The following is a 55,037-nucleotide window of genomic DNA, read 5'->3' as shown; positions in this document are numbered from 1 at the left end:
AGGTGGACTCCTTGAAACCGCAGGTCCGAAATTCGTGCCTGGGAGTACGCGCCTTAATTAGGCTAACGCACACTTCATGCCAGACTGAGCGTCGGTTTTTGGCCGCTTCATCTCTATGATTTTCATGAAAAAATCTTTTCGTTCAGGAACCCCGTTCCCCAAAGGCGGGGAAGCGCTCGGATTTGCCCTGAAGCTTTCCCCACATTTGGGGGGAACCTTCAATCATCGTCGATCCGTTCGATTCGATTGCTTGATCGCAACTGCGCCAGAACCCGTAGACGAGCCTGATCCTTTTGCTGTCGGGCAAGGTACGCCCGAACCATTTCAAGCCCCTGAACTTCTGAGACATCGGCCGTCTCCATGTGGTTCTGCAAGTAGATCAAATGCCAGCCCAGCGGTGTGCGCACCGACGCGCTGACGGCCCCCGGCGCCAGGGCAAATGCCGCTGCTTCGAATTCCGGCATCATGCGCCCACGGGGAAAATAGCCCAGATCCCCGCCTTCGGTGGCGGAAGCATCTTCGGAGCCGGCCCGGGCAACGCTGGCAAAGTCTTCGCCCTGGCTGATTTTCACCCGCATCTCCTCTAAGCGTAGCCGCGCTGCTTCAACTGTGGCGGCATCGGCCCCCTGAGGCACTTTGACCAGGATGTGCCGCGCCTGGATTTGCTCTGGCGTGCTCATTTCAGCGCGATGTTCTTCGTAGAACGCGCGGACCTGATTTTCATCCGGCTCAGCCACCTTGGTGAGGTCGGCAAAGATTTGCTGCGCCGCAAGCTCACGGCGCGTGTACTCGATAAAGGTGGCTTCGTCGAAACCGGCGTCTTCGAGCCTGCGGGCTAACACCTCGGCACCACCGATCGCTTGCCGCGTCTGCTCGACCTGGCTTTGCACCACTTCATCGCTGATCTCCACCCCGCGCTTGCGCGCCTCTTGCCACAGCAACTCTTTGTCGATCAGGGCGTCCAGCGCTTTCTGGCGCAATTGCTTGTACGCCGTGGGGTTGCGAATGCTGCCCACCGCCCGACCCTGGTCCTCCAGGTACTCGGCGAAAAAACGCTCCAGACGGAACTCGGAAATGACTTCGCCGTTGACTCGCGCGGCGGCCGGGCCATTGCTGGCAAACGCCATGGGACCCCACATCGTCAGCAGGATCAGCAGAGTCTTGAATTTCATTATCAGGCCTCCCGTCAGGGTGTCGCGGCAATGGGTTTGTACGGTGCGACCAGAAAGAAGCGCTGGTCGGGTAAATCTACGGTGACGATATGGGCACCACTCAAGCCCAGTCGGCGGCCCGGACCGAAGCTGATCAGCGGGGTCAGCCCGGTGTCGAAATCATGCAACCCTTCAAGGGCGCTGATGAGTTTCTCGCGGCTGGCATCGCGCCCGGCCTGTTTCATGCCTTCGCTGAGCAGCAGCATCGAACTGTAGGCGCCGACTTGCAGTACCGAGTGCTCACCGCCCAGCCCCTGGTTCTTGCGCAATTGCGTCAAGGCGAGGCGTCCGGCCAGCGTCCAGTCACTGGGCACGAACGGATAAGCCAGAAACACCCGCCGGGAAAAACCACTGGGCAATTGAAACAGGTCGCCTGCCACCTGATTCGACGCGGCGAACAGGTAAGGCACCTGACCCGCCGATTGCAAGCGCTCGGCGAGGCGACTGAAACCGACGCCGCTGCCCAGGTAAAACACCGATCGCGAGCCCAGCGGCAGCTCGTCCTGCGCCGAGGTGTAGGCCTGCAGCCGCACGTGCTGCCAGGCGCGATCTTGCAGGTACTGCCCGAGGTTCTGCGCCGCCAGTCGTTGGCTCGGCTCATCCGGGTAGACAATCAGCGTCGGCCCCTGGAGCAAGCGCAAATTGGCGGCACCGTAGTCGGCCAGGGCGATCAGTTGCTCGCGCAGCCCGGACAGCGGTTCGAAAATCTGTCGACTGGCCTGGGCCATGCCCTGCAGCGAGAGCGGCCCGATCAGCGGAACGCCGGCGCGTTCCAGCCGTGTGGCCAGTTCTGTGTCGAGTGCAGGTGCCAGCGGCGCGATCAGGGCGAACACCTGTTCCTGCTCGATCAAGCGGTCCAGCGCCTGTTCGGCACTGGCGCGGTCCGGGCCCGGATCGAGGATGGTCAGGCGCAGTTGCCGGCCATGAATTCCGCCTGCCTCGTTGATCCGCGCCACGCTGCCCTTGAGCACCGCCGCTACCGTGGCACCCTCCTCGCTCAACGGTCCGTGACTCGGTAACAAGGTGCCCAGGTGCAAACTGTCGGCGGTCAACCCCGGATCACGGTCCTCGGCCACGCGCTTGAGGTAGGCCGTGAGGTTGCGCTGATCATTCATCGACAGCACGAACCGCGGCATCGCCGGGTCCAGTCGATTGTTCGCCGGATCACGCCCTTCCTGAATCGCCCGGGCGAGTGTGCCCTCGGTGTAGGCCGGGTAATTGCGACCATTGACCTGCTGCTGACCGTAACCACTGGAAAGGCGCGACCAGCTGATACCTGGCGGCCGTACCCCGCCTTCGGGCCGCCCTTGAGCATCGGCGCCATGGCAATTGGCACACGGCAGGCTGGTGGCTGGCAGCAGCATGTCCGCCGCCCCGACCCTGGCCATGATCGGCTCACCGCTCCCGGACACACCCTCGCGGTACAGCCGTTTACCGGCGCTTTCGCTGGGGCTCAGCGGCAACGCATTGGCGGTGAGGCTGATGCCGCCAAGCAGTAGCAGGCCGAGGACGAGGGCTGTTTTCATGGCGCGGGCTCAACGACCGGCCACGGGCATTGTCAGCAACTGCAAGCGCTGGGCAATGGCGGCGGCCGGTGCGTCGGGACGGATCTTGCTCCAGCGCTTGTTGGCCACGTCACCGACAATCAGCTGCGTTGAATGCTGCTCGGGGGTCGGCACAATCTGGCCGATGCGCCCCAGCACAAGGTCCATTTGCGCCTTGTCACCAGTAAGAAAAAGCCAGTGGGGGCCATCGACGCCCTGCTTCAAGGTGTAAGCCTTGAGTACCGCCGGCGTATCGCGCAGCGGATCACTGGTAAGGGAGATAAAGGTAATGCCATCGGCCTTGTCGCCCAGCACCTCACGGACTTCCTTGAGCTTGCGGGTGATCAGCGGGCAGGCATCGTTGCAACGGGTGAACATCACGTTCAGCAGCACCACGCGGTTTTGCAGCGCGTCGCTGTAGAAGCGCAGCGTGTTGCCGTTCTGGTCCTGCAACGGTGTGTCGGTGAACCAGGTTTGCGCATCCCGCGTGCCGCTGGCCGGTTGCGCGGCGGCCACCGCCGGCGCCGGCTCCTGGTGTCCTTCGTGGGAAAACGCCATAAAACTGATCACGCAAAAACACATCGTCAGGAAGATCAAAACGAGGGCTTTCATGGCTGGTGCTCCATGGCAATGGCTGTGTGTTTGGCGTGGGCATTACGCTGGCCGCTGAGTTTCTCGACTTCACGTGTGAGCACTGCCGGGTCGGTAAAACCGTAATAGCGCGTCCAGTGGCGGCTGTTGCCGTCCCCCACCAGAATCAGCGGCTGATGGCTTTTGAAATCACCGCTGAAGGAGCCGAGGCCCTTGAGGGTTTCGTTGATCGACTGCGAGCTGCCGGTCAGCCAACTCCAGCCCCGGCCTTTCTGGAAGTTGCGGGCGTAGTCGTTGAGGCGCTTGGCATCATCGCGCTGCGGGTCGATGCTGATCGACACCAGTTGCACCTCGTCGCCGACCCGGGCGCCAAGTTGCTTCTGCACCTTGCCCATGATCGAGGACACCACCGGGCACACCGTGGTGCAACTGGTGTAGATGAAACTCATGACCACGATCTTGTTGGTCACCAGATCTTTCTCAAGTCGCACCGGTTTGCCGTTCTGGTCCACCAGCGCCACGTCGGCGAATTTGACCTGGGCGCTCTCCGAACTGGCGCTTTTGGCCGGCATGTCGTGCCCGGCATGTTCATCCGCCGAGTGCGCCAGGGCTTGGCCGATGCCGACGGCCAACAGGCAGAATGTCAGCAGTCCACGGTGTGCGAATCGATTCATGTCGGTTTCCTCTTCAATGGGCATCGCCGGGCAACACCCGAACGCTGGCAAAGGTCTTGTCATCGAAACTCGCGCCGAGGGACGCCGCGCGCACGTGCAGGTACCAGGCGCCGTTCTGGTCGAGGGTCACCGGGGCTTCGTAGATGCCGTTGCCCACTTCAAGGGCGGCGACGTGCTGGGCGCGGGAAGTCGGGGCGCGGAAGTAGCGCACCTGAACGTCCTTGACCCCGCTGCGCTGTGCCTTCTGGTGGCCCTGGACAATGCGAAACCGCACGGTGTAGGGGCTGCCGAGGGCTGCGGTGGATGTGTCGAGCATGAATTCGACTTTGGGCACGCCGGGGTGTTTGGCGAGGTTTTTGTCCGGCTCAACCAGCACCGTGAAGCAATGGATGATGTTCGGTTGGTTGAGCAGGAACGCCACGTCGAAACGCCCGGCGACTGGCAGTTTGATCCGCGAACTATAGAGCCCTGGCTCGACCTCGCGCAGGCTGCGGTCGATGACCATGGCCGCCCGCGCCACCTGCCCGCGATTGGGGTAACCGGACATCGGCGCGTTCATGCCTTCGGCGTAGAAGTAGGTGGTGTTGTCCACCGGGTTGACCACGAACACCGCGTTGTCGTCCCGCGACACCGCCAGGCTCGAAGCCAGTGGTAAATCACCGGCCAGACGTGGCGCTTGAGGCCCGGCTTCGAAGCCCTGGCTGATCGGCGTGCGGCCTGTTCCCAACGACGAGAGGTTGATCATCGTGACCTTGGCCGAGGCCAGTCCGCGTACATAGGCGTAGGCCTTGGTGAACACCACTTGATAGGGTTCGGCGGACACGTCCAGCTCATGGATCATCGAATCGGTGGCCGCGTCGATCACTGCGACCTGGTTTTCCAGGGTGTTGAGGACGATGCCGAAACGCCCGTCCGCGCTGAACCCCATAGGGCCCAGGCCCTGTTTCATCTTGATCACCCGCCGTACCGCGAGGCTGGCGGTATCGACCACGGTCACGGTGCCGTCCTTGCCGTCGGCGACATACACCGCCTGGGACAGCGGCGAGTACGCCACCGAGAGCGGGTGCGAGCCGGTCTTGAGTTGTTTGCTGATGGTCAGGCTGGCGATGTCGATGATGCTCAGCGTGCCGTCGTCGCGGTTGCTGACGAAGGCAAAACGGCTGTCTTTGCTGAAGGTGATTTCGTGATGCCCGGCCCCGGTCGCCAGGTGTTTGAGGGTCTTGAGGCTGCGGGTGTCGATCATCGTGACGCCGGACTGCTCGGCGGTCTTGGCATTGTTGCCGACCCACAGCAGACGCTCGTCCGGCTGCAAGGCCACGCGCACCGGGTTGCTGCCGGCGGCGACCGAGTCGATCATTTTGAGTTGCTCGCTGTCGATCACCGCCACTTCATCGGCCGTCGGCATGGAGACGAAAACGCGCTTGTTGTCCTTGGGCGTGATCCAGTCCATCGGTGGTTGCTTGATGTCGATCCGCGCCATGGTGCTGGTGATGCCGCCCACCGACACCGACGGATCGACCACCGAGACACTGGCATCGCGGTTCATCACCAATAGGAAGTAGCTGTTCAAATCGAGCATCGGCCGCGCACCGATGCTCGATTTCAGGAAGACCCCGACCCGGGATTTGCAGCTTTGCTCCCGGCCCTGGGCCTTGTCGGCGGCGACGGTTTCCGGGTCCAGCCAGGCGCCGGGATTGACGCCCGACAACGGCTGGCCCGAGGCACTGTCCCTGACGCGAAATTGCACGTCGGCAAACTCGCCTTCACGCAATACGCCATCCGCGGCCAATGGCTTGACCTCAAGCGCCACCGAAATCCCGTCACGGGAGAGGTTCTGACTGCTCCAGGTGTCCGGCAGCGCGACTTCGCTCAGCAGGTTGGGCGGCGCGGTGCGCCAGACGCCGAAGCTGATCAGCGCCACCCCGACGACCAGCGTGAAACCGGCGAATCCGATAGTCCTGTTCATAACACTCTCCCCTTCAGATCTTTGTCCGCTTTTCCCTTGTAGGAGCGAGCGGTGCGGCGGTCCGACTTGCCCGCGAAGGCGTCATTCGCTACCAGTCAAAACCGAGGTGAACCCTTCGCGGGCAAGCCTCGCTCCTACAGGGCTGGTGCTGTTCCTGTGGGAGCGGGCTTGCTCGCGAAGAGGCCGGCACATTCAACATTGATGTGCCTGACGCTCCGCCATCGTCGGAACGCCGCCCGGAGCAAGCTCGCTCCCACAGGTGTTGCGCTCGCTTCCAGTCCTACGGTGCCGGTGCCGGCTCTGGTTCATTGGTCACCCGCAGCAACCCCCAAAGCCCGGCGGTGTTGCCGTAGGCGCCGTAGTCGCGGTACAGGTAATCGCCCGGTATCGCATTGCTGCCCCCGGCGCTCGGGTGCATGAAGCTGAAGTGCGCCGCCGGCAGGATGCTTTCGCGGGCGCCGATGTACATCGACATCGGGTTGAAACCGAACCGCACCGAACCCACCCCTGGTGTATTCGTCGGATAACCGCCGGTATCGCTCTTCTCCGACTGGAACGGGTTGACCGACCAGACGTGACCGTCAAGCTGGAAGGTCGTACCGCGGCTGCCACCGGTTGGCATCATGATGTGGGTGCGGAACGGTTGCCCCGGTTTCACGTACAGCACCGGTGTCTGAGGATCGCCCCCGGTCAGCGCATTGCTGTACGCCATATGCGCGTTAGGCACATCACCGTAACCGGCACCGTCGGCGTGTCCGAACGGCGCATCCGGCGCCAACCCGAAGCGGAACCAAATCGGCTCGGCCTTGTAGTTGATGGCCATGCTCGAGTTGTCCTGTGGATCGGTCGGTACACCGAAGCCTTCGGCGGCAATGCCTTCCACCGGCCGACCGTTGGCCCAGCGGATGTTCAACGCTTTCTGCCAGACCATCGCAAAATCGCGGTAAGTGGTCTGCCCTGGCGCCGTGACCGTTGCGTTGGTTTTACGCGCATCCTCAACCCAGGTTGCGCCGACCGGCAGGATGGTCATCGCCCCACCCAAGCCTTTCTGCGGTTGTTTGATGAGGTCCGCCGGGGTGATATTCAGTCCACCGAACTCCACCGCCGTGGCATAGATGTTGTCGACACTGCGGCCCAGTTGCGTCACCGGTTTGCCTTCGCGCTCCAGGTGCCCGGCGTAGTACTGATAAGTACGGGTCGGGTACGCGCCGCTGTTGCCGAGGCGTGGTGGCACGGTCTGGATCGGGTTGGCGCCGACGTTGGTGCCGTCGGATTTGGTAATGTCGTACGCCAGCAGTTGCGCGTGCAGCCCCACGTGGCTCGACGGCCGCAGCAGGTTGTTGGTGAAGATGGTCGAGCCCTGGCCATTGTTGCGATCTCGCTTGACCAGCCCTTGCATCACGGCCGTCTGGGTCAGGTCGGGCATGATCACGGGCAAGCGGTTTTCCAGGGTGACGTTGATGCAGTCACCCGCCGCTGCGCGCAATACCAGCGGCTCCACCGGTACACCTGGTTTCATTTTGCCGGTGACCGGATCGAGGTCGGAGTTGCGCACGTACAGGATCGCAGTCGGATCATGCAACGGACCGCTTTGCCCGCCGATGGTGATGGTTTCACCATCTTCAGGATCGACCACGGTGACCTGAGGGATATTCACCGGCCGCGAGTTGAACACAAGGGTGCCTCCCGCCGGATTCAACGGCCCACCCACGTGTTGCCCGATGCCGGCCGGATCGCCGATGGTCAGGTTCAACGGATTGCGCAGGATGTCGTTGGCCAGCGCCGCAACCACTTCATAGTTGCGTTGCACGGTCGGCCGGGTGCCGATGCCATTGGGGTTGGCACTGATCCGTGGGCAGGAACCGTCGAATGCCACGGTGTTACGCATGCCCGCTGGCTTGGGGTTGTTTGGCACGGCGAACAGATCGCTGCGCTGGGCCGTGTAGTTGCGCATCACGCCCCAGATACCGTTCCAGTAACCTTCAATGGAAGCGTCCATCGAGTACAGGTAATCCCCCGTGGTCGCCGCCGAACTGGAGAGCATCGAGACCGGCGCGTTAAAGCCCATCTGTTCGGAGATACCGACCATCTGCGACGCGCGCCAGCCGGAGTTGGAGCTGTTGCCGAAGCCGGAACCACTTTGCAGCCATTTCACGCCGTGCAGGGTCACGTTGTGCTCTTCTTCGTGACCGCCGGCATGCACCCGCAGCCGCACGTTGTCACCGGTGTAGGTGCGCAACATCGGGGTGAACGGGTCACCCGGTTCCGCGCCGCCTCGGTTGACGTGCGGCGGGAACAGCGTAATGCCGCCGGTTGGCCCCGTGGCTGCGGTGACCAGGTTCGGTGCCAGGTTCATCGCCGGGATGGCGCGGTCGGTACGGCTTTGCATGGCGTACGCCAGGTCGCCGCCAAGGCCATCCGCCTGCATGCCGCGCTTGCCGTCCGGGCCGACCTTGTTCGGGTCGTACACCCGCAGGGCCAGCGGTTCGTTGCGGTAATTGACCACAAACATGCCGGGGTCATCGACCGAGATCGCCTGTGGGCATGGCCGAGTCGGACAACCCGGCACCATGCCGCCCTGCACTTCGATGATGCCGTCGAGCAAGGTGCTGGCGTTATTGCGCATCGGCGGGTTGATGGCGTAACGGAAGCTGTCGGCGGTGGCCGGGAAGGCTTGCGGATCAGGCACGCCGTTCGGGCCGGCGCCCACGTACACACCGGCTTCATAGGCGTGCTGGAAGTCGCTGTATTCGAGGAAGAACTCACGGAAGCTGTCGTTCTTGCCGTCGCCATCGATGTCCCCGGTGGACACCACCGCTTGCCACGAAGTTGGCCCGCCGTCCTGACGTGCGCCGCTGTATAACGGCTCGCCGGTTTCAGCGTGGAACCAGGTGGAACCGGCCGGTTCAGCCAGCACGGTGGCGTACAGACCAATCTGTTGATGAGTCGATGGGCCGAGGTGGTCGTGGGTGAAAATGGTCCCTAGGCCACGGTCGACACCTTTGGCGTTCACCACCGGGTCGACAAACCAGCGCTGCATCGCGGTGCGCGCCCCCACCCAGTCGGCCCGGCCAAATTGACCGAAGTACGGGTGATTTTTGGCTTTCGGGCAGGTCGGGGTGCCGTCACGAGGATCAGTGCTTTCGCACTGGTTGAACTCGCGAATCGCGCGGATGCGTTCTTGCACAGCCCCCGGGGAAAGGACGCCGTCTTCGTAGTTCCAGCCGTTGGCCGAACCATCGGCGGCCGTCAGGTCCCATTTCGGCAGGTGAATGTGCTGACCGATCACGTCGGTCGGCGTGCGAACCTGATAGTCGTCCATTTCATAGGTGGCCGGCACCAGGTTGGTTTGCTGGTATTGCACACAGTCGAAGGTGTTCATGCGCATCACCAAAGGCTCTGGCGGACGCTGCTTGGTGATGACCGGCCAGGCGTCTTCCCACAGCGCGAGAATGCGTGCTTGCGGGAAGTGGTAACCGACCTTGTTGTACACCGCGTCGAACTGGATGTTCGCCGCTTTGTAGACCCGTGGACGGTCGGCGGTGAAAGCCGAGGAGCCGGTGTAGGACATGCCGTCGATCCGTTCGCCGCTGGCAAACTCGCCGGTGCCGGCGCTGCTGGTCAGGCGTTTTTGCCGGTCATCCATGCACGGTTCGTAGTACGGCGCGCCGGCAATCGGCAAGGCGCCGTTGGTACGGAAGTTACGCGCCACCACCTGATTGCCCGGCAGCACAGCAAAGCTTGGATGGTCTTTTTTGGCGTGGAAGGCCATGGCCGCCTGTTCGACTTCGGTGCCCTCTTCCGGCATGTAAATCGGTTTGGCGCGGGTCACTGCCTTGGAGAAATCCAGCGACGTGGTAATGGTCCGCGCCACGCCACCGGCAGAGAAACCGTCCAGGGAATGACGCCCCAGGCCGCCGTCCCAACCACCGGACTGCGCCGGGTCGAGGTTGGCCCACAAAGCGTTACCACTGGTTTTCAACGACTGGGCCTTGGCCGCGTCAAGCATGTCCAGCGGTGGGGTCGGTGGACGTTGGCCGACCGACGTTTCCATGCCGCCGATCCAGAACGGATAGCCAGGGTTTTTCAGGCTGCCGTCGGCATTGCGGTTGGCTTCGCTGCGATCCACCAGGGCCAGGGAACCGATGGCTTGAGCGCCGCCGCTGCCGCCGTGATGTTCGCCGTCGTCATCCTCTTCTTCATCGTCGTCATCGTCGTCATCGTTAGCGGCGACCAGGGTTTCGCCGATTTTCGGCACCACCGCGACCTTGCCTGGCATTGGCGCCATGGCTTTGCCCGGCAGCGGCACGACCGCAGGAATCGGTGTACCGGCAATGATTTCGCCATCGGGCAAGGCCCGGGCGCCCGCCGCCGGTTTGCCGCTGCGCAATGCGTAAGGTTCGCTGTGGTAACCGTCGGTACCTTGTTGAGAGACTTCGAGTTTGGTGCCTTCTTCAAACACGTCGTGGACCCGCCACATGCTCCACATGCCTTGGGCGAAGTGCGGGTAGAAGTGGCAGTGGTAGATCGCATCACCGGCGACGCGGTTGCGGTTGCCCGACCCACCGTTGGCGATTTCATAGGTGTAGCCGGCACCCGGGCCGATGCCCTGGGCATCCACATAGTCGGAATTGTCGTCGTTGGGGTTGAACAGCCACTGATGGCCGTGCAAGTGGAAGATGTGCTGTTCGTGGCCGTTGTGGGTGTTGCGGAATTTGACGAAGTCGCCGATGTAGCTGTGGTTGACGTTCGACGGTTCGGCCGGATACAGCGCCATGGTCGCCTTGACCCCGATCTGATCGGCGCGCGGTACCTGCCCTGGAAGAATGCCTTCGAGGCCGGCGTTGGCCGGTACGTCTACCAGCATCGCTACGTCGCCGACGGTGTGCGAACTGAGGAAAAATTCTTCATAGGCGCAGGACAGGCAATCGTGCATCGGCCCGACGCCCAAACGGTTGGCCACCACCTCGGCGCCCATGCCGCCTGAGCCATAGTTGATCATGAACGAGTCGCTGGTCGGCTCCAGCACGTGGGCCATGACCGGGTCCGCCCAATAAGCGGGGAATGCCTGGGTCGCGGCGGTTTCATCCTGGAATTGCGAGGCGAAATCGCGGAACGGCTCCAGACGATTCGGGATCGCCGGGTTGCGTTTGCCGATGGCTTCCAGTGGATAGGTCGACGGCGGGAAGCTGCCATCGGCGTTGCTGCCCATCACAATCGCATCGCTTTCACTGGAAATGATTTCATTGCCGTCGACCATGTTAATGATTGGCGTGCCGGCCTTGCCTTCACGGATCCACGGCTGGCGCTGCGGGTAGCGCGCCTGGTAATCGACGATCGGTTGACCGGCCGGGGTGCGACCCGCGCTGGCCAGGCGCATTTCTTCTTCGGTCACGGTGTTGCGATAGCTGCGGCCACCCTTGGGCACCACCACGACTTGGCCGAACAGGCCGTTGGCAACGTTGCCCGCATCGCCTTCACCACCGAAGGTCGCGCCACGGCTGCTGGCGGCGAACGCACCTTCGCGCTCGGCAAACAAGGTGTAGGAACGGGTGCCGCCGGGGGCGACCAGCGAATTGGCGTTGCGCCCGGTGTACGAGGCGATGTCGTCGATGCTGTTGACCGCTTGCAGGCCGTTGACCTGGAAGCCGACATGGCGGTCAGCGACCTGCTCATCGACTTTGAAATCGTCTACCTCACCGATTTCGACTTCACCTTCAATCTCGCCCTCTTCTTCCTCGCCGCTGTCGTGCGAGCCGGGGTTGGCCTGATACGCCAGCAGGTTCTGCAGGTTGATGGTCAGGCAGTCGCCGGCAGCCACACGCAACACCAAGGGGCGCGGACGCTTGTCGGGCCGCAGCGAGACTTTGCCCGGCACTGCCGTGCCGCCCTGGGCCAGCGACACATTGTGGTCGTCGACCACGTCGCGGCGCAGGGCGAACATCATGCCGTTGACGTTCTGCGCGCCGAGGCGGTTGAACATCAGCGGCTGATCCAGCGCCACGACGTTCGCCACCAGATTGCGCTCGCAACGCAAGGCCGCCTCGGCCAGCTCGATGCCGAACATCGACACCACTAACAGCGCAATTTTAAACAAGGACGAAGCGTACGGTTTGCCGGTCATGATCACGGGCCTCGCTGTGGGCGCTCACAGGGAATAACTCTCGACAAATGCCTTGAGCAATCCGCATGCCATAAAAAATTCACTTATTTTTCAGCCGTTTACAGCAACGATTTAACAACTCGGGGGATATTCCCCACTTATTCCCCACTTTTCGGCCCAGTCCTTGTTGCCCCACTATTGGGGGACGTGCCCCACACTCGCCAATCACAACGGGGCATCCATGGCCAGGCCCTGCAAGCGGCGGTACTGACGCAATACGCTGGGCACATAACGCTGGGTTTCGGCGAACGGCGGGATCACCCCGCCACGGCTCAACACCGCTTGTGGCCCGGCGTTGTAGGCGGCTACGGCGAGGGTGATGTCGTTGTCGAACAGGGTCATCAGGCGCTTGAGGTATTTGGCGCCGCCCTGAATGTTGGCTTTCGGGTCATAGACATTCTTCACGCCCATTTCCCGCGCGGTATCGGGCATCAACTGCATCAGCCCGCCGGCGCCTTTGGGGGAGGTCGCGTCCGAGTTGTAGCGCGACTCTTCCCGGATGACGGCGTGCAACAACGCCGCCGGCAATTCGTTGGCCGTGGCGGCCGCCGAAACCAGCTCTGCATAAGGCTGTCTGGCAATCATCTGGGGCTGCTGATCGAGGCCGACCAGCGAGGATTGGGGCTCGTGAATGACCCGTTCATAGGTGCGGCCGGGACGGTGAACATTGGACAGTACGTAGCTGCCCTTGGCGTCCACGGAAACGAACACATCGGCCTGTGCGACGCTCGTCAGCAGTAAACAGCCGAGCAGTCCAGTGGTGAGTGTTTTCATTATTTTGCCTCCCCTGCCCGGCCCCGAAAAATGGGGGTATTGCCCCAATGGCCGGTAGTAAACAAGCCTTACGCAAGCACTGTGCCGAAAGCACAAAAGCCCGTAATACAGGGGTTGCAGCAGGATGTCCGGGGGTGAGCATGGCAATTGCATACGCCTTCAGGGCGACCCTTCTGCCGACTGTGTGAGGCCATCATGAATCAGCGTTTGCGTTCCGCCCCGCGTATTCAAAGCGGGTTCACCCTGCTCGAACTGTTGGTGGTGCTGGTGGTGCTGGGGCTGTTGGCCGGCATCGTCGCGCCAAAGTATTTCGCCCAACTGGGCCGCTCCGAAGTGAAGGTGGCCAAGGCGCAAATCGAAGGCCTGGGCAAGGCGCTGGATCTGTACCGTCTGGAGGTCGGCCATTACCCGTCGACCGAACAGGGTTTGCAGGCGCTGGTCACGGCGCCCAGCGATGAAACCAAATGGACCGGTCCTTATTTGCAGAAGAAACTGCCGCAGGATCCATGGGGCCGTAACTACAACTACCGCTACCCCGGCGAAAACGGCGAATACGATCTGCTGTCCATGGGCAAGGACGGCCAACCCGGCGGCGAAGGCGAAAACGCCGAAGTCACCAGCTGGCAATGACGGGGGTGGCGACCATGCGCTTTCATCTCAAGGCCGTGGGCAAGGCCGGCGTGGTCTCGATGACCGTCGAGGCCCAAGGGGACAGCGAAGCCCGGCGCATCGTCGAAGACCAGGGCTTGCGGGTGGTCAGCCTGCACGCCGAGCGACACTGGCGCGCGTTGCGTTTACAAAAGCGCGAGACCTTCAACCTGGTGTTGTTCAGCCAGGAACTGACCACCTTGATCAATGCGGGCCTGCCGTTGATCGATGCGCTGGAAAGCCTCGCGGAAAAAGAGAACGCGCCACAGGCCCGTAAAACCTTGAGCGAACTGGTACGCCTGCTGTACGAAGGAAAATCGTTCTCCCAGGCGTTGGCCCAGCTGTCGGCGGTGTTCCCTCCTCTCTACGTCGCACTGGTGCAGTCCAGCGAAAAAACCGGCGCCGTGGGCGATGCCCTGGGCCGCTATGTCAGCTATCGCCAGCGCATGGACGAGGTCCGGCAAAAAATCGTCAGCGCTTCGATCTACCCCCTGCTGTTGCTGGTGGTGGGCGGTGGCGTGGTGTTGTTTTTAATGGGTTATGTGGTGCCGCGCTTCAGCCTCGTGTTCGAAGGGCTGGGGTCAAACCTGCCGTGGCTGTCGCAAGTGCTGATGAGCTGCGGGATGTTCCTTCACGCCCACCAGGGCGAATTCTTCGGCACATTGGCGGCGATCATCGTCGCCCTCGGCTTCCTTCAGCGCCAACCGGCCTTTCGCCGGGGCGTCGACCGGGTGATCGAAAAACTCCCTGCGGTCCATCAACGCATCTTCATGTACGAACTGGCGCGCTTTTATCGTTCCCTGGGGATTCTGCTGCAGGGCGGCATCCCTCTTGTCACCGCCATGGGCATGGTTCGCGGCCTGCTCACCCCTGCCTCCCGCGTGCGCCTGGACCAGGCGTGCGAACGGGTGCGCGAGGGGCAATCGCTGTCGGCCGCGCTGGAACTCAATCACCTGGTGACCCCAGTGTCCCTGCGCTTGCTGCGCGCCGGCGAACAGTCCGGCAACCTCGGGCAGATGATGGAACGCAGCGCCGACTTCTACGACGAAGAAATCAGCCGCTGGATCGAATGGTTCGTGCGGCTGTTCGAACCCTTGCTCATGACCTTCATCGGCCTGCTGATCGGGGTCATCGTGATCCTGATGTACATCCCGATCTTCGAGCTGGCCTCGAGTATTCACTGACCTCTGGAACAAGGTCGAGTCGTACCGTTCATCGTTCATCCATGTTGCAACTGAATTAATCAGCGCGCTGCGGTGTTCACCCATTGAATCGAGCAGCAAGTTGCATTGTTCATCAACGTTCCAACCTGAATAAGTAGACGGAGAACGACATGCACATCAACAAGCTTTTACTTGCAGTAGCTATTGGCGCAGTTCTGTCGGCGTCTACCGTATTGATCCCGGACAGCCTGTCCGGAATGTCGAGTGCCCAGGCCAAGGATGGTGGAAGCGGGGGCGGCGGCAACGGTGGTGGTCACGGTGGAAGCGGCAGTGGTGGCAATGGCGGCGGCCACAGTGGAAGCGGCAGTGGCGGCAATAGCGGCAATAGCGGCAGCGGTCACAGCGGCAGCGACCATGGTTCGGGACATTCCGGCAACTCAGCCTCATCCTCCTCCGGTCGCAGTGGCACACACGCCGAACCGGGTGACGATCATGGGGTTCATCGTTCCGGTGAAATCGGCGATGACCACGGCGTGCATCGTTCCGGTGAAGTCGGCGATGACCACGGCGTGCATCGCGCTGGCGAAATCGGTGACGACCACGGCGTGCATCGTTCCGGTGAAGTCGGCGATGACCACGGCGTGCATCGCGCTGGCGAAATCGGTGACGACCGCGGCGTTCATCGTACGGGAGAAGTCGGCGACGACCGCGGTGTGCATCGTTCCGGTGAAGTTGGCGACGACCGCGGCGTGCATGTGGGTGGCGAGCCAGGCGATGACAAAAGGACCTGACAGTCACTGATCACAAGACCACTATAAATCCCTGTGGGAGCGAGCCTGCTCGCGATGGCGTCATGTCAGACAGCATTTTGCTGAATCACCCACCTATATCGCGGGCATGCCTCGCTCCTACAAAATGCTGTTCACTTAAGACAATGTTCAGCCGAGCATAAACCTGTGGTGAGGGGGCTTATCTATGGTGAGGGGATTTATCTGTGGCGAGGGGATTTAGCGAAACGTCGCACCGCCCCGTTCGGCTGCGCAGCAGTCGTAAATCCGGACAACTCGGTCTGTCAGAATGGACGCTGGGGGCCGCTTCTCAGCCCAACGGGGCGGTGCGACGTTTCGCTAAATCCCCTCGCCACAAAAGCCCCCTCGCCACAGGTAAACCCCCCATGCCACAAGAGCCCCGTCACCACAGATGTAGGAGGGGTCGCGCTTAAGTGAGCAGCATTACGCTCCTACAGGGTTTTGTGTCCGGCATTAGAGGGGTGCTGTGCATTATGGCCAAGTGTGGCGCCGGCGTCGGATAAGAATACGCAATCGCGCGAAGATTACTGTCAACCCGAAGGAGACAGTATTTCAATTTCCATCTACTTATTGCATCCATCAGTAACCATTAACCTTCTCCTCACTCGGACGAATCAACGTCCCCACAGGAGATTTCATCATGCTGACCCTTCGCAAAGCCTCCGATCGCGGCGCCGCCAATCACGGTTGGTTGAAGTCGTTCCATACCTTTTCCTTCGCTAACTACCGCAACCCGAAAGAGCAGGGTTTTTCCGACTTGCTGGTGATCAACGATGACCGCGTGGCGGCCGGTAAAGGTTTCGGCCAGCACCCGCACCGCGACATGGAGATTTTCTCCTATGTGCTCGAAGGTGCCCTGGAACACAAGGACACGTTGGGCACCGGTTCGGTGATCCGCCCCGGTGACGTGCAATTGATGAGCGCCGGCAGCGGCGTGGCGCACAGCGAATACAACCATTCGGCCACGCGGCCGGTGCACTTTTTGCAAATCTGGATTGTGCCGGAAGTCAGCGGCGCCAAACCGCGTTATCAGCAAGAGCACTTCAGCCCCCAGAAAAAACGCGGGCGCCTGCACCTGATCATCTCCCCCGACGGGGCCAAGGGTTCGCTGAAGGTGCGTCAGGACGCACGGGTGTATGCCGCGCTGATCGACGGCAAGGAAAGCGCCACGCTGGAACTGGCCGCCAATCGCTACGCCTACGTGCATGTGGTCCGTGGCAGCGTCGAACTCAACGGCGTGCAGTTGCAGGAAGGCGATGGGGTGCGGGTTCGTGATGAGCAGGTGCTGGCGTTGAGCAATGGCGTGGATGCCGAAGTGCTGGTGTTCGATTTGCGCCCGCAAGAACTGCCGGAAATGCCATAAGACGGCGTGCACAAAGCTTGAAGCGAGGGGGCTTTTCTGTGGGAGCGAGCTTGCTCGCGATAGCGGCCTGACATTCAACATCTTTGTTGAATGTTAATCAGCAATCGCGAGCAAGCTCGCTCCCACAGGTTCTGCGCCTTGACCGACCACATTTTTATTCGCCGGTACCGGAAAACACCGCGACAATTTCATCGAGGACCGCACGAACCCGGGCGGTATGCCGCAAGTCCGCATGAGTCACCAGCCACACGTCATACGGCACCGGTCGCGTGCGCTCCGGCCACAGCCTGACCAGCCCGTCCCTCTCCCCCATGTACACCGGAATTTCCCCGACCCCGAGCCCGGCAGCAATCGATCGGCGCACCAGCAGACTGGAACTCAGACTGGCCACGATCCGTCCGCAACCCAACGGTTCCGAAACCAGCGTCAGGTCTTTGTTGCCCTGCAGATACGGCTGATACACCACCAGATCATGCCCCTCGAACGCCGAGCCTTGCGCCGGCACGCCATGGGCATCCACATAGTCTTGAGCGGCAAACAGCCCCACCGGCCAGCGCGCGATGCGGCGGGCAATCAGGTCCGGGTTGTCCGGCCGGGTATTGCGCACGGCGATGTCGGCTTCGCGTTTCGCCAGGCTGAGAATCTGCGTGGAGGCGTCCAGTTGCACGCGCACGTTGGGGTGCTGTGCATGCAAGCGGGCAATGGCCGGGATCAGGAAGTCGATGGCCATGGAGTCGGTGGTGCTGACCCGTACCAGCCCGGTCAGTCGATCGTCGAGCCCCTGAATCTGGCGCTCCAGTTCCAGCGCCGAGTGCTCCATTTTTTCCACGGCCGTCAGCGCCGCCTCACCCACGGCTGTCAGCGCATAGCCTTCAGAGGTGCGCAGAAACAGCGTCGCACTCAATGACTTTTCCAGCGCCGTGATCCGTCGGCCGACGGTGGCCTGATCAACTCCCAGCACACGCGCCGCGCCCCTGAGCGTCGACTCTCGGCACACCGCCAGAAACACCCGTGCGTCATCCCAATTCATACGGTTTACCTGCCGATGCATATTCGCATCACCATAACGCAAAATCGCTGCGTTACTGCATCAAGCGTTCGGGATAGTCTGGAGGCCAAGCGTAAAACCTCTCAGGACGTTTCCCATGCACAGCACATCGCCCACCCCGCGCAGCGCGATCTGGCTGCCTATCTTCGCCGGCCTCAGCGCCAGCCTGGCGCGGTTTGCCTACACGCAGCTGATCCCCTCATTGATCCAGGCACACTGGTTCCGCCAGCGACGTGGTTTACCTCGGCGCCGCCAGCCTAATTCAGCGCTGTTCAATGCCAGCGGTGGTAATCATGGGTTGTTGTTTGTGATTGCGGCGGGCGCCATTGTGGTTGCACTGTTGCTGGAACAGGCCATGCGTTTGCTAAATCGTCGCCATCAACTGATTGCAGTGAGCTGCCCATGAAGACGCGGTCCCACTTACTGAACACTTCTCAACAGGACTTCAACATGACGCTCCCCCACACCATGACCCTGATTGAAATCACCGAGCCCGGTGGCCCGGAGGTGTTGAAGCCGCGCCAGGAGCCGGTGCCAACGGCCGGCGCGGGCGAAGTGTTGATTCGCGTGCACGCCGCCGGGGTCAATCGTCCCGATGTGATTCAACGCACTGGCAAGTACCCGATGAAACCCGGCATGAGCCCGATTCCCGGGCTGGAAGTGGCCGGTGAAGTGGTGGCGATCGGCGCTGGCGTCAGCGAATTCATCGTCGGCGACAACGTCTGCGCGCTGACCAATGGCGGCGGTTACGCGCAATATTGCGTCGCGCCGGCCAGCCAGACGCTGCCGATTCCTGATGGCATGGATTGGGTGCACGCAGCGGCAGTCCCGGAAACCTTCTTCACGGTGTGGGCCAATCTGTTCGACATGGGCGGCGCCAGCAAAGGCCAGCGCGCGCTGATTCACGGTGGCACCAGCGGCATCGGCACCACCGCGCTGATGCTCTGCCGCGAATTCGGCGTCAAGGCGTTCGCCACGGCGGGCAGTGAGGAAAAGTGTGCGGCGATCCGTCAGTTGGGCGCCGAGGCGATCAACTACCGCGACCAGGATTTCGTCCAGGTCATCGCGGAAAAAACCGCCGCCAAAGGCGTCAACGTGATCCTCGACATCATGGGCGGCTCGTACCTGAATCAGAACATCGCGGCACTGGGCATGGAAGGTCGCCTGGTGATGCTGGGCTTTCTCGGCGGCGCCCACGCCAAAGACGTCGATCTGATGGCAATCCTGGGCAAGCGCGCGACGATCACCGGCTCCCTGATGCGCTCACGCACACGGGAAGAAAAAGCCTCGATCGCCGAACAGCTGCGTGAATACGTGTGGCCCGTACTCGCCGCCGGGCGTTGCCTGCCGATGATCGACAAGGTTTACCCGTACACCGAGGCGGCGCAGGCCCATGCGCGGATGGAAGCCGGCGATCACATCGGCAAGATTGTGTTGCAGGTGGACTGATCAGTAACCCTCGCCTGCCGCTAGTGCGCCGCCGATGATCGCGATGCCTGAGCTGGTGGCCAGTCGTGTGGCGCCGGCTTCGATCATCGCCAGGGCGGTCGGGTAGTCGCGCACGCCACCGGAGGCCTTGACGCCGATGTCAGGTCCGACGGTGCGGCGCATCAGCGCAACATCTTCCACGGTGGCGCCGCTGCGGCTGAAACCGGTGGATGTTTTGACGAACGCAACTTTCAGTTCACGGCAGATCTCGCAGGCCTGCACCTTTTCGGCGTCGGTGAGCAGGCAGTTTTCCAGGTTGAAGCAAAGACGAATGGCTTTGCGCACAGCTTTGAAGATGCGTAGGCAGGAATGGCCCCATCGTCGGAACGCCGCCCGGAGCAAGCTCGCTCCCACAGGGGGACGCATTCCATTGTGGGCTTGCTCGCGAAGGCGTCGGCACATCCAGCATTGAGGTGACTGACACTCCGCTTTCGCGAACAAGTCGGATCGCCGCACCGCCGCTCCCACATTAGTTATCGGGTAATACACGACTGTCGAATTAATCCCCATCTCCCCCACGCATCTGTTAAAACCCGAACTTTCCTTTTCATCCTCCGGACCTTTGCATGTTTTCAAACTTGATGAGCCGCATCAGCCGACGCTGGCTGCCATGGCTGCCATGGCTGTGCATGGCCGCGCTGGTCGTCGGCTTGCCCGTGGGTTGCGGCGTACTCAAATACAAGGAACGCGAGCTGCTGTTCCGCATCGAGCCGGGCACCGCCGGCTGGTATCGCGGTTTGCCAAAGGACGTTCAGGAATTCGATATCAAGCCTGCCGGCTTCAAGCCCGGGCAAAACCTGCATGCCTGGTGGTGGCCGGCCGCGCGTCGCGATGCGCCCTCGATCCTGTATTTGCACGGTGTGCGCTGGAACCTGACCGGACAGGCGTCCCGCATCGAGCAATTGCGCGCGATGGGGTATTCGGTGCTGGCCATCGACTACCGCGGCTTTGGCCAGAGCAAGGGTGACCTGCCGTCGGAAGCCAGCGTTTACGAAGACGCCCGCGTCGCTTGGGAGCGCTTCAAGGCGATGCAACCGGACGCCAACAAGCGCCTGATCTACGGCCATTCCCTCGGCGGCGCGGTGGCCATCGACCTCGCCGCTGACCTGGCGGCGCAGGCGAAAAAGGACCACAGCGCGATCCCGGTGCGCGGTTTGGTGATCGAGTCAACCTTCACGTCGCTGGGCGATGCCGTGGCGCAAGTGGCCGACAGCAACCTGCCGGTGAAATGGCTGCCGGTGCGCTGGCTGCTGTCGCAGAAATTCGATTCCATCGACAAGATCGTCGACATCGACATGCCGTTATTGGTGGTGCATGGCCTGGCCGATCCGTTCATGCCCTCGCGGTTCAGCCAGCAGCTGTTCAATGCCGCCAGCGAACCCAAGCGCCTGTTGCTTATCCCCGGCGGTACGCACAACAACAGCATGAGCCTGGGTGGCAGCCAATATCGCCAGGCACTCGAAGGCCTGATGAAAGCAAAACCACCGCAAATCGCCGGGCCTAGCGATAACCCCGGGCTTGCAGGTTGAACAACTGCGCATAGCGCCCGCCCGCCGCCACCAGACTGTCGTGATCGCCGCGCTCAAGGATCGCCCCCTGATCCAGCACAATGATGTGGTCCGCATTGCGCACGCTGGAAAACCGGTGGGAAATCAGCAACGTCATGCGGCCTTCGGTGTGTTCGCTGAAATGCTCGAACACCACCGCTTCCGCGGCAGGGTCGAGTGCCGAGGTCGGCTCGTCCAGAATCAGGATATCGGCGTTACGGCGCATGTAAGCGCGGGACAAGGCGATCTTCTGCCACTGCCCGCCCGATAACTCCTGGCCACCGGCAAACCAACGTCCCAATTGCGTGGCGTAGCCTCGATCAAGCCCCTCGATGAACGGCGCAGCCATGCCTTCGGTGGCCGCTGCTTTCCAGCGTTGCTCATCGCTGAACGCCAGCGTATCGCCGACACCGATGTTCTCGCCGACGGAAAACTGGTAGCGGATGTAATCCTGAAAAATCACCCCGATGCGCCGGCGCAGCGCGTCTTCTTCCCACGTCTGCAAATCGCTGCCGTCGAGCAAAATGCGTCCATGATCGGGACGATACAAACGGGTCAGCAACTTGATCAGCGTGGTCTTGCCCGAGCCGTTCTCCCCCACCAGCGCCAGGCTGCGCCCCGGCACAAGGTGCAAGTCGATGCCTTCCAGAGCGGCCCGACTCGCACCCGGATAACGGAAACCCACGTTCTCGAATCGCAAACCATCACCGGGCTCCGCCCCCATAGTGAGATGCCCGGCATCGGCCACCACCGGTTCGGCCAGGTACTCGTAGAGGCTCGACAGGTACAACCCATCCTCGTAGAGACCGCTGATGGCGCTCAAACTGCTGCTTACCGCCGTCTGCCCCTGCTTGAACAGCACCAGGTACATGGTCATCTGCCCGAGAGTGATTTGGCCATGGACGGTATCGACCACCACCCACGCATAGGCCAGGTAAAACGCGGCGGTGCCCAGCAACCCCAGCACAAATCCCCAGCCATCCCGGCGCAAGGTCAGCCGCCGGTCTTCCGTATACAGACGGGCGAACGTCTCGCGATAACGCTGCAACAGCAACGGCGCGAAGCCGAACAGCTTGACCTCTTTGATGTAACCCTCATGGGAGAGCAGCGTCTCGATATAGTTCTGCTGCCGACTCTCCGGCGCCCGACGCGTGAACAGCCTGAACGCATCCCCGGAAAAATGCGCTTCGGCGAAAAACACCGGCAACGCGCCCACCACCAGCAACACCAGCGCCCACGGCGAAAAATGCACCAGCAACACGCCGAAGCTGATCAACACAATCAGGTTCTGGATCAGCCCCAACGACTTCATCACCAATGCCAAGGGCCGCGTCGACGCTTCGCGCCGCACCCGAACCAACTTGTCGTAAAACTCGGAATTCTCGAACTGCACCAGCGACAACGTCTGGGCCTTCTCCAGAATCATCGTGTTGACCTTCTGCCCCAACTGCACCCGCAACAACGACTGCTGAACCGACAGCGCCCGCTGCGTCCCGGACAGCAACGCCAGCACGCCGGCCTCGAACAACACGTAACGCACCACCGGCCACAACGGCGCACTGCCCTGCTGCGCGTGCAATTGCATGGCGAAAACCACTGCGTCGACGATGCGCTGGCCCAGCCAGGCGGCCAGGGCCGGGAGGACACCGGCGATCAGGGTGGCCAGGACCAAGCCGAGAAACAGACCGCGGGAAGTGCCCCAGACCAGGAGCAAGGCGCGACGGGCCTGGTCGAGCAATGAGGTGAAACGGGAAAGTGCCGCAGGCATGGATTGGTGAACTCGGCAGATGAGGGTCGCTGAACACGACAATGTCGTCATGGTACGTCAGCTAGAAAACTGTGCAGGCGGTAAACATCTGTGGCGAGGGGATTCAGCGGAACGCCGCACCGCCCCGTTGGGCTGCGCAGCAGCCCCAAAAATGGGACCGCTGCACAGCTCAACGAGTTACCTACTACTTAGGCAAATCAATCTTATCCAACACCCGGTTCGCCGTGATCTCCGCCACCATGATGCTGTTGGAAATACCCAGCAACGCGTAGCGCGACTCACCCTCCAGATGATCCACCAACTGGTGGACCATCACATCAACCGAGGCCAGCGTCTCGACCAAGTAAACCGCCAGGGTTTCGGCCGTGGCCTCGGAGTCCACGGAAAACAGGGTGCTGCGTGTTCGCGGGGTGGCTTTAATGTCGGCATTCGACGGGAAGTGGAAGTCGAGGGCGCGTTCGGCGGCCTCGTTGAGCTTCTTTGAATCGGGTTCGTACGGGGATGCCGGATCGATGTCTGGCGGATTAGGTGTGACCTTATACATATGCTGAGTTTCCAAATTGGGTGCCACCCCTCTTGCGACTAAACGTAAGGGGAGGCAGCTGCACGCAGGTTAGTCGACCGGGGAACTCAGCAATCCGGCGCGCCCGAGGGCGCCCTGCGTACAGCCACCATCAAGTACAGGAATGAAAGACCTGCATGACAGATGCACGCACAACTGAGTTAACGCGGGCGACTAAACCCGATCACTGAAGGGCAGTGACGGGAATCAAGTTACCGAGCGGCCCCAAGGCGCACAAGCCGGCGGATTCTGGCGTAGCCGTAGGCAACGGCGCAAGGTTTTGTAGCTTTCAGGACGTAACCTTGATGGGTTTTAAACAAGCACCCTTTCATGGTGAAACAGTCGAGTAAGTATGCCCACAAAGTGCCCGCTCAAAACACTCACTGGGAACCCTGAAACCGCGCCCGATACCGCCCCGGACTCTCCCCCGTCCACTTCTTGAACGCCCGATGAAACGCACTCGGCTCCTGAAAACCCAGCTGCTCGGCAATGTCGCTGATACTCGCCCGACTCTCACGTAACTGCTCAAACGCCACCCCACGCCGCACTTCATCCTTGATCTCCTGATACGAACACCCTTCCCGTTCCAGTTTGCGGCGGAAGGTGCTGGGGCTCAGGTGTTGTTCCAGGGCAAACGCCTGCAAGGTCGGCCATTGGCTGTAATGGCTGTTACGCAGGCGCTGATGGACTTGTGACGCGAGGCCATGCTGGTTACGGAAACGGATCACCAGCCATTGCGGCGCCGTGCGCAGGAACACTTTCAGTGAGGCCAGGTCCTGGACCACCGGGAGGCGCAGGTAGTGGCTGGCGAATTCGATTTCGGTGCGTTCGGCGCCGAAGGTCAGGTTGGGGCCCCAGAGCAATCGGTCATCGCTGAGGGGAACGCGCTCATGGCGAAAATCTGCGCGGTCAATGGGGATGCGCCGCCCGCCCAGCCAGCACAACAGGCTGATCATCAACACCAGAAACGTCTCTTCACCGAAACGGCTGGCGTCTTCGTTTTGCGCGTGGGTGTCGAGGCTGATGATGGCGCGTTTGCCGCGCACGGTCAGCGTGCCGCGAAAGTCGCGCAGGAACAGCGCGAAGTTGGCTAGGCATTGGCGCATGGCTTTGTGCAGGTCGGGTTCCTGGATCAAGGCGCGGCAGATCAGCGCGAAGCTGCCGGGCGGCATGCCGTGGGAGTCGAGGCGGAAAAATTCGTCGTCCAACGTGCGGATCTGAATCAGCCACAGCGCGGCAAACGCGCTCGCCGGCACTCGTGCGGTCGGCTGCTCGATCAATGCCGGGTCGATGCCAGCCTCTTCCAGCGCAGCTCGCGAGCGCTGCGGATTGTCCCCTTGCCAATGGATCATCGCCTGCACGAAATAGGCCGCCACCGAGTCCTTTTCCCGCATTTGAACGCTTCTCTCCTCATCGCCCGAATGGCAAAAAACACCAGCACCGTTGAACAGTTGCGGCATAGGACAACTGCCCTGCCGGTTCTAGACTCGCGGCCAATAGTACGCCTTCGGCCGTTGCGGCGGCCAAGGTATCGCAAGGTTGATCGGAAGGACGGGTACATGAATCTGCAAAACATTGGCGTGATCGGCGCGGGCACCATGGGCAACGGCATTGCACAAGTCTGTGCGCTGGCCGGTTTAAACGTGACCTTGCTCGACATCTCCGAAAGCGCCCTGCAAAAGGCGCTGGCCACCGTCGGCAAAAACCTCGACCGGCAGATCGCCAAGGAAACCCTGACCGAAGCGCAAAAGCTCACCGCCCTCGACAAAATCCGCACCAGCACCGATTACAGCAGCCTCCAGAACGTGCAACTGGTGATTGAAGCCGCCACCGAAAACCTCGACCTGAAACTGCGCGTGCTGCAACAGATCGCCGCACAGGTCAGCGCCGAGTGCGTGATCGCCTCCAACACCTCGTCGCTGTCGATTACTCAACTCGCCGCCAGCGTCAGCCAGCCTGAGCGCTTCATCGGCCTGCACTTCTTCAACCCGGTGCCGGTGATGGGCCTGATCGAAGTGATCCGAGGCCTGCAAACCAGCGACGCGACCCACGCCTTGGCGCTGGACATGGCCACCACTCTCGGCAAAACCGCGATCACCGCCGGCAACCGCCCGGGCTTCGTGGTCAATCGGATTCTGGTGCCGATGATCAATGAAGCGATTCTGGTGTTCCAGGAAGGGCTGGCCAGCGCCGACGACATCGACGCCGGCATGCGCCTGGGCTGCAACCAGCCCATCGGCCCGCTGGCATTGGCCGACCTGATCGGTCTGGACACCGTGCTGGCGATTCTCGAAGCCTTCTACGACGGTTTCAACGACAGCAAATACCGCCCCGCTCCGCTGCTCAAGGAAATGGTCGCCGCCGGCTACCTGGGACGCAAGTCAGGACGTGGCTTCCATGCCTATGCCTGAGCGTTGCTCGCGCTTCGCCGAGTACCGGGACCAAGTGTTGGAGTTGTTTGCCAGCAAGGGGTTCGGGCAGGTCGGCATGCGTGAGCTGGCAACGTGCCTGGGGTTGTCCCCGGGCTCGTTGTATCACCATTACCCGAGCAAGCAGCACTTGCTGCTCGACCTGATCGAGGAGTTCTACGAGGAACTGCTGTCGACCCTCGGGCGCATCGATCAAAAGGCCTCGGCCAAACGCGACAAATTGCCGAACCTGATCCGCGTACACCTGAATCTGCACCGGGAAATGCCGTGGCATTTTCGCCTGGCGGAGCGCGACAGCGGCTGCCTGAACGAAGAGCAACAAGCGCGTGTTCGCCAGTTGCGCGAGCAATACGAACGCACGTTGCTGAAGATGCTCGGCGCCCCGTCCCGTCTCGGCGAACAGGGTTTGATCGCCACGGGACATGCCATCGCCAACCTGTTCAACAGCGCACCCGGCTGGCTGGCGCAGCATCCGCTGGAGGAAGCGCAGCGCGATGAGTTACTGGAAAGCCTGGTGATGGGTGCTGTCGAACGCTTGCTGCGCCCATCACCTGCCGCCCGAGCGGTGGCCTGACGACCAGCGTTACTTCAGTGGCAGCGCTAACCACTCCGGTTAGGCCGTCGCCGCATCACTGCCGGACTTCTCCATATGCTCGCCTATGGCCGTGGATGGTCGACCGCGAAAAAATTGTGACCTGAAGTGAACGTACATTGCCATACGACTTAACCTTCTACATTCTCCCTCTAAGCCAGAAAGCCGCGAGCGAGCTCCATTCCCCTGTTTCGTTAGCTTGATGACTTGCCAAGAAAATCCGCCCCTCAACTGCTGGCAGAAGCCAACGGATCAGGGGATTTACTTAAAAATGAAGGTCGCTGATCAAAAGTCAGGCGACAAGGGAAGCGTAGAAAAGGATGTCGATCTCAAATCTGGAAGTCTTGGACATTCCGCTGGGACTTTTCCTACAGGGGGACCCCATCGATGATCCGGACATCAAGGGTCAGCACCCGCTGTTCTACGGGACAATTACCGGGCTAAAGGGATACAAACGCGACCTTCATGCCTATGTAAAATTCCTTCCGGCGGAGCGCTTGTTCGCAGAAACGATGAGCGCCACAATCGGACGGTATTTTGGCCTCCCAATTCCCCTCACCGCGCTAGTCATCACAAGAGGCGAGTCACTCGGGCGAGGACCAGGCAAGTGCATTGCCCTCGCCAGCATCGACACAAATGCCATTCCTGTCAGTCGTGCTATCAAATTCGACAAAGTCTCGCACCTCCTGAACAAATGGTCTCATCTTCACGCAGCAATCGTTTTGACGAGCTAGTCGCCAACACGGATAGGAATCTGCGGAATTTGCTTGTCGGTGCCGACGGTACAATTTGGCTGATCGACCATGAAGAAGCTTTAGCTTCACCCGTGTCCGAGGCCGGAAAAAACATCCAAAATCGCTTGCTGCAAATGGTGATCGGTGAGGTCACCGTTTTCGAGCGTCACCTGTCTGCCAAAAAGCTCAAGAACAGCTCTGCCCCCATATACGACGCAGATTTCCGAAAATATGCGGCAGCTAGCCAGCCGGAGTATTGCCAGGTATCTATTGAGCACGTTGACCGGGTGGTGGAATTCCTTGAGTCCCGAGTCCATCATATGGGTGTGCTAATGGATAGCGCGCTTGGTGTAAAACAAAACAGTTTGGCGATCTAACAAGATGCTTCCAGATCTTTCTGACTTCCCAAGTTTTCCAGAGTATGAGGCCGATTGGGCTCCCATTTACCTTGAGCCCATCGTCCAATCGGGAGAACGCCTGACAATCGCGGTTGTTGCGAAATCGAGCACCGGCGTCGACGGTTGCCTGGCAATTAGTGAAAAAGCATTAAAGTGCCTGTATGGAGCCTCTGCAACAGGAATGCGGCAAATGATGGAGATGGCTCTTAACAGAGCCCTTGAGTTTGCAGAGAACGGCTTTGAGGGCAGTTTTTCAGCAGGTATCCACGGGGTTTCCGTTGGGAAAATCCGAAAGGGTCTAGGTGTGAACATGAAGCATATTCTTCAGCAGGCGTGCAGCCTCACATCAAGCCTCTCCTCAGTTCACTCCGACGCTATTGAAGAAGAAGACGCTGAAGACGATCCGATCGTTTACGAACAGAATCTGGGTCAGCTTCGCTCCGACATACAAGAGCGTGTCCTTGGAATATTGCCTAGGCTACGGGACCGTTTCAACCTTCCACTCCACACCCAAGCGATGCAGGGATCCCGGGGTAGCTTATTTTTTTCCGGGAACAAAATGGTCGCTAGTCTGGCAAAAATAAAACCCTCAAAGCAGATTAGCCGCCATGTCGATGGCGCCAAAAGTCGCTTGTGGGATCTCCACTTTGTAAAACACAAAATCGCCGATGCGCCTCAAGACAAATGCACCCTTTTCATCTGGACGCCAAAGTCACTTGATCGATTCGATCGAGCGCTAATTACCGAATATGAGCAAAGTCTCGAAGATCTTCAGCGCCAAAGCTTGGAGGACGGCATTGAGCCCCGCGTGTTTTTTGGAGCTGAGGAAGCGGCCGAAGCAATTATCGACTACGAGCGTGCTGCTTAATCAATTATTGAAACACCACAAAATAGGCAAACCATCTGCTTAGCTGCCCCTCCGGGCATGTTATTGCCAAATTCGCAATAGCTTGTCCCGTTGGGCAGACGCAGCATGGGGCAGCCGAGAGCACGTAGTATTGTTAAAAATACTTTGTCTTCGGCGTCGTCACGCATCAATGAAGCAATAAGCCCCGCCCCTTCCATAGAAAAACCGTCTAAACAAACTCTGCACAACCGCGCATCTAACGCTTTGCTATTTGGAGTCAATTCAAAGGCCAAAGTGGGACTCCAGTCCCTCGGTTACCGGGAGCAAACATGAAAATCAATCCCTACCTCATCTTCAACGGCGACTGCAAAGCTGCCTTCACCTTCTATGCGCAAGCCCTGCAAGGCCAGATCGAAATGATGATGACCTTCGGCGAAAGTCCGGCGCGCGAGCACTTTCCCGCGGACTACCACAACCTGATCATCCATACCCGTCTGGCGGTGGGTGATCAGGCGATCATGGGTTCGGACACCACACCTGATCGTCCTACTGATGAAATGAGCGGTTGCTCGGTCTCGCTGAATGTCGACAGCATTGCCGAAGCCGAGCGTGTCTTCGGCGCCTTATCGGACGAAGGCAAAGTTCAAATGCCATTGGAAGCCACTTTCTGGGCGGCACGCTTCGGCATGCTGGTGGACCGCTTCGGTGTGTCGTGGATGGTGAACTGCGAAAAGGATCAGTGACTGTTCAGGCCTGAAAAAGCCCAGCCTGAAAGGGCTGGGCTGACGCAGAAGTGCCTAACCCTTCACGCACACCACCTGACGCAAGGTGTGCAGCACTTCCACCAGCTCGCGCTGGGCGTGCATGACGTGGTCGATGTCTTTGTAGGCCATCGGTATTTCATCGATCACCGACGCATCCTTGCGGCATTCGACGTGGGCGGTGGCGCGGATCTGGTCGGCGACGGTGAACAGGCTTTTCGCTTTGGTGCGGCTCATCACGCGGCCGGCGCCGTGGCTGCAGGAGCAGAACGATTGCTCGTTGCCGAGCCCGCGAACGATGAAACTCTTCGCGCCCATCGATCCCGGAATGATCCCCAACTCGCCCTTCTGCGCTGACACCGCGCCCTTGCGGGTGACCAGAATGTCCTGACCAAAATGCCGTTCTTTCTGCACGTAGTTGTGGTGGCAGTTCACCGCCTCCAGGGCGACGTCGAACGGTTTGCTGATCACTTTGCGTGCTGCCTGAATCACCGCGTGCATCATCAATGCACGGTTCTGTCTGGCGAAATCCTGGGCCCAACCGACAGCTTCGACGTAATCATCAAAATGCCGGCTTCCTTCTTCGAAATACGCCAGGTCACGGTCCGGCAGATTGGCGAGGTGCTGGCGCATGTCGGCCTGGGCCAGTTGAATGAAGAGGTTGCCAATGGCGTTGCCGACCCCGCGTGAACCGCTGTGCAGCATGAACCAGACCTGGTTGGTTTCATCCAGGCACACCTCGATAAAATGGTTACCGCTGCCCAGCGTGCCCAAGTGTCCACGGTTGTTGGTGCTGGCGAGTTTCGGGTACTTGTCGGTGATCGCCTTGAACCGTGGACTCAAGGCAGCCCAGGCATGATCGGCCTGTTTCGGAACGCTGTCCCAGGCACCTTTGTCCTTGATGCCACGACCAACCGTGCGGCCATGGGGCACCGCTTTTTCGATCGCGCAGCGCAAACCATGCAGGTTGTCCGGCAAATCAGCGGCGGTCAGCGACGTGCGCGCGGCGATCATGCCGCAGCCAATATCCACGCCGACGGCGGCCGGTATGATCGCGCCCACGGTAGGAATCACACTGCCGATGGTCGAGCCCTTGCCCAGGTGCACGTCGGGCATCACCGCCAGATGTTTGAAGATGAACGGCATCTTTGCGGTGTTGATCAATTGCTGCCTGGCTTCGCTTTCTACCGGGACGCCTTCGGTCCAGAGTTTGATCGGTTTGCCGTTGGCGACTTCCAGCACTTGGTAGCTCTGCTTTTGCATAATGTCCGGTCTTTTCTCAACTGCCTGCACCGCCATGTGCTTCCTCAAAGAAGTAATCTTTCCAGCTGTCAGCCTTGTTTTTCAGCACGCCAAGCGCCTGCAGTTGCTCGGCGTAGATAAAGGTGCGCTGTGGCACCACGGTAAAGTCGATTTCGGGGTCGGCGACAATTTTCTCTACCAATGGCAAGGATAGTTTCGATTGCTCCACGCGGATATAGGTCTGGGCGGCTGCGGGCTTGTCGGCCTTGATGATTTTCTCGGCCTCGGCCAGCGCCGCGTAGAACGCCTTGTAGGTTTTCGGGTTTTCGTCGTGGAATTTCTCGGTGGTGTACAGCACGTTAAACGTGGCCTGGCCACCCAATACATCGTAGGAACTCAGCACCTTGTGCACGCTGGGACTTTGCAGTTCCTGATACTGGAACGGCGGGCTGGAAAAATGTGAGTTGATCTCCGAACCGCCAGCAATCAGCGCCGACGTCGCATCCGGGTGCGCGAGGCTGATCGAGATGTCGTCAAACTTTTTGAAGTTCTCAGCGCCGAACTGCTTGGCCGTTTCGATCTGCAACGTGCGCGACTGGAAACCTACACCCGCCGCCGGTACGGCGATGCGATCCTTTTCAGTGAAGTCCTTGAGGCTTTTCACATTCGGATTATTGGTCAGCAGGTAGTTAGGCATCGAACCCAGCGACGCGATGGCCTTGACGTTTTGCTTGCCCTTGGTCCGGTCCCAGATCGTCAGCATCGGCGGCACGCCGGCCGACACCACATCCAGCGCACCGGCCAGCAGCGCCTCGTTCATCGCCGTGGCACCGGAGATGCTGTTCCAGTCGACCTTGATGTCGAGTCCCTGCTCCTTACCATGTTTCTCGATGAGCTGCTGATCGCGCACCACATCCAGGATCAGGTAACCGATGCCAAATTGCTGGGCAATGCTGATCTTGCCTTCGGCCTGAACGCCGCCGCTGAGTAACGCACTCATCGCCGCCACGGTGGCTGCCAACAGGGTCAACGGGGAGCGTTTGAAAGGAGTCACCATGAAAACCTCAACGTGATTGGAAGAACCATCGCGGCACTGAGCCGCCGACAAAAAAAAGCGGCCGAAGCCGCTAATACCCGTAAATCAAAACGCAGAACCTGTGGGAGCGTGGCTTGCCCGCGAAGAACGATGACGCAAAATACCTGAAAAACCGCGGTGCATTCTTCGCGGGCAAGCCACGCTCCCACAGGATTTTCGTCGCTCGTGACTTACCGGCATTAGCCGAGGCCGCAGATTTAGAATTTCGAATGGGCTCTTCAGAGCTTGGCGATCGACACTTCGGTGGATTTGACGAAAGCAATCACCTCGCTGCCCACTTTCAATTCAAGGTCGCGCACTGAACGGGTGGTAATCACAGAAGTGACAATTCCGGACGCCGTTTGCACGTCGATTTCGGAAACCACTTCGCCCGTCACTATTTCCTTGATGACGCCTTTGAACTGGTTGCGGACGTTGATCGCTTTGATGGTCATGTTGAGGCTTCCTGTCTGGTGTCGGACACATCCGCATGGATGCGCAGGCCTTCAAAGTGCACCACCTCAACCGACATCAAAAGGAATATCTAGTTATCTATTTATAGCTTTATGGAATATCAAGAGCTAAGCGCAGGCTCTCCTAATCTTGAAATTGCGCTGCACATTCATAAGAACCAAAAGGCATTAATAGAAACAAAATAAGTATTTATAGTTATAAAAATATCCTTGTACTCTCAGGTCATCCCGTCATTCATCACCACAGTGAAGTGCCCCATGAATCCGACTGACAACCTCATCGACTTCGCCAGCTACCGCAAACGCAAACAGGCTCAGCAACGGGCGCGGGCCATGTGGGAAATGTATGCACGCAACGCCGGCTTACAGGCCTTTCAGTGGGTTCAGGCATGCCAATCGACCGAGACACGCCAGGCGTGAACGCGAACGAACCCTCGCGCTTTCTGGCGAGCGCCGACGCACCTGTGCTGGACTTGAATAACCTTGAGCATCTGGAAGAAGACCCGATCTGCGAGCGTGTCGCGCAGAACCTGCAACGTCTGCGAAGCAAGCGTGTCCCTCGACGCCCTGGCCCGACAATGTGGTGTGAGCCAGACCATGCTCGCTCAGATCGAATCGGGGCGCAGCGTGCCCTCGATCAAGGTGCTGTGCAAAATCGCCAAGGGCCTGAAAGTTTCGGTGGCTGCGTTTCTTGAGCATCGGGCCTTCGAAGGCGTGGCGGTGCTGTCGGCCAGCCAGAGCAAACGCCTGGTCAGTGCCAGCGGTGCGTTTGTCAGTCGCGCGCTGTTTCCGTTCGACGTGGCACGCCAATCAGAGTTTTACGAGCTGCGCCTGAGCCCTTTGGGCGAAGACGTTTCCGAGGGTCACGGTCCCGGTGTTCAGGAGAACCTGGTGGTGTCTCAAGGCGTGCTGGAAATCAGCGTCAACGACGCGCGTTACCTGCTGTCCACCGGCGACTCGATTCTGTTTTATGCCGACCAGCCCCACCGCTATCGCAACCCCGCCGACAGCGAAGCGGTGGCGTATCTGGTGGTCACTTACCCGGAACGGCTGGACTGAACAACACCCCTGTGGAAGCGAGCCTTTGTGGCGAGGGGATTTATCCCCTTTCGGCTGCGAAGCAGTCGCAAGTTCAGGGCCGCTTCGCGACCCAACGGGGATAAATCCCCTCGCCACAACGGCTTGCCCCTACAGGGATTTGTGGTGTTGCGGAAATTAAAAAGCCTCCGTGACCATAGGGCCGCGGGGGCTATTTTTGTGCTGTCCGGGATCAGCAGGTGCAGCACATCAGCGGCATGCCATTGCAGCTCAGCATCATCGGCATGCTGCAGTCGTTCATCATCTTCATCATCAGGGTGCAGCAGTTTTTCATCATGTCCATGTTCATGCCGGCCATCGGCATGATTTTGCACATCATGCAGTCGGCCATCAGGGTGCATTCCATCACGCACTTCATCGACAGCATCGGCATGCCCATCATCGGCATTGGCATCATGGTGCTCATCATCGGCATGGCCATGCTCGCCTGGGACATGCACATCATGCTCATGTTGCCGCAATGCATCATCATCGGCATGCCGCAGTTCATCATCTGCATCATTTCAGCGCTGTTCTTGAACATGGCCATGTCCATCCCAGCGGCCGGCATCATTTTGCACATCATGCCGTCGTCCATCATTTCGCAGCTCATGGTCGCCATCATCATCGGCATGCCCATCATCGGCATCATCGGCATGTTGGCGTTCATCGGCATTTGCATCTGCATGGCGTTCATCATGGTGTGGCTCCCTGAAGGATGGATAGTAGGACAAAGCTGGTGGAGCGGATTCTAAGCAATGGCCCACACACAACAAGATGACGATCAAACAGCTGGAATGAATGCTGGAGCAACATTAACGGGATCAACAGGACACTCACGTCCGTCACAACGAACGTGCGGCTTTTATGACAGATGCCAGGCGAGTCCCAGCGTATTTTCCAAGGTTATGGATATGCGAGCGAAGCCTATATAAATAGCCGAAGGAAATAATCGTTCTAAACAGCGTCGCGAATTTTGCGTTCTCAAGCATGAGTCCAGAGTGAAAACGCCTGAACGTGGTGGATATCGGCCTCCCTTGAATTCAATACGGGATCAATAACTCCACCCACAACTCATCCGGTGCATAACTCAGACTGGCCGGGTTATTCGGGTCTGTCGGTGAATCATTGAAGGCTTGGATTTCGCTTGCGGGTTGACCATCACCTGAAACAACCCGCTGTCGGGTACGTTGTTGCAGCGCACTCAGCAGATCCGGGTAGGGCATTTTCCAGTCTTTGCCTTTCGCGACATCAGCATCCACCGGGATCATCGCCACCAGCCGGGGATCGTGCATTTTCTCCAACCCTGCCGCACGAGCGGTGGCGTTATGGCTGCAATGGTGGCCGACTTTGTAGAGAGTCACCCGTGCAAGGATGTCATCGCGGGTCAGCGGCGCGGGGTTTCCTGCCACCCCCGCTTTGGGATAAGTCTGATCTCCCCAGGACATCCAGTTACCCACTTGGGCATCACCGGGAAAAAGCAGGATCTGTCCGTCGGGCAGTTCGAAAGCCAGGACCAGGCTTGTGTTGTTGGTGTCCGAGTCCATCTTCAAGGCCAGGGTTTGCGCCCCATCCAGCCATTCGTCTTCAATGCAACGCCATTGGTTTTCGCTGCTGAAATAGCGCTGCTCGACACTGGCCGAATCTTCATCCTCCCCGCTATGGTTCTCGGAATCGCTTTGCGCCTTTGCGTACGTACGCTGATAAGGAGGGGCAAACGGAATATCGGCACCGGTTGGAAGCACACCTTTGAGCAGGAGTGTCCGCGCCTCCAATGCCATGGCTTCGTCCAGGCTGGTCATGTAGACCTCTTTACCCGCCCCTGCGCTCGGCAAGTCCTTGCGCAAACGCTCTTCGGATCGCGGCGGTCCCATGACGTACGCCTTGAGCGTTTCGATGACGACCGGTCGCACCACATCACCGGGCTCCAGGTACCGGATCGCCTTCGATCCCGCCTTGGCTTCGAGTTTTGCGATGGTCGTGCGCTTGTCCTTGTTGGCTGCAGCGGCAAGCGGCTCGATAAATGCCGACAGGCCATGCACCGTCTTGATTCGCGCATCCTCGTGCAATGCGGTACCGCTCCCACTCAGGCCGACGACACTGGCCAACGCCACTTTCGCCCTTTTAAAGCGGGCATGCAGCGCTACGGCCTGGGCATCATTCAAGTTCTCGGTCCAGGCCAGCCAGAGTTCACCGATGCGAAAATCGTCGCCAAAAAAACGTGCTTGCTCATAGAGGAAGCCGGAAAGGTGATCATGATGTTCGTGGGTCACCACCACCAGGTCCAGCACGCCGCCAGTGGTCTTGTGAATGTCGTCGACGATGCGCGCCATTTTCAGTTTGCCGTCCTTCGCCCCTTGAAGCACGCCACAGTCGATCAATACGTGGCGAGTTGCCCCGGCTTCCGGGTAGCGAAGCAGAAAGCAGTCGCCGAGAATTCCGCGGTACATGCGAATCGCTACCTTGCCCTGCAAATCAGCCTGGGTCATGGCGTCACACTCCACGGTGGGTCATGGCAAAAGGGTTGTCGTCCGGGCTCGGCTGTCGATAGGTCAGGGCGAGACCGTCATTGCCGGTTTGCAGGAAACGTCGCTGGGCGTCCAGACGCTCATTGTCATTGATGCGCTTGCGGATCACGTAGCGCAGGCTGCCATCACGCAGATCAATGATAAGTGTCGCGCCGCCTCGAAACGTAAAGTCATATTGGCTGTGACCTTTCTCGCGGGTTGGTTGCAGATCCTCTTTACGTTGTTGCTCGACATCGAAGTAGCCGCGACGACGTTGAGTAATCTCGACGACCAGTTGCCGAAGATCCTGCCCGTCCGGCCCTGCCCTGCGACAGGTTCGGACCGAGTGCACTTCCACGGCCGGTTGAACGCCATCCCCTCCGATGAACAATGACCCTTACATCCTTGTTGCATCCGGATGGGCCGCGAAGTAAATCCCTAATACTTTCTCCCATTCAGCGTCGTGATCTGACTCTTCCATCAGCCAGCTCCACACAACTTGTCGATTGTGTTCTGACTGGAGATACGCGTTGCCCCGCAGGTACTGTGGCGTGAGATCAAGCGATCCCCCCGGCCACTTCCGATTTGGTTTCGCGGGTGCTTTGAAGTCGAGCAGGTCATCGGCCGTCAGTTGAAGTTCGTCTGTCTGATAACCCTTCAGTGATTCCCAAAGCAGGCTGTCCGGCGCCAGCGACAAACACTTGTCCGGAAAAATGCCGCGCCGGCGAAAGGCCTGGATCACTGCCAGGCGATAGTGCATGGGATCATCCGGCACAAGGTCGTTGTCGGACGTGACGATCGCCCGCAGAAACTCACCAAAATGCACATCCACCGGCGGCAAATAGTCCAGTGCACGAATGCACATACGCAGTACATGATCGGCAGACTTAACGGCTTCGCGGGTCAGGCGTGCGATCAGTTCTGTCGACAAGTTTGCCGTCGACGTCTTGTCATGCCCTGCCAGCCGAAAAAGATCGGTCGTGCGTTGCTCATAAATGGTGATAAAGGCGTCGAAAACAGCGGCGACCAAGATCGCGCCCCGCTCATGCGGTTCGCTCAACCGCGAAAGGCGTGTCGGGTCCGGCAAGCCGTCCTGGCCTTTTTCGTCGATGGCTTCGCGCAATGCCGCATAACGGCCCGAAGCCTCACCGAACTGGCGAGCCAGGCCACTCAACCAGGAGCGCTCACTCAAGTTGCCACGGCGTGCCTCCAGCTGACTGGAGACAACTTCGGGCAAGGTGAAATGCATCAACAGCGCAACAATATCGGCAAAGGCTTTATGAAACGCCAAACTATCGACGCTGGTCGACTCGACGAAACGACGGTGCAGGCCGTCCAGAATGGCGTGGGTTGTTTCATGCGCGACAATATCGCGGGACAGCGCCGTGAATATCCAGCCACCCGGCAAGTTCACACCGGCATCGCTCAGCAAGCTTTGAAGTAACCGAACAACAACGCCTTTTTCGCCGGGCTGTAATAGGCATTGGCCTCGCGCAACGCGTGGGGATAGATACGTAATCGTCGTACATAGACGTGAGTCGGTTTGTTGCGCTCATCGTCGACAACCCTGGGTGACCAGAACACCTTGCGGCCCAACGCTCGCTCGAACAATCTGATGGTTTTCATCGCAACAGTAAAGACCATTTGCTGATGGAAACGCGGGTCACCCTCGGAGGGCGCGATGCCGTCCTGGGCCAACAAATACGGGTTATTCAAATCCACCGGTTTGTAGAGTTGGCCGCTGGTGGGATCAACATCGATGACTTCCAGATACTCGTTTACAGGTCCCGGCAAGAGATCGGTTTCCCAGCGCTGCTCCCAAGGCAACTCGATGGTGGCGTGGTTGATCCCAACCGTTTCCATTTGAGTCGAGGCTTGCGGGTCGAACGCATAGACCCGCAGTTTGCGCATTGGCGGTGGCGGGTAGTCGGACTTATCCACTGCGGATCTCCTTGTCTGACGAACTAGCGTTAGAGCGGCCGCCCCAGTGGCATAAGGTCTAGTCGGCGGGAAGCGCCGGGTCAAGTTGATGGTTTTTTTGTCCGCGATAACCATTCGTCGTATATCAAAACCTGGCGCGTAACAGGTGCCCCTGTCTGGCTTAGGGATTGCACAAGCCGGTCATGCAGCCCCAGAACGACGTAATTCTGACGCGGCGGCAATCTAATTAACGCTTGGTCAGTCCCCCCGGAGATGTAACGTGTCAACTCTCAATGAAATCGCAGCGAACCACGCGAGAATGGCTATGGCAAAGGCAGCAGAGTCGACCGGGCTGAGTGAGCGACACCTTCAAATCGTCGGTAGCGTCGAAATCCGCACCCCTGATGAACAACCGCACGTTCCACTGCACTTTATCACTGTGGCGCAGGACAACCACCTCGCCCAGGCGGCTGGCTACTAACGCTGACCCTGTCGAAAAAAACCCGGTGCAATACCGGGTTTTTCTTTAGTTCTTTGTGATCAACCCGAAGCCCTATCACTACGCCTTGCCCGCGACTTGCGTCGACGCAGCCTAAACTCAAGTGACCACGAACTCGCCGGCGATTGGCGGATGAGGCACTGCCATGTTCGAAACCTCAGAGGTCACGCGCGTAAAGCGCTACGCCGAAAACACTGCCGGTCGAGATTTCGCCGTCGGCGACATTCATGGCCATTTCACTCGGTTGCAGGCTGCTCTGGAAGGAGCCGGGTTCAACCCCACGGTCGATCGCCTGTTCAGCGTTGGCGACCTGATTGACCGCGGGCCCGAATGCCGTAATGCGCTCGATTGGCTGGACAAGCCGTGGTTCCATGCAGTGCGCGGCAACCATGACGACTACGTGGTTCACTTCGATACCTGCGACGTCGATAGCTGGATCTACAACGGCGGCTTATGGTTCACGGGCCTATCACTGTCCGAGCAGAATGAATTCGCGGCGAAGTTCGCCGAGTTACCCATCGCCATCGAAGTCGAAACGACACAAGGCCTGATTGGCATCGTGCATGCCGATTGCCCATTTGCATCATGGGAGCGCCTGCGTGAGGAACTGGAATCGCCAGAGAGCAGCCAGTGCCTGATTCAGGTGCAGCACCGCTGCATGTGGTCACGAAGCCGACTCGATCAGTGGGAGATGCATGGCGTTGAGGGCCTGCGCGCAATGATCGTTGGGCATACACCGATACGAAAACCGGTCAGGCTTGGCAACGTGATTCATATCGACACCGCTGGATGGAAGCCGGAGGTGGGTTACTTCACCCTTTTGAATCTCGATACGCTTGAAGCCGCGGTTTGACGTATTTTTGTCGATTCAGGTGTCGCACCCTTTATGAGAAACGAGTAGAACGCCAGTTGCATGGCCAGGACGAAGAAGAAAACAGGTTCGACAGGCCAATGAAAGAAGATCGCTGCACCCCAGCAAAGCAATAAAACGAAGGCAGCGATCAAACAATGTCGCCTCGTTATTCGATTCGACACTTTCACTGTCCATGTAATGAAATTTGAGTACCGACTCATTCCGCCCTTATCCTTCCCTGGTTCGGCGTCATTGTATTAGCCGCGTAAAAGTCTTACATGCAAAAAATGATGGCACCTGTGCTCACGTAGCGAGGCTTATTGGGCTTTCTCATACTTACCGTTCGTCCTGACATCAGCACGTTCACTCTCCGTGCTCTTCCAATGCATACATTCACTCGCACAGTAGGCGCAAACGATGAACAGCAAAATTGCCGCTCTCATGCTCGCGGGGCTTCTGCCGATCTGCTCGGTTTACTCGCTCGCAGCCGAGAAGAATACGGAAGACGCTACTATTCCGCCGAGTGCTCTTCCGGGGCTTAATCAGGGGGGTGAGTCAAACGCGGAAAAGGCGGACAAAAAAGGGGAGGAAGCTGCGGGTTCCAATTCTGGTGCAGAGTCGGAGGAAATGGACAAAGACGCAGCGACTTCAAGTGACTCGGGGGATGAAGTAACGAAGCCAAAGCAATAGTGGCGAGCCCTTGTGCGGGTTTTGCGCAAGCCTGGAACGAGGAAGGGGACCAAGCCACTAAGTACTTGATCCCCTTACGAAAAATGGTCGGGACGGAGTGATTCGAACACTCGACCCCTAGCACCCCATGCAAGCAGATGGGGCTACGTACCGCTAAACACGTGACTCCATAAGGGGCGCTCGCTGCAACGATGCCCAACCGTGCTTAACGCCGAGTGACAAACTCACTACGTTTTCCCTAGACCCCTAGCATTTCCCCTCCCCGGCGTTCTGCCGACCGAATACCAATTCTTTTTGACTGCTACGCTTTCCTCTCCACGGAGAAAACTGCGATGCCAAACTCAGACCTGCTCCCTTCCCTGCTTTACAAGATCAATGAAAACCAACTTGCCCTTGAGGCAGCCATCATTGAACTCACCTTGTTGGTTGAAAGCCTGGGCTCAACAACAGCGGGCAACAATGTTCGAGGTGCCCTGGGCGTGATCGGCCAGAATGAGGAATTCATCAATATGACGCTAGCGGTCATGATGACGCCGGAATGATCTGAGGCGACAGCTCGTCGCTTCTCCCCCGCCAACCGCTCAACCTCGATTACTGTATATCCAAGCAGTATCGATAAGGCATGACCGTGGATCCCCTCGAAATCGAAGACACCAGCGACTGGCTTGGCTGCCCAACTGAGCTTGAGACCTGTCGCTATTTCCTGCGCATCACCGAGAACGAGGTGCAGGAACTGACCCTGCAATTGCGCAAGGCCCGCGAAGACATCTTCGGGCTGGTGCAGATGCACGCTGATGTCACCAAAGAATGCGGGGCGCTGCGTGCCGACCTGTTGAAGGCCAAGGCTGACCTCGCAGATTCAAACCGTAGAGCCACCGATACCGAGACGAAAAGCAACTGGGAGCTGATGGCCAACAACAAGCACATTTCTGAGCTGACCGTAAAATTACGAGCGCTCGAAGGCTCTAAGCCGTGACCCTCAAGGCCGCGCTGAAGCTATCAGGGTGTTTAGTGCTCGATGACTACTGCTGGAAATGAACTGATTCCAATGCCAGAATAGAACAATTATTCATTCGTTTTTTGAAATCGTTCCATGGAGAAATTGAAATGGAAATCATGAGACACATCGCATTAGTAAGCGCTGTTTTGCTTGTCCTGTGGGTTTTCGCTCTGCTTATCGGCCTGTTTTTTCAGCTCAATCAGATCCGTCGAAATTGGATCGAAGGCACTTATACGCCCACACAAACAAACCCGATATTGGACAGCGTACTTAGGGCTTTGGGACTTGAGCATGGTGACAGGCTGGTTCACAGCATTGCTTTAATCAGTGTCGTGATCATTTGGCCGGTGAGTTTAGTCTTTGGATACCCTGTTCTCGCAGCTATCCGCGAGAAGGAACGGAACCGAATCAAAAAACTACAGAAAGACCAGGACGGCCCAAGCTCCTCAGTCTCAAATCGCACCGATGATGTAACACGAGTTGGTCAGGAGCTATCTCAAGGCAACGCTGGCTGAATTCCACGCACGTAATCCTGGCACGCCGCCAGCGCAATCAATCCTTGGTCGCCGGCCGGTGGGATCTGGCACCTTGCCGTCAATCACCTGGTCAGCAGCGATTCGCGCATGGGCCGACTCAAGCGACAGCTCAATTACCCAGCGCATCGTAAACTTGTTCGCAGGTCACTCCCCTGGCTCTGGCTCGGTCAGCTGTCTCTGCCAGTTCTGTATTTCGTTTGACAGATTTTTTGAGCACGTCGGCAAACACCATGGCGGCGCGGGTAGCTGCCTGGCTTGCGGCGGCAGTGCAGGAATTGCCGCTGCTTTCACTGGCTGCGAGTCTAGCGGCAAGGTCGTCGGCTGCCCCGCGCAGGCTGTCAGCAGAAGCGCGAGCAGCGGCGGCATCAGCAATTGCCTGATCGATCGTTCGTTGACCATCTTGGATCGCCTTGTTGATAGACTGTTGATAGGTCTGTTCCTTTGCGCGGGCAGCGGACTCATTCGACGCCCGCGCCTTGGCGTCCAGGGTGTTGCGGTCATTCCACAGGCTCTGCCATTCGGCATCCTTCATAGAAAGGCCGTGGTGATAGGCGCCGAAGAGCGCGCCGGCCACCAGCAGCACCGCAGCTATATAAGGAAGGAAGCGGAGCAACAGCGGGCTCATACCAGCACACTCAGCGCGGTCTTGTAGAACGCCAGCCGCTCGGCGTATCCGTTCAATCCACCGTTGATGCGACGGGTGATGCGCTCGAAGTCGCCATCGTCTGCTAGGGCGTTCAGGTTCCGCGAGTTCCAGAACCACGCCGCCGACTTGCACGCCCACTCAGCCTGCTCGAGCAATTCAGGTGTTCGGAGTAACCGATCATCTGAGAACAACGCCTTGCTGCACGCCAGGTAGTTGTCGCGGCCTGTGATTTGGATCAACCCGCGCCCGCGGTACTTCTGCCCATCGCCATCGGCCTCTGGCGTATTGCCCAAACGCTTGGCCAGGGGGCCAGTGTCGTACTTGCTCAGATACTGGTCGCCACCAAGCTCCCGCACATAACGGAACTGGCCGGATTCATGACCAACTTGGGCGATGAAGGCCGCAATCCTCAACCGGGTGTTGATCTGATACCGCTCCATGGCCAAATTCAGCGCAGACGCAAAAACGCCGGCTTGCTTGCCGGCGTCCGGGAGAATCAGCAGCAACTGCCGCGCGGTGATTGGCATATCAACCTCTTGCTAAACGCTATCTGCTTGGCGAGCACTGGGGTCTGCAATAATCACAGGTATGGCTGGAATGACCGGCCAGACTGGCGCCGCATGCCACGTCGGCTGAGCTGTGACTTTTCCAAGATCGAATTTGTATTTTTTCCATGCCTTTATATTTATCAGAAGCGCGGCCTGCTCTGCCTCATCCTCAGCGGTTGCTTCGCCTATTTCGATGCCAAACCCGATCGTGTCGATTCGGTCCTGAATGCGGGCGATCTGTAGGACACATTGGGCGTTGCGCGCGGCCAGTTCGGCCTTCATCAAGACCAAGTGCGCCGCGGTCGCGGCAGCATCCTTCATGGCCTTGGTGATGAGTTTGCTCCAGTCAATGTTGCTCATGCGGCACCCTCTTCGGATAATTGCTCTGCCACTGGCGGCGGTGGCAGCGCTTCCGGCAGAGGTGGCGGGAACTCAACCGGGCCGTCTGGAACATCAACCAGATCCACCGGGAACGCCTGTTCAGGGCTGTAGTTCCACGGGTTAGGCAGCTGCAACGTAAGGATCAGCTCGCCAGAAACCTTGTCCACGTCGCCCACAAACCACTGGGAGAGAATTGCGGAACGCGGCAGCGTGTCGCCGTTCTCCATGGGCGAGAAGTCGAAGTCCTCGCCGTTGACGGTCAGGCAGTCCCCCTGTTTCACAACAGCCAGGGTTTCGTCTGTGCTTAATGGGGAGAGTTTGATTCTCATACATACCACCTGCCTGCGAAAATAATGCTTGCGGAAGCCGTTTGGGCGGTTGCCCCATTGCGCATTGCTACGGTAAAAGAGTTCGTTGTCGAAACGTTGATTGCCGTAATGCCGTAGAAGTCATAATTCGTGCCTGGTAGAGCGCTTCCGGCCGCAAGTACCGTTGCCGAGCTGGTGAAGCTTGCCGGGAGGCTGTAGGGTCCGAAGTTGGCAAACCCGTTAGCGGCGAGAGAAAATCCAGTTGTTTGCCATAGGCAAAACATGACCCCGTTCGCCAGCTTCATCGCGATGCCGTTGGAATTTGTGATTGTTTCGATGATGGCCCCTGTAGGCACGCCACTCGCCTGGCTGACAGTGCCGAGGATATTGGTCCGGCAATAATCGCCACTGGCGGCGTTAAAGCTGGTGCAAACCCAGTTGCCGCTGCCAAGGCTGCGGAACTCTGCACAGTCGCCGGCAGCAGTGGTGATGTTTGCTGCGCCAGGCAGGACCAAGGAAGTCGCGTTGTGAGTCAGTACAAGTATCCCACTGAAGCGAACGCTACGCCTTACTCCTGCGGCAGCCGTACCAAGACCTGTGATCGTGACCGTACCGCTGATAATGATAACGTTGGTCGTTGCGCCCCCGATATCAGTCAACGTCGCCGAGGCGATTGTCTGTGGAGTGGTGCTATTCTGGTCTCTCAGCAGAGCGATGTATGATGCGTAGGTGCGCAGGTAATCGTCTATCAATGATGGTGATTCCGAGCCTGCCGGGCTGTTACTACCAGCCGTGGTCGACAAGTCGGTGATCGAAGAAGGAAGCGGCATGTTTTTCATCCCAATAAAAAAGCCCGCACATGGCGGGCTTTAGTTGAGTGAGGGCGTTACACCCTGGAGGTTCGCTTGAGCGAGCATCTAATTAAGGCAATCCAGTTTTCCGGCGTCTTTGCTGGAATATGGCTGTTCATGAGGCTGGAGGAATTTCTGACTCGAATGGCGAAAAAACACCTGCCGCGCGGAAGCAGGATCAGGAAAATCGTCCTGATCAATCCTGACGAAGACTAAGTGTTTTATTGTTCCGAGATCCCAAGTAAGCCTGGGGCTGTAATCAACGGCAGGATGCTTGGCTGTGGTGTTCTTGGCACGCTCATTTTTATGGATGGATTCAAGGCCGCGCCGACGTTCGACATCTGCTTCGCTTTACCGATCCCGGAAAATACCAAGTTAAGCGATTGAGGAATGCCAGGGATTGGCAATTGCTGCATCATGCGCAGCAAATTCGGGGCAGTACTGGACCCAGCTGGCTTCATCGGCGGATTGTTGATAGCGCCACCAGCCCGCAAGATCTGCAGGTACTCTTCCCACCCTTCCTTACCAAATAGCGCCTTTCCTTTTTCAGGACCAATTTTGTCTATCGCCTTGCGCATGCCGTTGATTGTGAACGAGCCACCTGTTTCGCTCTGGAGCGTCGAGGCGTCGCGAATATAGGCCCGCGCAGAGTCACGCAATGCGCCCATGATTGGGACGCCTCGCTGCGCCTCAAGCTGTGAAAGTCCATTAAGGTCGTCGACCTTCATCCGCCCAACAATCTCCGGCAAATCCTCTGGGGCATATTTGCCTTTGAGGATTTTATCAATCAGAGGATTGGATTCTTGGAAGCGGAAGCGATCAGCGGCGGCTGTCCTGGCAGTTTGGAAAGCATCAGCCAGTTCTTTCTGCCCGCCAGAACGCGCGTCGCCATTGCCTTCGATTTCCTTGATCAGGTGATTTTTGACGATGCCAAGCGCCGTGGCTTCGGCGCGGTCACTCGTACTATAGATCCGACCATTCAATGCCTGTAGGCGTTGTAATGCCGTACCCATGTCGAAAGGCTCCTTGCCCTCGGTTGCATTTTTGAACCATGAAAGCGTGTCAGCCGGAAGCTTTGAACCAAGCATTTGCTGGTCAAGATCCGCGGAGGCATTGTTGATGAAGCGGGGAGCATCCAGAGGAATGTCTCGGCCAGCCGTGTCTCTGGCAGATTGATAAAGCGTATCGGCTTTTTTCTTCAGCGCGTCATCATATCCGGTCACCGAGTTTTTCAGCACTTGCCCTCGCTGGTAGTCCGTTGCGTCGCCGGCACCTTTCGAGACGCCTTGCAGCAGCGTTCTATTGGCATCGACGAATCGCGCCTGGATCTGATCATCAACCGTGTTGAGGTTGTTTTCCATCCACCAGTCCTTGGCATCACGGGTGACCCAGCCACGGGTTGGAGTAATCCCCAGCTTGTTGAAGTCAGCCATGCGCGAGAGCTGTTCGGTGTCCACCTGACCAATATCATCCAGGGAGCGCTTGCCGATGGTCACCATCTGCTCCTTGATGGCCTTGGGCAGGGAGAAATAGTCGACACCGTCTTGCGCCAACTTGGCCGAGATTTCCATCTCTATGGGGGCTTTTGGAGTGATAAGCGATTTGACGCCGCTAACCACTTTACCGACGCCTCGGCCTACCGCCATACCGGCAGTGCCACCAATCGCGCCTGTGGCCGCATTGGCTAGACGGCCCGGCAAATCACCGGGCTGTGTAAGCAAACCGAAGGCTGCACCCGCTCCGGCAGCTTGGCGATAGTTGGTAGGATTAAGGATGGCATTCCCCCCCATCTCCAATAGACCGCCAGCACTTTTGACCACCGGCATTGCGCGTGCTGCGCCTACTGACTGTACCGCCTTGCCGGCGCCCTGCAGCGCTTTACCGCCCAAAACACCAATGCCAACCTGACCTGCAATATTGCCACCAATGCCTGCTGGGTCTGACATGAGATCATCATCTGCCCCAGGAGCGCGCTGCCAGCCGCGGGGCCATAGCGCACCACCCAAGCCGACGCCTTCCATCAGATCAGCAACGGCCTTGCCCGCACCGAGCGTGCCGCGCTCCAGCCAGTTGCGGCCCCTGAGTCGATCAGGGGGCGTCTGGGACTGGGCCGCGACCTCTTGCTGAGGCTGTGCTGCTTGGACCTGGGACTGTTCAGGAGATGGCGCGGCTTGTTCCTGCTCCAGACGCATACGGAACTCAAATTCTTCCTGCTCGGTCATGGTTTATTGCCCCTGACGCCGTTTGAATTCTTGGTAACGGGCTTCTTTTCCTGGATCGGCGAATGCGCCAGCTTTCGGTATAGCCATAGGCGGTTGCGGTTGCGGTTGCGCAGTGCGCGGCGTGACTTTTTCCGCGCCACGTCCCGCAGGTATCGCCATATCCCTAATTGCCTGTTCACGGGCGAGCGTCTTTTGCTTGATCACCGCCTCGCTGTCGCCTACCACCGGGAAAAAAGTGCGCAGGTTATTGGCCATCTCTACCGGCGTGGATGCCGCTCCCGTCTTGGCGCGCAAGAAGCCCTCAGCCCACTGCTCTTGTGCCTGGGCGATCTTCTGTCCGGCTTCGCCAGCAAGCGCGTTGGTATACGGGCTGCGGGCAAGTGCTACGCGTGCAGGCGAAGCCGACCCGCCAACTTTATCAAGGACGTTTTGGGCACCGGTCATTTGGCTCAGGTACAGCGTGCTCTTGCCTTCCGACTCAGTGAGCTTGGAGGACGCGCCGTCCTGAAACGGCGTGCCCGCCTGCGTAACAATGGGTGACACTTGGCCGGTCCCCTTGTCGACCCGATAACTGTTGCCGTCAGGACCGCTAATGATCTGGATACGCCCAGCCTCTCGCTGGACATTGTTGGCGTCCTTCAGCGTGGCATTCTGTTCCCGCTGATTAGCGACGCCCGCCCAGCCCCGGGCATCTGCCGCCCGCTCGCCAGGCGACATGCTCATGGCAAAGCTCTGGCCAGCATTCGGCGTGGCAAACTGCTTCGAGCCACCAAGATCAACCAGCTGCGGCGCGACGTAGGAGGCAATAGCCTGACCCACCGGACGACCGTATTCGTCGTACTGCATGGTTTGCTTGCCGCCGTCTGCACTGGGAACATCAACTGTGCGCGCCACCTTTGCCCTGGAGGCATTTGGCAGCTGGGAAAGGATGAGCATGTCCTTTGCGGGCAGTCCGAGCGCCGCACCGCGCTTGAAGTCAAATTGTGTATTCCCTGCATCATCGGTCGAATACAGGCCTGGCAATTGCTCCATCTGATTTTGTTTCAGCTTGAATTGCTGATTCTTCAGCGAGTTAGCACTCGCCGCCGAATAACCGGCGATCCCGGACAGGCCGGCCGCACCTATGGTGTTGATCGGACCGCCGCGTCCGGCCGTAGCCAGCCCGCCAAATGCAGCGGCCAACAAGCCTTGACCTGCGGGAGATTGCGCAAAGTCGAGAAGCCCATTCATGTCAGGCATTTCAGTACCCTCTCTGCGCGCGGCGTTGCTGTGCTTGTTGCTGACGCTGGGCAATCAGCGGGTTAGGCTGACCCTGAGCCAGTTGGGCCAAGGTCTGTGGGCCGCTGTTGGACTGCTGCACGGCCTGCTGACCAGACATAGGCTGTTGCTGGCCTTGCGGGGAGAGCAGCCCGTAGGCCTTCTGTCCGTAGCTGGCCGCGTCCATGTAAGGTTTGGCCTGCGTGTTGAAGTTCGACAAGCTGGTGCCCATTGAGCTGAGCAGCCCGGGTGATGCGTTGCCGCCCGCATAGGCAGCATTGCCCATGGTGCCAGTGACCGCCGGCTGTCCGAGCCCGTAACCCGCAGTAGTCGCTGGCGCACCGGTCGCACCGGCAGTCCCAGCGCCGCCTGCCGCGCCAGCACCACCACTCAGCAGCCCGCCTGCCGCGCCGCCCGCATAGATCGAGGCGATGGTCTTGGCGATGGCGTGCATGGTCTTGCCGGGGCCGGTATTGATCCCCGCGTCCTGAGCCTCTTCGTAACGTTGCGGTGCGGCGCCACCCCACTGGTCCACCAGTGGCTTGTCGTTGGTGCCCAGCACCTTGTTCCACATGCCAGTTGAAAACGGGTCGGCCGATCCGTAGAGCAGTCGCGCCGGGTTGTCCTTGACCTGATTCCCCATCGCACCCAAGTTGAACAGTTCGAAGCTGCCCACATCACCGAAGAAACTCATTTACCACCCCCGCCCGAAGTCTTTGTCGCTGAGGTATTGCCCAAACCGGAGCCAAACACGCCAGACATGGCCGCCAGCTTCTTGTACGGGTCGTTCTGTGCATCGCTCCAGCTTTGGTATTGAGCGTCCAGATTTTGCTGTGCGTTGTCTTGCCACTGCTGGCCAACCTTGGACAATTGGTCGGCGTCCGTGTAAGCCTGGTTTGCATACGCCGGGGCAAGGTTCATGTACTGGGACTTCATTTGGTCATTGCGCGATGCGTAGTCGTTGCCCATGCTCGAATTGAACTGGTTGTTCTGCTGGCTGCGACCCAGCGCCGAATCGGCCAGGCCGGTGTTGTACTGGCTGGTCTGCATGTTGCGATTGATCTGGTTCTCAGCCAGGCCCTGTTGCGAGGTGTAATCCTGCATGCGCATGCCAGAAGCGGTGTTGGCCATGTTCTTGGTCAGGTCGTTGAGCGCGTTGGTCGTCGAAGCCTGTGCGCCCGTGTTGCCAAACGAGCCAGAACCGACCATCTGAGTCGTCAGGCCTGGGGCGACAGCGTCATTGTAGTTGCGCGTGATGTCGCCCATCGCGGCGTCAATATTCTGCTGTAGGTATGGATTGGCCCCGGCGTACTGGTTGGTGCCGCCGTTGTTGGCCGGCGCTGCCGACCCTACCCCGGCCGAGTAGCCGTAAGGGTTGGAGGTCGCCGCATTGCCGCTATCCAGTGCACCCTGCATAGATCCCTTGGCTGAATTAAATAGCGAGTCTCCACCGAATGCACGGTTATAAACCGCGCCAGCCCCGGCGTTTTGAGCCCAATTCATGTCAGCGACTTGCTGTCCGCCGTAGGATTGGTATGGCGTGTTGGACAGCTGCATGGCCTTGTTGCCATATGCAGCGGCCAGCGGCTTCAACTCTTCAGGGATGGATTGCGTGGTAGAGCTGGACTGGCCACCACCACCCTTATGCGGGCGAATCACATCGCCAATAAAGGCCGGCAGCGCGCCAATGGCTGGGCCGCCGAACTCTGCGCTGAGCTGTTCGTGCAGGGCTTCAATATTCACAGTTCGACCTCCAGGACTTGGTAGACCGGCGCGAATCCACAGCGCTGCCGGTAGAGACGGGCTTGAGCGGGTGCTGCTGCACAGCGCAGACGCAAACAGCCGAGCGACTTGGCCATGACGCCCAACTCATCACAAAACTCTTCAAAATGGCCATGCGGCGCGTACAACTCATAGACGTACAGCACGCGGCAGTTGGGAAGTTGCTCGACACCCACGACGCCCCATCCAGCGATGTGCCCGGCCCGATCGAGACGGACCAGCGTTCGTTCGCCACGGCTGAGCATCATTTTCAGCTGGTCCCCGGTGATCTCACCGCCCGAGGTGGCGCAGGCCAAGGCGAGGTTGTGGGCGCCCTCTTTCCAGGCCACGTCGATATGCGTCGTTGGCACCATGATCAGTTTGTTCATCAGTTACCCGTCAGGCAGCGTTTTTGGACCCAGGTGCCTGGGGTTCCGGAGACGACACAGACCCAGCCCTCGATGACGTACTTGGAGGCGGCGGCGCCAAGCTCTGAGGGCGTTGAGTTTTTTACGGAATCGCCCTGCATCCAGGCACCACTGGTTGGTGCCGCCGTGAGCGCGGTGTAGAACCCGGCGATGCGCCCCTCGGAGATCAGATTGATCTGGGTGGCGTGCTCGCGCAGCTCGCGCTGTAGGACCGGATCATTGGTGCCGACTCGCGGCGTGGTGTTCGTCTTCATGGCTCAGCGCCCACCGTTCGCTACAAGGGCTGCATCCATGTGCGTGATCCTCACCGGCCCTGTGAAATTGAACGTCGCCTTATGCCAGCGGGCGGACTGCCGCAGATCAAACTTGCCATCCAGAACCGCACCGGTTGCGCCACCCGTGAAGCCGACACCGGAATTCTGCTGAATAAAGGTCTGCGCGGAGGCGGAAACTGGAGCCACGGCATAGCGAAAACGAATCGGGCCGAGGCAGGTGACGGCATAGTCATCACCGACCTCCCCTGTCGTCATCGAGCTGGAAACCGATACACCTGTCATGGATTGCAGCTGGTGCGACGTGTTGAAGATCGACATCGACCTGCCGCCAGCCAGCCAAAACTGGGAGTCAAACGAATAGGCCGACAGGCCATCGATGGTGGCCGAGATGGCCGACAGTCCATCGATCGTCACGCCGTTAGAAATGTAGTTAAGAGCCGCCTCAATGCTCCGGTTCGCCACTCCCCACTTCTTCGCGATGATGTGGTAAACGATGGCTGAATCGGGCGAGGTGGCGCCGAGTGACGGGTAGAACACCCACACTAGGTTCTTCTGCCGGTCGAACACGCAAATCGTTTTGTAACGGTAGGCCGGGTTCGAGTTGTCGTAAAAGAACTGGCGCACATACCCTTCAGCTACCGGAATGGGCCGGGTTCCGTCGAAAATCCACAGATTGTCGTCACCGACGAAGAAGTGCGCGCCGCCGATGTCGCAGATCGCATCCTTACCGATACAGCCCGCTTCCCCGCCCGGGACTTGAATAAAGTTCCAGACAATCGGAGCCCCAACATACTGACCGAGATAGATGGATTTGGCCTTGTAGGCGATGGCGTACTCGCCCAGGCGCATTCCCGCAGTCAGTCGACCAGCAGTGGCCACAAGCCGCCCAGACGTGGCCTGAGTCGCTAAGCTTGGGGTCCACGACGTATCATCAAAGGCGGCGCAGCAATGCCAGCCATCCGGCTTTTCCGCCCCGTCGTTGGTGTTGAGCGCCATCACAAAGGCGCCAACTGTGAACAAGATCTCAGCCTTGGGTGCAGTGGCAACATCGGCGAACGCAGCTCCCGTTGAACGCTGAATCACGTCAGACCGGTTCGCGCAGAGTGTGGCGTCACCAAACTGAGTGATGGACCAACGCGTATCAACGCCGCCGGTATAGGCGGCAGCCCGGGAAACGTCAGACCAGACCCCCGCAGACAGTTCATACAGTTTGGTGGTGGTACCAGCGATGATCCGCCGCGTATCGTCCAGCTTCGCCACTACAGCGGCGCCGATGCAGGCCGCCGCAAGCGCAGGCGTTGCCGCTGGCGTTACTGGTTCTGGTGCGCCCTCCATGCCGTTCTGGTACGGAATCATGTTCGTGCAGCCGGTGAGAATGCCGGGCGCGGTAATGTCGGCATCTGGCGCAAACCCCATCAGCGGAATCATCGTGCGCGCACCTTCATGGTTGAACCGCTGTACCAGTCGACGTTATTTATGCCGTCAACGGCCTGTGCATAGAGCTGTCCCCAGACCGGAAGGCGCGCGTCATTCATGATGAACGGCGTGGCCGCGAGTAAAGCGGCGTACAGGTAGGCATTCGGCCAGTTGGTCAACAGCCAATTAGTTGGGGCCGCCACCGAGAGCGCTGGTATTTTCTGCTGATAGGTCAGCTCCAGTGAGTACACCGCGTCCGGGATCGGCGCCAGCTCGGCATTGCCACCAACAACCGTGAACACCACAGGCTGGCCGGAAGTGTTGGCTGCAAAATCAATGCTCAGCTCATCCGGCGAACGGTAGGACAGCGGCTGGTTGTAGGTGCCCACCACCTGAAGGCGGCGCATGCCGAGCATGTCCGAAGGCAGCGCGACAGTGCTGACGCCGACGACCGTAGGCAGTGTGGTCTTGGCATCCATCGCCCGGGCTTTCAGGTCAGTGTTGAGCTGAGCCTCGGCCAGGGTGATGAAGTCGGTGATGTTCGCCGTCAGATCGCCGCGGTTGAGCCAGGACGCCACGGACGCCTGCAATTCCGAGTAGTTGGTGATGCTCATACCTTGCCCTTCCAGATACGGAACACGGACAGATCCGGGTCGTTGAGCATCCGGCGCATGTGCTCCTTGTTGGCCATGCACTCGTGAAAGGTGATGTCGTGCTTGTTGCAGTAGTCCTCGATGATCACGAACGGGATTTTGGCCGCGTGTTTCATTTCCGACCCACCATGCATCCCCGCGTTGTGCAGGTTCTTGGTGTGCTCGGCGATAGGCGTGCAGTCCTGCGTGCGCTGGACCGTCATTTTTCCATCGTCGTGGAAATGGAACTTCGTTTCGAGGTCGAGCATCACGCATTCTCCAGCGCAGAAACCTGTACGGAACCGGCGCCGGAAAACACGGCGCCGCCAGCAGCAGACACCCAAATCGCCGCGACCTTGGTGTAGCCGCAAGTGGCCAGGATGACGGCATCGCCGGGCTGGACCAGCAGGTCAGTGGCCACCGCAACCGGCGTGCCGTTGCCTATGCGCACAAAGGACGATGCGCTGGCACTGATGCGGATGTATTTCGGCACATTGCCGCTCGAATCAAGCGGGATCGTGGCGTTGGCCGAGACGGCCGACGTAGTCATAGCTACGCCAGTCACAACCACCGTCATGGCGTTCTCGAAGGTATTGCTCATGGGCGAGGCTCCAAAGAAAAACGCCCCAAGCGGGGCGTTAGATCAGGCCGGGTTGAGAGTCACGCTGATGGTGCCGACGGCTGATGTCGCGGTACCGGTCAGGTCGTAGCAGATCGAATCACCAGCAGCCAACAGCAGGTCGCTGGCAGCGGTCGAGAGCGTCAGGGCTTGCTGGGTGTTGACGGTGCCCACCAGGTTGAAGCTGTCGGTGTGCAACGCCGTACCCGAGGTGATGGCGGTACCGCTTGCCACCTTGCGGATGGTTGCCGTGCAAGCGCCACCGGTACCAGCTACATCAACACGGCCACGAATGGCCTTGACGACGTAAGGGCGGCCAGCCGTGAAGATGGTGCAGTCGACGGTCGTTGCGATGTACGGCAGCGTGGCGGGGATGAATCCACCTTCGCCGCCGTCCTTTCCCTCGATGCCGAGCGAACTGTCGGCATTCTGTCTGATCATTGGCATATCAAACTCTCCTCAAAGAAAAGGGGAGCCGAAGCTCCCCTTGGGTGATTGCCGTCAGGATCAGAGGACGTCGTAGATGGCGCCGTTCGCCTTGGGCGCACGGGCTTCAACAGTCCATTCGACTTTCAGCATGCGCCGCTCAGCGTCACCGGTTTTCGCCAGCTCTTCTGTGCTGAACGGACGCAGATAGCAGATCGCCCACTTGGACGCTTCCAGCACGAACACGTCGTTCGCATCCTGGAAGCGCGAAGGGATCGCCTTCAACTCACCGAAGTCCGACACGTACACGTCGACCGAGGCGTACAGCTTGGAATCTTCGCTTTTGTCGAAACGGGTGGCGTTACCGGTGAAGGTGGAGAAGGTCTGCTTGGCACCAGGCGGCAGCAGGATCGAGTCCGGATCACCGCCAGCCGTGAAGCACTTCTGCAACACGTCTTTGAGGCGCGCCTCGGTGAACGCAATCGCAGTGCCCTTGGTACGTCCGGTGTTGCCGGTGTACGAAGCCAGGGTGCCGGCGTTGCGGTTCACGTTGTCCACGACCCAGCCAACCAGACCACGGGATTGGCGCGGTGCGGTGGCGGAAACGTCCAGCTGGGTAGCGGAAGTCTCCATGTCGCGGCGCAGCTCCAGCGAGGCCAAGCTGAGCTGGTAGGACAGTTCGTTCTTGCGGCCGGCAGGGTTCATCGCCTGCTGGGTGCCGGACACGATCACGGTCTTGGTCGAGATCTGGGTGCGGTTGTTCAGGCGAACAGTTGGGGTTACGGTCTTGGCGACAGCGTCATCACCTTCAGCCTGGGCGTTGTTGGCCACCGCGGCTGCCAGGTCCTGGGTCTGCCATTCGTGCAGGGTGTTGGATGCAGTGCCCCGGGCGGCCAGCGAGATGAACGGCGTGGCAGTCGGGGAAATGCGGTAGATGGTGTCGGTCAGGTCTTCACGGTTGCCGATCGCGGCAGTGGTGAGGAATGTATTGCTGGGTGCGGACATGATGTCGCTCCTGAATCAAAGGAATTGGGCGAATACGGCGGCGGCGTCCTCAACACGACCGGTCTTCTCCAGCCGCTTGGAAGCAGCAGAGCGACCATCGATGTGTCGGGATTCGCCTACGCCTGGCTTGACCACCCGCTGGGGCGCCTCCTGAACCTTCTTGGCTTGCAGCTTGGCATTGGCCATGATTTGGTCATAGAGCATCGCCTTGCGTGCTACGAGAACGTGGCGGTGGTCGGCAATGGACGAAATGTCCTCAGCCTCGAAGCCCTGCTTTTGCAGAAACTCCGAGATAGCGGTTTTTTCGGCTTTAGCCTTGGCATCGTCTTTCCAGTCCGGGAGCTTGGCGAGGAGGTCTTCCTGCTGCTTGGCCAGGTAACTCTGGTGGGCTTGTGCCTGTTCGGTCTGGAACTGCTGGGCGAGTTTTTGGCGTTCCTGGGTGTTTTGCTGATACAGCGCTTGTCTCTGTTGAAAGAGTTGCTGCTGCTTCAGGTACTCCACCGGATCTGACTCGATCAGTGCGTTCCAGTCGATTTGACTTTGTTGCTCCAGCGCGCCTTCAAGCTGCGCGGCCATGCGTTCGAGCTTGGAGTGATACTCCTGGCGCTCTTGCTGGGCCTGCTGGACGGCGGCGTCTGCGTTCTTGCGTTGCTCCGAGGCTTCCATCGTCTTCTTGGTGTAATCAGACTGACGTTGGTAGCCGTTCAACAGCTCGTCGAGTGGGAACCTGAACCTCCTTGCCGTCGATCTTGACGGTGAAGGTTTGTGGCGCCTCTTCGTTCTCGCTGGTTTTTGCGTCTGGATCGACCTCAAGCTCAGCTTCAGGCTCTACAGGTGATTCTGGTTGTTCTTCCGAGGATTCTGACTGCCCGGCTGATGCAGGCGGGTCAAGCAGCGCGGAAAAGGCTGCGGCCCCACCGTTGACGTCAAGTGCACCGCCGCCACTGTCGCCACCGGCTTCGTTCATGAGGAAATGGCCGGGTGCGCGGTGAATAAACATGCTCATTGATTGTCCCTCAAGGGATTCATTTGCGAATGATTACGGACTGGCCTGTGAGAAAGGCTTTCAGAGCCGCAAGCTCTCTTTGGCGCGGTCCAGTAGCGACTGCTGGTAAATCCGCTCCGCGTCCGCCAACTTGCCCGTCTCCAGGCTCGACGTGAGCGTTGCTTTCAACTTGGTCAGGAGCTGGAGAGTCAGGTAGATCTTTTCCCGAGCCTCTCCGTCCCTTGCCGGTGACGTTCGCCATGCGCTGGTCAACTCCTGTTCAATGCTTTCGAATGCCCAGATGAACTGCTCGTTTTCGAGACAT

Annotated in this window: 62 protein-coding genes, 1 tRNA gene and 2 pseudogenes (2 of these 65 only partly in view); 22 read left to right on the top strand and 43 right to left on the bottom strand. The window is 59.3% G+C overall.

All coding sequences use genetic code 11. The annotated features are described in order from the left end of the window. The 8 genes from EYC95_RS06740 to EYC95_RS06705 all read right to left on the bottom strand — a co-directional run. Position 1 carries a 1-nt sliver of a response regulator gene (locus tag EYC95_RS06740; RefSeq protein WP_131059657.1) on the bottom strand. It extends 533 nt beyond the left edge of the window, so a 1-nt sliver of its 534-nt coding sequence is all that appears in the window; its start codon straddles the left edge of the window (only 1 of its three bases is visible, at position 1); the stop codon falls past the left edge of the window. 217 nt (positions 2-218) lie between these two features. Next, positions 219-1,172, bottom strand: a complete 954-nt coding sequence (locus tag EYC95_RS06735) for a peptidylprolyl isomerase (RefSeq protein ID WP_131059656.1) — start codon at positions 1,170-1,172, stop codon at positions 219-221. A gap of 14 nt (positions 1,173-1,186) precedes the next feature. Beyond that, the gene (locus tag EYC95_RS06730) at positions 1,187-2,737 is read right to left on the bottom strand and encodes an ABC transporter substrate-binding protein (RefSeq protein ID WP_131059655.1); all 1,551 of its coding nucleotides are present in this window, start codon (positions 2,735-2,737) and stop codon (positions 1,187-1,189) included. 9 nt (positions 2,738-2,746) lie between these two features. After that, the gene (locus EYC95_RS06725) at positions 2,747-3,367 is read right to left on the bottom strand and encodes an SCO family protein (protein ID WP_131059654.1); all 621 of its coding nucleotides are present in this window, start codon (positions 3,365-3,367) and stop codon (positions 2,747-2,749) included. Continuing rightward, positions 3,364-4,020 (bottom strand): SCO family protein, encoded by a 657-nt coding sequence (locus EYC95_RS06720; RefSeq protein ID WP_131059653.1) that lies wholly within the window; start codon positions 4,018-4,020, stop codon positions 3,364-3,366. The genes EYC95_RS06725 and EYC95_RS06720 overlap by 4 nt, the downstream gene beginning before the upstream one ends. 13 nt (positions 4,021-4,033) lie before the next feature. Beyond that, the gene (locus EYC95_RS06715) at positions 4,034-5,986 is read right to left on the bottom strand and encodes a YncE family protein (protein ID WP_131059652.1); all 1,953 of its coding nucleotides are present in this window, start codon (positions 5,984-5,986) and stop codon (positions 4,034-4,036) included. A 280-nt stretch (positions 5,987-6,266) separates the two neighbouring features. Beyond that, positions 6,267-12,110 (bottom strand): manganese-oxidizing multicopper oxidase MnxG, encoded by a 5,844-nt coding sequence (mnxG, locus tag EYC95_RS06710; RefSeq protein WP_131059651.1) that lies wholly within the window; start codon positions 12,108-12,110, stop codon positions 6,267-6,269. Between the two features lie 204 nt (positions 12,111-12,314). Further along, the gene (locus EYC95_RS06705; RefSeq protein WP_131059650.1) at positions 12,315-12,923 is read right to left on the bottom strand and encodes a lytic transglycosylase domain-containing protein; all 609 of its coding nucleotides are present in this window, start codon (positions 12,921-12,923) and stop codon (positions 12,315-12,317) included. Between the two features lie 195 nt (positions 12,924-13,118). On the opposite strand from EYC95_RS06705, the gene gspG reads away from it, so the two are divergent. The 4 genes from gspG (at position 13,119) to EYC95_RS06685 (ending at position 16,906) form a co-directional block, all read left to right on the top strand. After that, positions 13,119-13,553 carry a type II secretion system major pseudopilin GspG gene (gene gspG / locus EYC95_RS06700; RefSeq protein WP_131059649.1) on the top strand — a complete coding sequence of 145 codons (435 nt, stop codon included), beginning with the start codon at positions 13,119-13,121 and terminating at the stop codon, positions 13,551-13,553. A 14-nt stretch (positions 13,554-13,567) separates the two neighbouring features. Beyond that, entirely contained in the window at positions 13,568-14,755 is a 1,188-nt protein-coding gene (locus tag EYC95_RS06695; protein ID WP_131059648.1) for a type II secretion system F family protein, read from the top strand. A 149-nt stretch (positions 14,756-14,904) separates the two neighbouring features. Next, entirely contained in the window at positions 14,905-15,525 is a 621-nt protein-coding gene (locus tag EYC95_RS06690; RefSeq protein WP_131059647.1) for a hypothetical protein, read from the top strand. Between the two features lie 658 nt (positions 15,526-16,183). Beyond that, entirely contained in the window at positions 16,184-16,906 is a 723-nt protein-coding gene (locus tag EYC95_RS06685) for a pirin family protein (RefSeq protein ID WP_131059646.1), read from the top strand. A 154-nt stretch (positions 16,907-17,060) separates the two neighbouring features. Here the strand turns inward: EYC95_RS06685 and EYC95_RS06680 are convergent, their stop codons facing one another. Then, positions 17,061-17,936 (bottom strand): LysR family transcriptional regulator, encoded by an 876-nt coding sequence (locus tag EYC95_RS06680; RefSeq protein ID WP_131059645.1) that lies wholly within the window; start codon positions 17,934-17,936, stop codon positions 17,061-17,063. A 115-nt stretch (positions 17,937-18,051) separates the two neighbouring features. Here EYC95_RS06680 and EYC95_RS30855 point away from each other — a divergent pair. After that, a pseudogene (locus EYC95_RS30855) lies at positions 18,052-18,217 on the top strand (YbfB/YjiJ family MFS transporter); the annotation flags it as partial. Between the two features lie 187 nt (positions 18,218-18,404). After that, a complete protein-coding gene (locus tag EYC95_RS06665) occupies positions 18,405-19,403 on the top strand; it encodes an NAD(P)H-quinone oxidoreductase (RefSeq protein ID WP_131059644.1) in 999 nt (332 codons plus the stop codon). On the opposite strand, the gene deoC is transcribed toward EYC95_RS06665, so the two are convergent. Beyond that, complete coding sequence (gene deoC, locus EYC95_RS06660) at positions 19,404-19,808, bottom strand: deoxyribose-phosphate aldolase (RefSeq protein WP_256656909.1); 405 nt, start codon at positions 19,806-19,808, stop codon at positions 19,404-19,406. Positions 19,809-20,008: 200 nt separating this feature from the next. On the opposite strand from deoC, the gene EYC95_RS06655 reads away from it, so the two are divergent. Further along, the gene (locus EYC95_RS06655; RefSeq protein ID WP_131059643.1) at positions 20,009-20,971 is read left to right on the top strand and encodes an alpha/beta hydrolase; all 963 of its coding nucleotides are present in this window, start codon (positions 20,009-20,011) and stop codon (positions 20,969-20,971) included. Here EYC95_RS06655 and EYC95_RS06650 read toward each other — a convergent pair. The 3 genes from EYC95_RS06650 to EYC95_RS06640 all read right to left on the bottom strand — a co-directional run bounded on the left by EYC95_RS06650 (position 20,943) and on the right by EYC95_RS06640 (position 24,713). Further along, entirely contained in the window at positions 20,943-22,757 is a 1,815-nt protein-coding gene (locus EYC95_RS06650) for an ABC transporter ATP-binding protein (RefSeq protein ID WP_131059642.1), read from the bottom strand. The genes EYC95_RS06655 and EYC95_RS06650 overlap by 29 nt on opposite strands. A 184-nt stretch (positions 22,758-22,941) precedes the next feature. Beyond that, complete coding sequence (locus tag EYC95_RS06645) at positions 22,942-23,301, bottom strand: DUF6124 family protein (protein ID WP_131059641.1); 360 nt, start codon at positions 23,299-23,301, stop codon at positions 22,942-22,944. A 398-nt stretch (positions 23,302-23,699) separates the two neighbouring features. Beyond that, positions 23,700-24,713 (bottom strand): AraC family transcriptional regulator, encoded by a 1,014-nt coding sequence (locus tag EYC95_RS06640; RefSeq protein WP_131059640.1) that lies wholly within the window; start codon positions 24,711-24,713, stop codon positions 23,700-23,702. A gap of 165 nt (positions 24,714-24,878) precedes the next feature. Here EYC95_RS06640 and EYC95_RS06635 point away from each other — a divergent pair, with 165 nt between their 5' ends. The 5 genes from EYC95_RS06635 to EYC95_RS06615 all read left to right on the top strand — a co-directional run bounded on the left by EYC95_RS06635 (position 24,879) and on the right by EYC95_RS06615 (position 28,340). Continuing rightward, on the top strand, positions 24,879-25,730 hold the full coding sequence (locus EYC95_RS06635) for a 3-hydroxybutyryl-CoA dehydrogenase (protein ID WP_131059639.1): 852 nt from the start codon (positions 24,879-24,881) through the stop codon (positions 25,728-25,730). Then, positions 25,717-26,322, top strand: coding sequence for a TetR/AcrR family transcriptional regulator (locus EYC95_RS06630; protein ID WP_131059638.1), 606 nt, complete (start codon positions 25,717-25,719; stop codon positions 26,320-26,322). Before EYC95_RS06635 ends, EYC95_RS06630 begins: the two co-directional genes overlap by 14 nt. A 338-nt stretch (positions 26,323-26,660) precedes the next feature. Then, entirely contained in the window at positions 26,661-27,074 is a 414-nt protein-coding gene (locus tag EYC95_RS06625; protein ID WP_131059637.1) for a hypothetical protein, read from the top strand. Between the two features lie 29 nt (positions 27,075-27,103). Beyond that, the gene (locus EYC95_RS06620; RefSeq protein WP_131059636.1) at positions 27,104-27,451 is read left to right on the top strand and encodes a hypothetical protein; all 348 of its coding nucleotides are present in this window, start codon (positions 27,104-27,106) and stop codon (positions 27,449-27,451) included. A gap of 4 nt (positions 27,452-27,455) precedes the next feature. Continuing rightward, on the top strand, positions 27,456-28,340 hold the full coding sequence (locus EYC95_RS06615) for a hypothetical protein (protein ID WP_131059635.1): 885 nt from the start codon (positions 27,456-27,458) through the stop codon (positions 28,338-28,340). Here EYC95_RS06615 and EYC95_RS06610 read toward each other — a convergent pair. Next, positions 28,337-28,612: a hypothetical protein gene (locus EYC95_RS06610; protein ID WP_131059634.1), complete on the bottom strand. Its 276-nt coding sequence runs from the start codon at positions 28,610-28,612 to the stop codon at positions 28,337-28,339. The genes EYC95_RS06615 and EYC95_RS06610 overlap by 4 nt on opposite strands. Before the next feature lie 36 nt (positions 28,613-28,648). On the opposite strand from EYC95_RS06610, the gene EYC95_RS06605 reads away from it, so the two are divergent. Further along, positions 28,649-29,062 carry a VOC family protein gene (locus EYC95_RS06605; RefSeq protein ID WP_131059633.1) on the top strand — a complete coding sequence of 138 codons (414 nt, stop codon included), beginning with the start codon at positions 28,649-28,651 and terminating at the stop codon, positions 29,060-29,062. 54 nt (positions 29,063-29,116) lie between these two features. On the opposite strand, the gene EYC95_RS06600 is transcribed toward EYC95_RS06605, so the two are convergent. The 3 genes from EYC95_RS06600 to EYC95_RS06590 form a co-directional block, all read right to left on the bottom strand. After that, entirely contained in the window at positions 29,117-30,343 is a 1,227-nt protein-coding gene (locus EYC95_RS06600) for an RtcB family protein (RefSeq protein ID WP_131059632.1), read from the bottom strand. Positions 30,344-30,359: 16 nt separating this feature from the next. After that, a complete protein-coding gene (locus tag EYC95_RS06595; protein ID WP_131059631.1) occupies positions 30,360-31,379 on the bottom strand; it encodes an ABC transporter substrate-binding protein in 1,020 nt (339 codons plus the stop codon). Between the two features lie 257 nt (positions 31,380-31,636). After that, a complete protein-coding gene (locus EYC95_RS06590) occupies positions 31,637-31,852 on the bottom strand; it encodes a molybdopterin-binding protein (protein ID WP_008145745.1) in 216 nt (71 codons plus the stop codon). 276 nt (positions 31,853-32,128) lie between these two features. Here EYC95_RS06590 and EYC95_RS30140 point away from each other — a divergent pair, with 276 nt between their 5' ends. Both EYC95_RS30140 and EYC95_RS06585 read left to right on the top strand, forming a co-directional pair. After that, positions 32,129-32,290: a hypothetical protein gene (locus EYC95_RS30140; RefSeq protein WP_165557435.1), complete on the top strand. Its 162-nt coding sequence runs from the start codon at positions 32,129-32,131 to the stop codon at positions 32,288-32,290. Continuing rightward, positions 32,287-32,929 (top strand): annotated as a pseudogene (locus EYC95_RS06585) (helix-turn-helix domain-containing protein). The gene EYC95_RS30140 and the pseudogene EYC95_RS06585 overlap by 4 nt, the downstream one beginning before the upstream one ends. Before the next feature lie 211 nt (positions 32,930-33,140). On the opposite strand, the gene EYC95_RS06580 reads toward EYC95_RS06585, so the two are convergent. The 5 genes from EYC95_RS06580 to EYC95_RS06560 form a co-directional block, all read right to left on the bottom strand. Beyond that, positions 33,141-33,647 carry a hypothetical protein gene (locus tag EYC95_RS06580; RefSeq protein ID WP_165557434.1) on the bottom strand — a complete coding sequence of 169 codons (507 nt, stop codon included), beginning with the start codon at positions 33,645-33,647 and terminating at the stop codon, positions 33,141-33,143. A gap of 343 nt (positions 33,648-33,990) precedes the next feature. After that, a complete protein-coding gene (locus EYC95_RS06575) occupies positions 33,991-35,436 on the bottom strand; it encodes an MBL fold metallo-hydrolase (protein WP_131059630.1) in 1,446 nt (481 codons plus the stop codon). Positions 35,437-35,440: 4 nt separating this feature from the next. After that, a complete protein-coding gene (locus EYC95_RS06570) occupies positions 35,441-35,845 on the bottom strand; it encodes a hypothetical protein (RefSeq protein WP_131059629.1) in 405 nt (134 codons plus the stop codon). Positions 35,846-35,851: 6 nt separating this feature from the next. Then, positions 35,852-36,886 (bottom strand): hypothetical protein, encoded by a 1,035-nt coding sequence (locus EYC95_RS06565; protein ID WP_131059628.1) that lies wholly within the window; start codon positions 36,884-36,886, stop codon positions 35,852-35,854. Beyond that, on the bottom strand, positions 36,880-37,395 hold the full coding sequence (locus tag EYC95_RS06560) for a hypothetical protein (RefSeq protein WP_131059627.1): 516 nt from the start codon (positions 37,393-37,395) through the stop codon (positions 36,880-36,882). Before EYC95_RS06560 ends, EYC95_RS06565 begins: the two co-directional genes overlap by 7 nt. A 259-nt stretch (positions 37,396-37,654) precedes the next feature. Here EYC95_RS06560 and EYC95_RS06555 point away from each other — a divergent pair, with 259 nt between their 5' ends. From EYC95_RS06555 to EYC95_RS06545, 3 genes are all read left to right on the top strand, one after another. Continuing rightward, positions 37,655-37,855, top strand: coding sequence for a hypothetical protein (locus EYC95_RS06555; RefSeq protein WP_131059626.1), 201 nt, complete (start codon positions 37,655-37,657; stop codon positions 37,853-37,855). A 163-nt stretch (positions 37,856-38,018) separates the two neighbouring features. After that, positions 38,019-38,726 (top strand): metallophosphoesterase, encoded by a 708-nt coding sequence (locus EYC95_RS06550; protein ID WP_131059625.1) that lies wholly within the window; start codon positions 38,019-38,021, stop codon positions 38,724-38,726. 417 nt (positions 38,727-39,143) lie between these two features. Then, a complete protein-coding gene (locus EYC95_RS06545) occupies positions 39,144-39,416 on the top strand; it encodes a hypothetical protein (protein WP_131059624.1) in 273 nt (90 codons plus the stop codon). A gap of 84 nt (positions 39,417-39,500) precedes the next feature. Here the strand turns inward: EYC95_RS06545 and EYC95_RS30135 are convergent. Then, positions 39,501-39,569 (bottom strand) — tRNA-Ser (locus EYC95_RS30135). 179 nt (positions 39,570-39,748) lie between these two features. On the opposite strand from EYC95_RS30135, the gene EYC95_RS06540 reads away from it, so the two are divergent. From EYC95_RS06540 to EYC95_RS06530, 3 genes are all read left to right on the top strand, one after another. Then, positions 39,749-39,958, top strand: a complete 210-nt coding sequence (locus tag EYC95_RS06540) for a hypothetical protein (RefSeq protein WP_131059623.1) — start codon at positions 39,749-39,751, stop codon at positions 39,956-39,958. 80 nt (positions 39,959-40,038) lie between these two features. Next, complete coding sequence (locus EYC95_RS06535) at positions 40,039-40,392, top strand: hypothetical protein (RefSeq protein WP_131059622.1); 354 nt, start codon at positions 40,039-40,041, stop codon at positions 40,390-40,392. Positions 40,393-40,523: 131 nt separating this feature from the next. Further along, on the top strand, positions 40,524-40,931 hold the full coding sequence (locus tag EYC95_RS06530) for a hypothetical protein (protein WP_131059621.1): 408 nt from the start codon (positions 40,524-40,526) through the stop codon (positions 40,929-40,931). 130 nt (positions 40,932-41,061) lie between these two features. On the opposite strand, the gene EYC95_RS06525 is transcribed toward EYC95_RS06530, so the two are convergent. From EYC95_RS06525 to EYC95_RS06505, 5 genes are read right to left on the bottom strand one after another with little or no spacing between them, the layout of a single operon-like run. Next, a complete protein-coding gene (locus EYC95_RS06525) occupies positions 41,062-41,577 on the bottom strand; it encodes a DUF2514 family protein (RefSeq protein WP_131059620.1) in 516 nt (171 codons plus the stop codon). Next, positions 41,574-42,125: a glycoside hydrolase family 19 protein gene (locus tag EYC95_RS06520; protein ID WP_131059619.1), complete on the bottom strand. Its 552-nt coding sequence runs from the start codon at positions 42,123-42,125 to the stop codon at positions 41,574-41,576. The genes EYC95_RS06525 and EYC95_RS06520 overlap by 4 nt, the downstream gene beginning before the upstream one ends. Before the next feature lie 12 nt (positions 42,126-42,137). Further along, on the bottom strand, positions 42,138-42,506 hold the full coding sequence (locus EYC95_RS06515; protein ID WP_131059618.1) for a phage tail protein: 369 nt from the start codon (positions 42,504-42,506) through the stop codon (positions 42,138-42,140). Continuing rightward, positions 42,503-42,856, bottom strand: a complete 354-nt coding sequence (locus EYC95_RS06510; RefSeq protein WP_131059617.1) for a hypothetical protein — start codon at positions 42,854-42,856, stop codon at positions 42,503-42,505. The genes EYC95_RS06515 and EYC95_RS06510 overlap by 4 nt, the downstream gene beginning before the upstream one ends. Then, positions 42,853-43,665 carry a hypothetical protein gene (locus EYC95_RS06505; RefSeq protein WP_131059616.1) on the bottom strand — a complete coding sequence of 271 codons (813 nt, stop codon included), beginning with the start codon at positions 43,663-43,665 and terminating at the stop codon, positions 42,853-42,855. The genes EYC95_RS06510 and EYC95_RS06505 overlap by 4 nt, the downstream gene beginning before the upstream one ends. 75 nt (positions 43,666-43,740) lie before the next feature. On the opposite strand from EYC95_RS06505, the gene EYC95_RS30130 reads away from it, so the two are divergent. Then, positions 43,741-43,902, top strand: a complete 162-nt coding sequence (locus tag EYC95_RS30130) for a hypothetical protein (protein ID WP_165557433.1) — start codon at positions 43,741-43,743, stop codon at positions 43,900-43,902. Between the two features lie 5 nt (positions 43,903-43,907). On the opposite strand, the gene EYC95_RS06500 is transcribed toward EYC95_RS30130, so the two are convergent. The 15 genes in view from EYC95_RS06500 to EYC95_RS06435 are tightly spaced (at most 60 nt apart) and all read right to left on the bottom strand, a layout consistent with a single transcriptional unit that may run on beyond the window. After that, the gene (locus EYC95_RS06500) at positions 43,908-45,908 is read right to left on the bottom strand and encodes a hypothetical protein (RefSeq protein ID WP_131059615.1); all 2,001 of its coding nucleotides are present in this window, start codon (positions 45,906-45,908) and stop codon (positions 43,908-43,910) included. Positions 45,909-45,911: 3 nt separating this feature from the next. After that, positions 45,912-47,147 (bottom strand): hypothetical protein, encoded by a 1,236-nt coding sequence (locus EYC95_RS06495; RefSeq protein ID WP_131059614.1) that lies wholly within the window; start codon positions 47,145-47,147, stop codon positions 45,912-45,914. 1 nt (position 47,148) lies between these two features. After that, the gene (locus tag EYC95_RS06490; RefSeq protein WP_131059613.1) at positions 47,149-47,859 is read right to left on the bottom strand and encodes a hypothetical protein; all 711 of its coding nucleotides are present in this window, start codon (positions 47,857-47,859) and stop codon (positions 47,149-47,151) included. After that, positions 47,856-48,908 (bottom strand): hypothetical protein, encoded by a 1,053-nt coding sequence (locus EYC95_RS06485; protein WP_131059612.1) that lies wholly within the window; start codon positions 48,906-48,908, stop codon positions 47,856-47,858. Before EYC95_RS06485 ends, EYC95_RS06490 begins: the two co-directional genes overlap by 4 nt. Next, complete coding sequence (locus EYC95_RS06480) at positions 48,905-49,315, bottom strand: hypothetical protein (protein ID WP_131059611.1); 411 nt, start codon at positions 49,313-49,315, stop codon at positions 48,905-48,907. Before EYC95_RS06480 ends, EYC95_RS06485 begins: the two co-directional genes overlap by 4 nt. Then, positions 49,315-49,608: a hypothetical protein gene (locus EYC95_RS06475; protein ID WP_131059610.1), complete on the bottom strand. Its 294-nt coding sequence runs from the start codon at positions 49,606-49,608 to the stop codon at positions 49,315-49,317. The genes EYC95_RS06480 and EYC95_RS06475 overlap by 1 nt, the downstream gene beginning before the upstream one ends. A gap of 3 nt (positions 49,609-49,611) precedes the next feature. Next, positions 49,612-51,057: a hypothetical protein gene (locus tag EYC95_RS06470; protein ID WP_131059609.1), complete on the bottom strand. Its 1,446-nt coding sequence runs from the start codon at positions 51,055-51,057 to the stop codon at positions 49,612-49,614. Next, positions 51,054-51,659 carry a hypothetical protein gene (locus tag EYC95_RS06465; RefSeq protein WP_131059608.1) on the bottom strand — a complete coding sequence of 202 codons (606 nt, stop codon included), beginning with the start codon at positions 51,657-51,659 and terminating at the stop codon, positions 51,054-51,056. The genes EYC95_RS06470 and EYC95_RS06465 overlap by 4 nt, the downstream gene beginning before the upstream one ends. Then, positions 51,656-51,946 carry a hypothetical protein gene (locus EYC95_RS06460; RefSeq protein WP_131059607.1) on the bottom strand — a complete coding sequence of 97 codons (291 nt, stop codon included), beginning with the start codon at positions 51,944-51,946 and terminating at the stop codon, positions 51,656-51,658. The genes EYC95_RS06465 and EYC95_RS06460 overlap by 4 nt, the downstream gene beginning before the upstream one ends. Then, entirely contained in the window at positions 51,946-52,278 is a 333-nt protein-coding gene (locus EYC95_RS06455; RefSeq protein WP_131059606.1) for a hypothetical protein, read from the bottom strand. The genes EYC95_RS06460 and EYC95_RS06455 overlap by 1 nt, the downstream gene beginning before the upstream one ends. Before the next feature lie 42 nt (positions 52,279-52,320). After that, positions 52,321-52,743: a hypothetical protein gene (locus EYC95_RS06450; protein ID WP_131059605.1), complete on the bottom strand. Its 423-nt coding sequence runs from the start codon at positions 52,741-52,743 to the stop codon at positions 52,321-52,323. 60 nt (positions 52,744-52,803) lie between these two features. Then, complete coding sequence (locus EYC95_RS06445; RefSeq protein WP_131059604.1) at positions 52,804-53,727, bottom strand: DUF5309 domain-containing protein; 924 nt, start codon at positions 53,725-53,727, stop codon at positions 52,804-52,806. Between the two features lie 15 nt (positions 53,728-53,742). Continuing rightward, entirely contained in the window at positions 53,743-54,435 is a 693-nt protein-coding gene (locus EYC95_RS06440; RefSeq protein ID WP_218568836.1) for a hypothetical protein, read from the bottom strand. After that, positions 54,410-54,733 (bottom strand): hypothetical protein, encoded by a 324-nt coding sequence (locus EYC95_RS30335; protein ID WP_218568835.1) that lies wholly within the window; start codon positions 54,731-54,733, stop codon positions 54,410-54,412. The genes EYC95_RS06440 and EYC95_RS30335 overlap by 26 nt, the downstream gene beginning before the upstream one ends. Before the next feature lie 60 nt (positions 54,734-54,793). Further along, positions 54,794-55,037, bottom strand: partial view of a hypothetical protein gene (locus EYC95_RS06435; protein WP_131059603.1) — the 3' portion only. 47 nt of this gene lie beyond the right edge of the window; the window shows 244 of its 291 coding nt (coding positions 48-291); its start codon lies off the right edge, out of view; it ends in the stop codon at positions 54,794-54,796.

This window comes from Pseudomonas sp. BGI-2, from assembly GCF_004310295.1.
In the GTDB taxonomy this organism is placed as follows: Bacteria; Pseudomonadota; Gammaproteobacteria; order Pseudomonadales; family Pseudomonadaceae; genus Aquipseudomonas.
Note: the sequence above shows the minus strand (reverse complement) of the source record. Positions and strands in the feature narration are given on the sequence as shown.

Coding starts and splice junctions, on each gene's coding strand:
- EYC95_RS06735 (WP_131059656.1), bottom strand. CDS start 1,172: ATGAAATTCAAGACTCTGCTGATCCTGCTGACGATGTGGGGTCCCATG.
- EYC95_RS06730 (WP_131059655.1), bottom strand. CDS start 2,737: ATGAAAACAGCCCTCGTCCTCGGCCTGCTACTGCTTGGCGGCATCAGC.
- EYC95_RS06725 (WP_131059654.1), bottom strand. CDS start 3,367: ATGAAAGCCCTCGTTTTGATCTTCCTGACGATGTGTTTTTGCGTGATC.
- EYC95_RS06720 (WP_131059653.1), bottom strand. CDS start 4,020: ATGAATCGATTCGCACACCGTGGACTGCTGACATTCTGCCTGTTGGCC.
- EYC95_RS06715 (WP_131059652.1), bottom strand. CDS start 5,986: ATGAACAGGACTATCGGATTCGCCGGTTTCACGCTGGTCGTCGGGGTG.
- mnxG (WP_131059651.1), bottom strand. CDS start 12,110: ATGACCGGCAAACCGTACGCTTCGTCCTTGTTTAAAATTGCGCTGTTA.
- EYC95_RS06705 (WP_131059650.1), bottom strand. CDS start 12,923: ATGAAAACACTCACCACTGGACTGCTCGGCTGTTTACTGCTGACGAGC.
- gspG (WP_131059649.1), top strand. CDS start 13,119: ATGAATCAGCGTTTGCGTTCCGCCCCGCGTATTCAAAGCGGGTTCACC.
- EYC95_RS06695 (WP_131059648.1), top strand. CDS start 13,568: ATGCGCTTTCATCTCAAGGCCGTGGGCAAGGCCGGCGTGGTCTCGATG.
- EYC95_RS06690 (WP_131059647.1), top strand. CDS start 14,905: ATGCACATCAACAAGCTTTTACTTGCAGTAGCTATTGGCGCAGTTCTG.
- EYC95_RS06685 (WP_131059646.1), top strand. CDS start 16,184: ATGCTGACCCTTCGCAAAGCCTCCGATCGCGGCGCCGCCAATCACGGT.
- EYC95_RS06680 (WP_131059645.1), bottom strand. CDS start 17,936: ATGAATTGGGATGACGCACGGGTGTTTCTGGCGGTGTGCCGAGAGTCG.
- EYC95_RS06665 (WP_131059644.1), top strand. CDS start 18,405: ATGACGCTCCCCCACACCATGACCCTGATTGAAATCACCGAGCCCGGT.
- deoC (WP_256656909.1), bottom strand. CDS start 19,808: ATGCGTCCCCCTGTGGGAGCGAGCTTGCTCCGGGCGGCGTTCCGACGA.
- EYC95_RS06655 (WP_131059643.1), top strand. CDS start 20,009: ATGTTTTCAAACTTGATGAGCCGCATCAGCCGACGCTGGCTGCCATGG.
- EYC95_RS06650 (WP_131059642.1), bottom strand. CDS start 22,757: ATGCCTGCGGCACTTTCCCGTTTCACCTCATTGCTCGACCAGGCCCGT.
- EYC95_RS06645 (WP_131059641.1), bottom strand. CDS start 23,301: ATGTATAAGGTCACACCTAATCCGCCAGACATCGATCCGGCATCCCCG.
- EYC95_RS06640 (WP_131059640.1), bottom strand. CDS start 24,713: ATGCGGGAAAAGGACTCGGTGGCGGCCTATTTCGTGCAGGCGATGATC.
- EYC95_RS06635 (WP_131059639.1), top strand. CDS start 24,879: ATGAATCTGCAAAACATTGGCGTGATCGGCGCGGGCACCATGGGCAAC.
- EYC95_RS06630 (WP_131059638.1), top strand. CDS start 25,717: ATGCCTATGCCTGAGCGTTGCTCGCGCTTCGCCGAGTACCGGGACCAA.
- EYC95_RS06625 (WP_131059637.1), top strand. CDS start 26,661: ATGTCGATCTCAAATCTGGAAGTCTTGGACATTCCGCTGGGACTTTTC.
- EYC95_RS06615 (WP_131059635.1), top strand. CDS start 27,456: ATGCTTCCAGATCTTTCTGACTTCCCAAGTTTTCCAGAGTATGAGGCC.
- EYC95_RS06605 (WP_131059633.1), top strand. CDS start 28,649: ATGAAAATCAATCCCTACCTCATCTTCAACGGCGACTGCAAAGCTGCC.
- EYC95_RS06600 (WP_131059632.1), bottom strand. CDS start 30,343: ATGCAAAAGCAGAGCTACCAAGTGCTGGAAGTCGCCAACGGCAAACCG.
- EYC95_RS06595 (WP_131059631.1), bottom strand. CDS start 31,379: ATGGTGACTCCTTTCAAACGCTCCCCGTTGACCCTGTTGGCAGCCACC.
- EYC95_RS06590 (WP_008145745.1), bottom strand. CDS start 31,852: ATGACCATCAAAGCGATCAACGTCCGCAACCAGTTCAAAGGCGTCATC.
- EYC95_RS30140 (WP_165557435.1), top strand. CDS start 32,129: ATGAATCCGACTGACAACCTCATCGACTTCGCCAGCTACCGCAAACGC.
- EYC95_RS06580 (WP_165557434.1), bottom strand. CDS start 33,647: ATGATGAACGCCATGCAGATGCAAATGCCGATGAACGCCAACATGCCG.
- EYC95_RS06575 (WP_131059630.1), bottom strand. CDS start 35,436: ATGACCCAGGCTGATTTGCAGGGCAAGGTAGCGATTCGCATGTACCGC.
- EYC95_RS06550 (WP_131059625.1), top strand. CDS start 38,019: ATGTTCGAAACCTCAGAGGTCACGCGCGTAAAGCGCTACGCCGAAAAC.
- EYC95_RS06545 (WP_131059624.1), top strand. CDS start 39,144: ATGAACAGCAAAATTGCCGCTCTCATGCTCGCGGGGCTTCTGCCGATC.
- EYC95_RS06540 (WP_131059623.1), top strand. CDS start 39,749: ATGCCAAACTCAGACCTGCTCCCTTCCCTGCTTTACAAGATCAATGAA.
- EYC95_RS06535 (WP_131059622.1), top strand. CDS start 40,039: ATGACCGTGGATCCCCTCGAAATCGAAGACACCAGCGACTGGCTTGGC.
- EYC95_RS06530 (WP_131059621.1), top strand. CDS start 40,524: ATGGAAATCATGAGACACATCGCATTAGTAAGCGCTGTTTTGCTTGTC.
- EYC95_RS06525 (WP_131059620.1), bottom strand. CDS start 41,577: ATGAGCCCGCTGTTGCTCCGCTTCCTTCCTTATATAGCTGCGGTGCTG.
- EYC95_RS06520 (WP_131059619.1), bottom strand. CDS start 42,125: ATGCCAATCACCGCGCGGCAGTTGCTGCTGATTCTCCCGGACGCCGGC.
- EYC95_RS06515 (WP_131059618.1), bottom strand. CDS start 42,506: ATGAGCAACATTGACTGGAGCAAACTCATCACCAAGGCCATGAAGGAT.
- EYC95_RS06510 (WP_131059617.1), bottom strand. CDS start 42,856: ATGAGAATCAAACTCTCCCCATTAAGCACAGACGAAACCCTGGCTGTT.
- EYC95_RS06505 (WP_131059616.1), bottom strand. CDS start 43,665: ATGCCGCTTCCTTCTTCGATCACCGACTTGTCGACCACGGCTGGTAGT.
- EYC95_RS06500 (WP_131059615.1), bottom strand. CDS start 45,908: ATGACCGAGCAGGAAGAATTTGAGTTCCGTATGCGTCTGGAGCAGGAA.
- EYC95_RS06495 (WP_131059614.1), bottom strand. CDS start 47,147: ATGCCTGACATGAATGGGCTTCTCGACTTTGCGCAATCTCCCGCAGGT.
- EYC95_RS06490 (WP_131059613.1), bottom strand. CDS start 47,859: ATGAGTTTCTTCGGTGATGTGGGCAGCTTCGAACTGTTCAACTTGGGT.
- EYC95_RS06480 (WP_131059611.1), bottom strand. CDS start 49,315: ATGAACAAACTGATCATGGTGCCAACGACGCATATCGACGTGGCCTGG.
- EYC95_RS06475 (WP_131059610.1), bottom strand. CDS start 49,608: ATGAAGACGAACACCACGCCGCGAGTCGGCACCAATGATCCGGTCCTA.
- EYC95_RS06470 (WP_131059609.1), bottom strand. CDS start 51,057: ATGATTCCGCTGATGGGGTTTGCGCCAGATGCCGACATTACCGCGCCC.
- EYC95_RS06465 (WP_131059608.1), bottom strand. CDS start 51,659: ATGAGCATCACCAACTACTCGGAATTGCAGGCGTCCGTGGCGTCCTGG.
- EYC95_RS06460 (WP_131059607.1), bottom strand. CDS start 51,946: ATGCTCGACCTCGAAACGAAGTTCCATTTCCACGACGATGGAAAAATG.
- EYC95_RS06455 (WP_131059606.1), bottom strand. CDS start 52,278: ATGAGCAATACCTTCGAGAACGCCATGACGGTGGTTGTGACTGGCGTA.
- EYC95_RS06450 (WP_131059605.1), bottom strand. CDS start 52,743: ATGCCAATGATCAGACAGAATGCCGACAGTTCGCTCGGCATCGAGGGA.
- EYC95_RS06445 (WP_131059604.1), bottom strand. CDS start 53,727: ATGTCCGCACCCAGCAATACATTCCTCACCACTGCCGCGATCGGCAAC.
- EYC95_RS30335 (WP_218568835.1), bottom strand. CDS start 54,733: ATGAGCATGTTTATTCACCGCGCACCCGGCCATTTCCTCATGAACGAA.